A 54251-nucleotide genomic window follows, 5' to 3' on the forward strand; every position below is an offset into this window, starting at 1 on the left:
CGGGCTCAAGGCTTCCGCCCGGGCGATCCTGATGGCGCTCGGCTCCTCCGTTCTTCCCTCTGAACCAATCACTTACCAAACGGGGTACTGCGAACCGCGTACTGCTTGCACTGCTGATACCGCGTACTGCACTTACCGGTACTGCCACTGCCGTACTGCTCACGGCGGCCCCTGATCACTGCGGGCCACCCGGTCCGGTCGTCAGTCCCGTCGCCGTCCTGCAACAACTCTGGCTTCGCAACTCCACCACCGCACCGTCCTGCAACTGCACCTGCGTGTACTACTCCCCGGCAGTTCGTCTCTGCCGGGCCCTGCTTGTCTCTCTGGCTACGAGAGAAACCATAACCACACCGCCGACGAATGTCTACTCCGGCCAACATAGATTTCCGAGCGTTCGAGAACGAGGTAATCGCCCTCGAACAGCGATGCGGGCAGGGCGCAAGGACCGGCATGTGCGCGCTCCGTCTGGCCGCCGCCGTTTGGGCGCCGCCGCCTCTGCGGGGCTCAACCGATGCGAGCCGCGCCGAGGTCGTCGCCGCCGGGCGGTTGCCAGCTGAGGACCGGAGTGAGGCCGTCGAACAGGGTCGAGCTGGGAGCTGGGCGAAGCATCAGATCGCGCAAGGTGGTGGCGGGTACTGAGTGCCATTGCGCGGCGATGCCGATCCGGTGGGAGCGACGGGCGATCACCGGTGGGAGCGACGGGCGATCAGCTGAGTGCGGGGGCGTCGGTGCCGGTCATAGGCGGACAGTGCGGACTCCACGTCGGGGTATGCGTCCAGCAGCGCGGCCAGCGTGACCGCGTCCTCCAACGCCTGGTTGGCCCCCTGGCCCAGGTTCGGCGTCATGGCGTGCGCGGCGTCGCCGAGCAGCGCGGCGCGCCCGGTGACGAAACTGGCCAGCGGCGGCAACGCATGGATGCCGTGGCGCATCACCGCGTTCTCGTCGGCGGCCGCCAGCAATTGGGGAATCGGGTCATGCCGCGGCCTGCTCTTCAACCAGCTGACCGAGGCAGCCCCGCATCGACTCACCCCCGAGGAACTGTGCCGGACCCTCCTCAATCTGATCCACACCTGCGCCGGACCGCCCCATCCCTGATCCTTGAATCCTTTTCCCTCGCAAGGCCTACGCGGGCCGTACGTGCTGACGGCGAGCGGAACCGCCGAGCCGTCTTCCGCGGCAAGCAGCCGAGTGCCGCGCTGACGTCACACCGACGAACTGACGAGCGGCTCAAGTTCACCAACGCGCTGCTGTACGCACTCGGTTCGGCATGCTCCGGGCGCGGAAGACGCGGCAGGTGCTCCGCGGGCCCCCGCCGCCTTGGACCCGCGCCCGGGCGCTGTCCGGAACCGCGCCGCGCATCTCGCTAGCGTGAGGCGAGCCGCTCCAGCAGGGCGGCGCTCCCTGCCAGCAACGCCCGCTCCTCATCCGTGAGTTCGGCCTCGATGGCCTGCGCGAGCCAACCGGCCCTGCGGCCGCGCTCCGCTTCGAGCGCGGCCCGGCCCGCGTCCGAGAGCTCGACCAGCGACTTGCGGCCGTCCGTGGGGTGCGCCCGGCGCGTGATCAGGTTCTGTTCCATGAGCAGCCCCACCGCCCGGGCCATCGACTGGGGGCGTACGCGCTGATCGGCGGCGAGGTCGCTGGTGGTCATGGCGCCGTTGCGGTCGAGTGCACCGAGCACGGCGGCCTGGCCCAGCGGGATGCGGTCCTCGTGTTTGACGCGTCGGGTGAGCTTGCCCATCGCGGTGCGCAGTTCGGCGGCGATGGCGGCGGCTTCCGAGGTGGGCATAAGGCACTTTACCCCGTTGGTCAGCAAGGCTGTACACCTGACGTGCGCAGCAATGCTGTACAGCCAAACTGAGCAGCATTGCTGTAGGGTTTGGACTTGTCGGGCTCAGCGTCAGCGTTGTCGCAGCCGGGGCCACGGCACACGACAACGGGAAGGACCTCCCATGTCCGCAAAGGCAGTCGGAACCGTCGACGCCAGCATCGAGACCGTCACCGCCCGTCGGATCATCGACAGCCGGGGCAACCCCACGGTCGAGGTCGACGTCGTCCTGGCGGACGGGTCCCTGGGGCGCGCGGCTGTCCCCTCCGGCGCCTCCACCGGCGCCCGGGAGGCCGTGGAACTGCGCGACGGGGACTCCGCCCGCTGGCACGGCAAGGGCGTCGACCGCGCGGTGGCCCACGTCAACGGGGAGATCGCGGCGTCCGTGCGCGGCCGGGACGCGGCGGACCAGGCGGGTCTCGACGCCGCGCTGGTCGCCCTCGACGGCACCGCCACGAAGTCTCGGCTCGGCGCCAACGCGATCCTCGGAGTCTCCCTCGCCACCGCCAAGGCCGCCGCGGCGGCCCACCTCCAGCCCCTCTACCGCTACCTCGGCGGCGCCGACGCCCACCTCCTGCCGCTGCCGATGATGAACATCGTCAACGGCGGCGCCCACGCCGACAATCCGCTGGATTTCCAGGAGTTCATGATCGCGCCCGTGGGTGCGGACACCTTCGCCGAAGCCGTCCGCATGGGCAGCGAGGTCTTCCACACCCTGCGCCGCGATCTGCTGGCCGCCGGGCACTCCACAGGCGTCGGCGACGAGGGTGGCTTCGCGCCCGCGCTGCGTACCGCCGAGGAGGCGCTCGACTTCGTGATGACCGCCATCGAGCGCACCGGCTACCGCCCCGGCACGGACATCGGCCTGATCATGGACCCGGCGTCGTCGGAGTTCTTCCGCGACGGGGTGTACGACTACGCGGGTGAGGGAGTGCGCCGCACCCCCTCCGAGAACGCCGATTACCTGGCCAAGCTCATCGACGCCTACCCGGTCGTCTCCATCGAGGATCCGATGGCGGAGAACGACCTGGACGGCTGGCGCGAGCTGACCGCCCGCGTCGGCGACCGCTGTCAGCTCACCGGCGACGACGTGTTCTGCACCAACGAGACGCTGCTGCGCGAGGGCATCCGCACCGGTGTCGGCAACTCGGTCCTGGTCAAGGTCAATCAGATCGGGACCCTGACCGAGGCGCTGGCCGCGGTGGCCACGGCCCACCAGGCGGGCTGGACGGCTGTCATGTCGCACCGCTCGGGCGAGACCGAGGACACCACCATCGCGGATCTGGCGGTGGCGACCGGCTGCGGTCAGATCAAGACGGGCTCGCTCTCCCGCTCCGACCGCACGGCGAAGTACAACCAACTGATCCGGATCGAAGAGGAGTTGGGCGACTCGGCGCGCTTCGCGGGCCGCTCCGCACTGCGTCGGGCGTGAACAGCAGGCAGAGGTAGAGACCACGCGGGCCCCCGATCACGGTCGGGGGCCCGCTCGCGTGCCGGGGAGACAAATCCTCCTGGGCTGTTCACCCCCGTGTGACCTGCTCCTCCTGGCTCGACCGCAGCGAGGCCCCGTTCACCGCGCCCGGCCGTGTGGCAGGCTCGGCATATGACGTTCAAAGGTGAACTGGAGACCGTGCCCGGCGGCTACTCGCGGATCGACCCGTGGGTGATATCGAAGGACACCGACGCGGAGATCGAGTTCCTTGGCCAGGTGTTCGGGGCCCGGGAGCGCGGTTCCCGCATCCTCAATGAGGACGGGACGGTCGCCCACGCCGAGGTGGAAGTCGCGGGCGCGGTGGTCATGATGTTCGACCGGCAGGCTGGTTGGCCGAGCCTGCCGTCCCATCTCAGGATCTACGTCTAGGACGCCCGGAAGACGGTCGAGCGGGCCCTCGCCTGTGGGGCACGGCTGGTGACGCGGCCGACCGAGCTGGCCTTCGGTGAAATGGCCGCGCGGATCCGCGATCCCCAGGGCCATCTGTGGTGGATCTTCCAGCGGCTGGAAGAGGTCTCCGCCGAGGACATGGGCAAGCGCTTCGCCGAGCCTTCCTACAAGGAGGCCATGGCGTACGTACAGAGGTCACTCGCGGCGGAGCTGGGAAGCGGAACTCCGTAACCGGGAATCGAGCGCGGCCCTCGCGACCGCCGGTGGGCCGTTCCCGGCGTACGAGGGGACCGCTCGTGCCGGCCGCCGGCGCTCGGGTGTTCAGCGTCCGCGCGGGATACCCAGCACCTTGATGAGCTGGTCGAGTTCCTCCAGGAACAGCTTCTGCGGGCTGGTGGTCTGGGTGCGCAGGTGGCCGTAGACCTCCAGCGACACGAGGCCGTGCAGGTGGCCCCACATGCGCAGAGCGAGGGCGACGGCTGCGGGCGGCAGGTCGGGGAAGGCCGGGCGTACCTTGTCGAGGAGCCCGGGGTCGAAGTCGGGCCAGCCGAAGGTGCTGTCCTTGTAGAGGTGCCGGGCGTGGGGCCATGCGGCTGCCGCGAGTGCGGTGAGTCCGGTGCAGACCCGGCGTGCGGCGTCGGGGGCGGGGCCTCCGACGGGAGCCTGGTAGCCGGGTACGGGGTCGCCGTAGATGAGGCGGAAACCCTGCGGGTTCACCAGGGCCCAGGTGCGGAAGGCGTTGGCCCACGCCTCGATCCCGGCGGCGGGATCGGCGGCGGGGGCGGCTTCCCAGGCGGCGTCCACGGCGTCGGCCAGGGCGGTGTACACGTCGTTGATGAGCGTGGTGACCAGGTCGTCCCGGGCCGGGAAGTAACCGTAGATGGCGTTGGCGGTCATGCCCATCTCGCGGGCGATGGCCCGCAGCGTGATGGCGTCCGGCCCGCCCGAGGCCATCAGCGCCAGGGCCACCTTCTTGATTTCGGCTGTGGTCTCGGCGCGCAGTCGCTCGCGCCGTCCCTTGCTTCCCGTAACTGTCACGACGGGAACTCTACAGCGTCACTGTACTGAGTGCCGTGGTGTTACTTCACGGCGTATAGTTTCTGTACGGCATCACCCCATGGGTGGCGTTCCACATCCGCATGCACAGGGGAGAACCATGCACATCGGAGTCATCGGAGCCACGGGCACCATCGGCAGCCGGGTCGTCGCCGAAGCCCTCGAACGCGGCCACCACGTCAGGGCGTTCAGCCGTGACGCCGCTCAGGCGCAGCGTGAGGAGCGCCGGGACAATCTCACGTGGGCGAGCGTCGATGTCCTGGACCCGCGGAGCATCGCCGGCGTCCTGCCGGGCCTCGACGTCCTGATCAGCGCGTTCCAACCGGGCAACGCCGCCAGGGACTTCGCGGAGACCGTGCGGCGTTCGATCGCCGACCCGACCGTCTACGCGACGGCGGCGCGGGCCCTGCTGAAGGGGTTGGAGAGCCACCCGCGGACCCGGCTCGTCGTGATCGGCGGTGCCGGCAGCCTGGAGATCGCGCCGGGCGTGGTCCGCGCCGACTCCGACGAGCTGCTGCACACCAGCCTCGACCGGCTCGGGCTGCCCCGCGAGTACGCCGCAGCGGTACGCGGCCACCGGGACGCCCTCGACGTCCTGCGGCTCTCGAACCGGCTGTGGACCTACTTCAGCCCTGCGGAGGAGATCGCCCCGGGCGAGCGCACCGGGCGGTTCAGGGTGGGCGGTGACCAGCCTGTTCTGGATGCCGAGGGGCGCAGCCGCATCTCGGTGGAGGACGCGGCCGTGGCCTTGATCGACGAGGCGGAGCTGCCCCGCTTCGTCCAGCGCCGCTTCACGATCGGCTACTGACATCCCGCAGCCGGTCTGCCCGGCAGGTCGCCGTCCACGAGGCATGGTGACGGGTTGTCAAGTGGCGCTGGGTGGTGTTACTTCCACGAGGCGGGCGACGGAGAAGCGCCAGGGGAGCCATAGGACGGATTCGATGTCCCAGTAGGGAGGGCAGTCAGGCAGTTTTTGACGGCGAACCTGAAGCCCTGGGTCGCAAGGATCGCGCGGAGGGTGACGTGCACCCCGGCGTGGTCCTGGGCGACCTTGTTCCAGTCGGGGAGGACGGCGCCGCCGTGCACGCGTGGGTACCGCACGACGAAGGCTGCCCGGTCAAGGCTCCGGCTGGCTCGCCGGGCAGCCTGTCGGTGACAGGTAGGGGCTTGAGCACGGCCCTGGGTCCACTGGGCAGTCTTCGGGAGACATCACGCGTTCGCACCACGTGCAGACCAGTTCAGCCCTGGCGCCGACGGCATTGAGGCACCTCGCTGCCTCTGCTGCCTGCTCGAACCAGGTCTGATGTGGGCCACAGGCGACGTGACCTTCGCGGCTCGGGTCGAGCCGTCCCGTACGCGTTGATTTCGCACATGCCAGGTCGGGGCTGCGTGCCATCTTGTATCGGTCGGCGTGATTCTGCGTCGAGGGGTGGTCTGGAAGTCGTGGGCGCGTTTGTCGAAGCGTATGACCATGCCCCTGTTGGTCTTCAGCTCGCCGGCCGGCCTGGCAGGATGAGGGCATGGTGACGAATCAACCGTGGGCGGGGCTTACCGGTGATCTGCTGGCGGCGAAGGCGCTGGTGTACGACCCGAGCGGTTTCGCCTGTTCACTTCCGGTGCCGGAACCGGAGAGCGCCGAGTACGCGGCTCATGCCTTCACGCTCGACGGCCTCTCGCTCCGGTTCCGCGTGGCCAAGACCACCCCGACGAAGGTGGGCCAGTTCGTCACCGTGTGGCAGCGGTCCGAGCAGGGGCCGATCCGGCCCTTCGACGCCGACGACGGGGTGGACCTCTTCGTCATCAGCAGCCGCGATGACGACGGCTTCGGACAGTTCGTCTTCCCGCGCGAGGTGCTGAGCGAGCGCGGCGTCGTCTCCCGTAACGGCTCCGGCGGGAAGCGGGGGTTCCGCGTCTATCCGCCCTGGGTGACCACGACCAACCGCCAGGCCGGCAGCACACAGGCATGGCAGGGGAACTACTTTCTCCACCTCGGCCAGGACGAGCCTGTCGATCTGGCCCGTGCCCGCGCCCTATACCACCCATAGGGCCTCGCTACCGGGCGAATGGGTCGCGCAGGAGTGCCAGGCAAGCCCAAGCCCTGTGCACTCCGTGGCAGTGGCCGGCAAGGGACCCAAAGCACACTCAGGCCGGTAAGTTCGCCTGCGTCGCCCCGTCGGGCCGGCCGGGTACCGCCGACGAGTGCGGCCGTGCCATCGCGGCCCGCACCTCGTCACCCCCGAAGGACGCGAGGACGCCCACGCCCCAGTCCCGGGCAGGGAAAAGTTCGTCAGCGTCCTGCCCTGCCGAAGGCGCGCCACCAGGCGGCCGGACGGCTTTCCAGGGAAGTGGCCGATGCGGGAACCAGCGTCAGCGAACCCCTGGACCTTCTGGTCAGAGGTTCGCGTCGGCGTTCACCTCTCGACGACGACGTTCTCCGCCTGGGGACCCTTGGGACCCTGGGTGACGTCGTACGTGACGCGGTCCTCCTCCTGCAACTCCTTGTACCCGCTGCTCTGGATGGCGGAGAAGTGGACGAACACGTCCGGGCCGCCGTCGTCCTGCTGGATGAAGCCGAAGCCCTTGTCCGCGTTGAACCACTTCACTTTGCCCGTTGCCATGCTGGTCTCCTCCAAAGGTTCCGGGCGCCTTGGGCGCGCATGCGGAACCACCTCTGAACAGTGCTCGTGACGGACGGTACGGGTTCTCCGCGCAGACGGGACGGGGAAACCTCCCACGGATCACCCATGGTTCACTCGCGCAGGCGAACGCGACGGGTGTTCGGGGATATGTGCGCGACATCGCCACAGGATGCCGACCGGGCTGTTCATGAAGGATTTCACTTCACTCATGGCTAGAGGCTGCGCGTCGCCCACGGGCGTCGGCGTTCAGCCTTCCACTCCCGTGGATGCGTGCGGGGCGCCGACAGGCTTGGATTCCGGGGATCCGCGCTGGCGCAGGTATACGGAGAGGATGGCCATGGCAGCCACGGCCAGGAGTTCGGACTGCCAGTTCTGCAGGGAGCGGTTCCAGAAGTCGGCGGATCCCAGGTAGGCGCCCCAGGAGATGGGGGGCTGGAGCTGGCGCAGTTGCTGCTCGTTGTAGGCCGCCGTACCGGCGATGGACTGTGCGAGCCAGGACAGGAGGAACAACAGGGCCATCACGCACCCCAGGGAGCGTGAGTACAGATTCTGCCGCCAGTCCTTCGTGCCGGCCCAGCGCGGTGAGTCGGCTTCGGCGTGGTCCCCGATGCGCTGGTCCTGGTCGCTTTCCGGTCCTGCCTTGTGGAGCATTTTGGACTCGGGTGAGCCGCGTTGAAGAAGCCAGACCGTGCCGAAGATGTAGAGGAAGAACTGCAGGAACTCCGACTGCCAGTTCTCGGTGACGTCGACGGCGAAGTCCGAGGACATCAGGTACTCACCGATGGTCAGCTGCTGCCGCCCGTCGGTTGCGAGGTCTTCGTTGAAGCCGGCATGCCCGGCGAACGCCTGGCCGGCCAGAACGACCAGGAACGCGCCCCCGAAAGCGAGGGTGAGGCTGTTGTCCCGCCAGAATCCGCCCCTGCGGCGCCCGCCGTTCACCGGTCCAGCGCTCCGATCGTGATGAAGTAGGCCAGCCCGCCCAGGATCGTCAGCAAGCAGGCGGTGAACAGGAAGCGCACATCAGCCGCCCTTCAGCGAGCACCGGTAGGGCTTGTCGCCCTGTGGTGTGCAGCCCGCGGTGACCACTTTCCAGCCGTCCTCGAACTGCGACAGGAACAGCGTGTCCTTCCGCAGAAGCAGCAGCGCCTGGCGCCCGTATACCTGCGTTCCGCGCACCTCACCGGCCGCCGCCAGGTCCTCCCCACGCAGCGCTGCAACGCACGGCTGGTGCTGGTCCTCTTCGAGCTGCTGCCGGGTCTGCGGCGCCAGCAGGCCGCATGCCCGTGGGTAGTTGGCGTGGGCGATGGCCTGCTCGAAGGCCCGTCCGGCCTGCCGGGCACCTTCCAACCGGGCCGCGGGCGCACCACACCCGCACAGCACCACCGCGACGGCTCCCGCCACCATCACCGCCATGCCACGGCGTCTCGCGCCGCGCCGGGGTCGGTACCCCTGCGGGCCTCTCACCGGCTGGCCACGCTGGACATGGCCGGCACGTTGCGCGAGGTCTTCTCCTTGTCGGATTCGAGCTGGTCACCGAGCTCGGTGAACCGGTTGCGCCCGACGGCCTTGCGGACGTCGGGGATGTGGTCGGTGGTCTGGGGAGCCGCTGCGCGGGCGGCGGCAGGGTGGGAGACCTGCTCCTCGGTCCAGGCGTGGGCGGTCAGCTCCTCGATCACCTCGACGGCGTTCGCGCGCGGCTCAGCAAGATTGTCGTCATCGGTCATCTCGAACCTCTTGAACGGGTTCTCGACTGTCGTGTGGTCCTCGCGCAGCAGCACGATCGCGTCCATGGCCGTCTCCTCCGCCGGGGCGTGCGGACATTGGTGTCCGCCGGGCAGCAACGACACCATCGCCGCACAGGCGAAGAACTCCCTGCTCCGCGCGCTGGACACGCCGCACACCGCCCACCCGGACCAGCGCCTCTCGCCTCGCAGGAGGCAAGGGGAGCATGCCGCGCACGGGCGGCCCGGGGCACTGGAACCGCAAGGTCGTCCACTGGTGGTGAGTAGCGGGTTCCGCAGGCATGAGAGGGCGTGGTGCACGCGATCTGTCCCACGAGGAGTGGAAACGCCGCGTCCCCGGAAAGGTGTACCGGCATACCTGCCAAGGGCGGCCAGGGCGGCCCCGGTGTGGCCGGGGCCGGGCGAGAGGCGCCGGAAGGATCCCGTGGGGCGGGGTACGCGTGCCGGCGGTCGACAGGTCAGTCAGGCCGCTGCCCCGTGGTCGACGGTTACCTGCTCGCGGACGCGCGTGCAGGTGCGGTTGATGAGACGCGAGACGTGCATCTGGGAGATGCCGAGTTCCTCGGCTATGCGTCGTTGGGGCATGTCCTGGAAGAACCGCATGTAGAGGATGCGGCTCTCCCGTTCGGGCAGGGCGCGCAGGACCGGCTTGACGGCCTCACGGGCATCGACCGTGTCGAACGCGCCGTCCTCGCTTCCGAGAACGTCGGCGAGGGTGGGCCCGTCCTCCGCGGTCGGGCGGGCCTGCAGCTCGGCGTCCAGCGACAGGGCGGAGTAGGCGTCCAGTGCCTTCAGTCCGTCGGCGACCTCGTCCTCGCTCAGCCCACACTGCGCGGCCAGGTCGGCGAGGGAGGGTTCGCCCGGCCGGCGGGCCTGAAGTTCACGGCGTGCGACCCGGACCCGGTTGCGCAGCTCCTGGACGCGGCGGGGGACGTGCACGGTCCACGCGTGGTCGCGGAAGTGCCGCTTGATCTCTCCGTTGATCGTCGGTACCGCGAACGCCTCGAACGCCCCGCGGGCCGTCTCGTACCGGTCGACTGCCTTGACCAGGCCCAGGGCCGCGACTTGGCGCAGATCGTCGGAGTCCTCACCGCGGTTGCGGTACTTCCCCGCCAGCCGTCGCGCCATCGGCAGCCACACTCGGACCAGGTCCGCGCGCAGTTGTTCGCGCTCGGGGCCTTCGGGCAAGGTGTGCAGCCGCTCGAACGCGGCCGTGGTCTGGGGTGCGTCGTCGTGCACCCTTGTCGTCCTTGCCGTCCTTGTCGTCCTTGTCGTCTTGGTACGTGCAGTGGGCATGAGCCTGCTCCTTTGGCCGCGCGGGCGAGGTCCACCACGAAAGCCGCATCGTGCGATCCGGGCAGGACACACCTACGGATACGGCCCCCGCAGACGTGCCTCCGGTCCGAAGCACTGACGCTCGCTTGCCCCCGGCCTTGTCCAGCAAACAGGCCGACGGGGCATCTTCGGGCTTCACCCCATGGCCGTACTCGCCGCCGTACTCACCAACGCCGTTGGAGTATGTGCCACGCCACCGAACTCGCGTACACCACCCGGTCGTTCCGAGGGCGTCCAAGGGTGATGGCAGCGTGTTGGGTGGAGTTCACCTTGATGTCTCATCACGTTCGGAAGAGGCGGCCAGCTTGGCCACTGTCACATGACTTTGTTGGCCAGGAGGCCCGATGGCATCGCAGGCGCACAAGCAGCGCACCGTACGACGTTCCCTGGCCGTAGGCGTGCCCGTCGCCCTGCTCGCGGCGATCGGCGTGGGCGGGACCGCCGCGGGTATGCCGGTCCCTGAAGGCGGCGGGGCGCGGGGTGCGTATGCCGCGGGCACAGCCACCCTCGCGGACAGTCCGCTCGGTGCGTTCAGCAATGCCCTTCTGCCCGGTTCGGTCGCGGACGACCGGGGCATCGACCTCGGCGGGATCGGCAGCGACATCTGTCCCGCCGGCCGCAAAGGCGAGTTCTGGACGGTGACCGACCGCGGTCCCAATGGCCAGATCAAGGTGGCCGGCAGCAAGCGCCGCACGTTCCCGGTCCCCGGCTTCGATCCGGCGATCGTCAAGGTCCGTGTGTCGGGCGGCCACGTGCAGGTCCTCAAGGCGATCGCGATCACCACACGGTCCGGCAGACCCGTCACCGGTCTTCCCAACCAGGCCTCGCGTGACGAGGCCCCGTACACGTACGACGCCAAGACCCCGCTCTCGTACGACCCGAACGGTCTGGATACCGAGGGCATCGCGCAGGCGGCGGACGGCAGCTTCTGGCTCGCCGACGAGTACGGGCCGTCCCTCGTGCACGTCTCCGCCCGGGGAAAGGTGCTCACGCGGTACGTCCCCAAGGGGCTGGACCTCAAGGGGGCCGACTATCCCGTCGTGGAGTCGCTGCCCGCCATTCTGCTCAAGCGCAAGACCAACCGCGGCTTCGAGGGCCTGGCCCAACTCCCGGGCGGCGACCTGGTCCTGGCGGTGCAGAGCCCGCTGTCCGTGCCGGACACGGCCGCGGGTGAGAAGTCCCGCAACGCGCGGCTGCTGCGGTTCTCGCCGAAGAAACGCACCGTGACGGCCGAGTACGCCTACCGCTTCGACGCGGTGGACGTCGTCGAACCGGGCGAGGACGACACCTCCGAGCTCAAGATCTCCGCGCTGGTGGCGGTCGGCAGGGACCGGCTCCTGGTGCAGGAGCGCACCGACAAGGCATCCCGGCTTCACCGGGTCACACTGCCGCGCGGTCCGGGCATGCTGGGCAGCGCCTGGGACGAGACGGCCACCTCCCCCTCGTACGAGCAGTTGGAGGACCCCGCGGCGGCCGGTGCGCCGGTGCTGCGCAAAGCCCTCGTGGTCGACTTCAACAAAGTCGCGGGCGTGCCCGGCAAGGTCGAGGGCATCGCGCTGACGGGCCGGGACACCCTCGCGCTCATCAACGACAACGACTTCGGCATGACGGACGGCCCTGGAGCCTTCGACACGCACGGCCGTCTGGTGGACAGCGGCATCGATACGACGGTGACGTATGTGCACCTGCCCAGGCCAGTGCGCGGCTGACCTCGGTCAGGGAGCCGCCCCGGCTCCGCCGCCGCGCAGCCACATGGCCGCCACCTGACGAGGGTGGAGTCCAGCTCGGAGCGCCGGAGCCGGCGGAACTCTCCCGGTGGATAGGCAGCGTGACAGGCCGTCAGCACGCTCCCCTGCGCTTCGGCACGTCGCAGAAAAGCAAGCGTACGCCCGATGAAACGCCGCTTGCGCCGCGGTCAGATGCCGCGTTCGATCATGTCGATGACGTGCTGGCCCGCGTCGTGGGCCTGGGTGGAGTGGAGGCCGCGGAGGGGGCCGTCGATCAGGAGCACGGCCAGACCATGGACGGCCGACCAGGCGAGGAACTCGGCGCCGGGGCGTCGGTCTTCGGGCAACAGGCCCGTCTCCACGAGGCCGTCGAGGGCTGCGCCGAGCAGTTCGAAGGGGGTTTTGCCGTTGCTTCCGGCGGCGTCGTCGTCCGCGGCGTGGGTCATGTCGCCGGGGACGTGGAAGGCGGCCCGGAAGAGGCCGGGCTCCTCCTGGGCGAAGCGCAGATAGCCGGTGCCGACCGCGCGGAAGCGGGCGCGGGCGGCGGCCTTCTCGTCTGCGGTCGGCGCCACTGCGGCCTGTTCGGCCTCCATGGTGCGGGCGACCTGGGCCATGGCGGCCTGGGACACGGCATGCAGGAGGGCGCCGCGGTCGGCGAAGTGGCGGTAGGCGGCATTGGGCGCGACGCCCGCGTGGCGGGTGGTCGCGCGCAGCACCACGGCCTCGGGGCCGCCCTGGCGGGCCAGTTCGACACCTGCCTGGGTCAGGGCGTTGCGGAGGTCGCCGTGGCGGTAGGTGCTCCGCTTCGGCGTGCCGGTCTCCGGGACCATCACCAACTCCAATGTGGACAGTATCCACTTAGCTCAACTAGGCTGACGCAAGATCACTCGGGGGGCGCGGATCTTCGCAATCCTCGAATGTGAACATCGTACACATGGGCATCTGCATGCCCGCTGTCAAGGGGGAGTCACCGCATGCGCAAGGTCATCGCGTCCGTCTACATCACGCTCGACGGCGTCATCGAGAACCCGTCCTGGTCGGCCCCGTTCTTCAACGACGAAGCGGCCAGGTTCGCCCGGGCCCAGCTGTTCGCCGCCGACGCCCTCCTGCTGGGCCGCGTCACCTACCAGGGATTCGCCGCTGCCTGGCCGACGATGACCGACGAGGACGGCTTCGCCGACCGTATGAACGGCATGCGCAAGTACGTGGCCACCACCACACTCGACACCGCCGAGTGGAACGCCACTCTCCTGACCGGCGACGTCCCGGCCGCGGTCACCGAGCTGAAGCAGCAGGACGGCGGGGACCTGCTCGTCTACGGCAGCGGCGGCCTCGTCAACACCCTGCTCGAAGCCGACCTCGTCGACGAGCTCCGGCTGTGGACCCACCCCGTCATCGAGGGCACCGGGAAGCGTCTGTTCACCGCGGCTTCCCCGAAGAAGACCCTCCAGCTGATCAGCACCACCACCTTCAGCACCGGCGCCCAGGTCCTCGCCTACGCGCCCGTCGCCCCGGCCGGCCAGTAGCCGCCCGCACGGCCGAATCACCAGCACAGCGCCTCGGCCCGGAAACGAACGCCGACGACGAACGACAGGACACCGACATGACCGGCACCGCCAACGGCCCTGCCAGCTACTTCCCTTCCATCGAGGCGAAGTACGGCCACCCCATCGCGCATTGGAAGGACCTCATCTCCTCCTCACCCCTGACCAAGCACATGGAACTCGTCGCCTGGCTCAAGACGGACCACGGCCTGGGACACGGCCACGCCAACGCCCTTGTGGCACACACCCTTGCCGAGAACACCGGAAAGTGAACCGGCCCACCCCTCGCCCACCCCTCGCCCAGCCCGGACCCTGTCGCCCCCCGCGCCCGCTCGGTCCGACTGATCCCGGAAAGGCAACGTATGACGTGGTCCGAACGTATAGTGGTGCGCGACGACGTACGGCTCTCCTGCCGCGACTGGGGTGGACCGGGGCCGTCCGTACTCCTGCTGCACGGCTTGGCGGGCCACGCGGGTGAATGGGATGCGGTCGCCCAGCAGTTGAGCCGGCGGTACCGGGTTGTCGCCGTCGACCAACGCGGCCACGGCTCCAGTGAACGCCTGCCGAGCGACCTCTCCCGCGCCGCCTACGTCGCCGACGTCGTCGCCGTACTGGACCAGCTCGACCTGCACCACCCCGTCCTGGTCGGCCAGTCGATGGGCGGCAACACGGCGATGCTCACCGCGGCAGCCCACCCCGAGCGCGTCCGCGCCCTCGTACTCGTCGAGGCCGCACCCGGCGGCCCCCATCCGACCGTCGGCGCGGAGATCGGCGGATGGCTCGACAGCTGGCCCACGCCGTTCCCCTCCCGGGAAGCCGCCGTCCGCTTCCTCGGCGGCGGCCCGGTCGGCGAAGGGTGGGCGGCGGGGCTGGAAGAACGCGGCGGCGGCTGGTGGCCCCGCTTCGACCGCGATGTGATGGTCAACTCGCTGTCCGAGAACGCCCACCGCTCCTTCTGGGACGAGTGGGCAGCGGTTATGTGTCCGACCCTCGCTGTCCTGGGCCAGTCCGGCATCATCCCCTCCCAGGACGCCCACGACATGCTCCGCCAGCGCCCGGACACGCTGGCCGCGAGCATCCCCGGGACCGGCCACGACCTGCATCTGGAACAGCCCGAGGTCCTGCATCACCTGCTGTCGGAGTTCCTTGACGGATGCGCTGAACCAGTTGCAAGCGGCTGCCGACATCCGGACTGCTGAAATCTCGGTACACGCTCGGGACACGCCCTGCACCCGGACCACAGGCGCCGACGGGCGGGACCCGGCGCGGGCTCCGTCGGTGAGGCCTGACGCGCGGAGTGCTGAGGAATCAGAACGAGTACGTGGCCCGAGCCCTGCGCGTGGGAGCGAGCGGCTTCCTCGGCAAGGGCGTCGGCCCCGGCACGCTCCTCGACGGCATCCGCACCGTGGCCTCCGGTGAGGCGCTCCTCTCCCCCGCGGCCACGCGCACGCTTGTCACCCGTTTCCTGGCTGCCCCCGAACCTCACACCAGTCGCGCGTTGCCCGAGCATCTGGCGGTCCTGACCGCCCGCGAGCGAGAGGTGACGGCCCTCGCCGCGCAGGCAAGTCCAACGACGAGATCGCCCAGGAGCCGTACGTGAGTCCGCTCACCGTACGCACCCAAGTCCAGCGCGCCATGAACAAACCGCACGCCGCGACCGGAGCAACTCGTCGTCATCGCCCATCAGTCGGGCCTCGTACAACCACCCGCGCGGTCACCGGCGCAGCGACCGCTCGCAGTCGACCGACGTCCAAGCGGTGGGCCAGGAGGTCGTGCACGGCTCGGCGGCCGGGCCCCGGCGCATTGCTCCGCAGGGCGCTAGACGATCAGGACGATCTTTCCTCGGGTGCGGCCCGCCTGGCTCAGGCGCCACGCTTCGGCGGTCTCGGCCAGCGGTAGCGCGTGTTCCACGGGCACCGTCAGCCTGCCCGCGTCCGCGAGCGCGGCGAGCTCCGTCAGATCACCGGCATCGGGGCGTACCCAAACATAGTGGCCGCCCCTGGCCGCAGCCTCACCGTCGGTGATGGACGCGACCCGGTCGCGCTTGCGGAGCAGCTGCTGCGAGACGTCGACCGCGCCCTCGCCGACGAAGTCGAGGGCCGCGTCGACGCCGTCGGGTGCCAGGGCTCGTACGCGATCGGCGAGCCCCTCTCCGTAGGTGACCGGCTCCGCGCCGAGCTCGCGGAGGAAGTCGTGGTTGCGTTCACTGGCGGTGCCGATCACCCGGGCGCCGAGCGCGACGGCGATCTGCACGCCGAGCGAGCCGACGCCGCCGGCCGCGGCGTGGATCAGCACGGTCTCGCCCTTGGCCAGACCGACCCGCTTGATCGTCTGATAGGCGGTGAGCCCCGCGAGCGGCGCTCCGGCGGCCTGCTCCCAGGTCAGCGCGGCGGGCTTCCTGGCCAGGGTACGGACGGGCGCGGCGACGAGTTCGGCGTACGTGCCGTTCTGCGCCCAGTCCTTGCGCACGTACCCGAAGACCTCGTCCCCCACCGCGAACTCAGTGGCGTCCAGGCCCACGCGTTCCACCACACCGGCCACGTCCCAGCCGGAGATCAGCGGGAACCGGACTTCCATGATCGGGTCCAGGTAGCCGGCGGCGAGTTTCCAGTCGACCGGATTGACCCCGGCCGCCTTCACCCGGACGAGGACCTCACCGGGCGCGACCTTGGGATCGGGCAGCTCGACCAGCCGCAGGTCGTCGGCGGCTCCGTACGATTCAAGCGCGATTGCCTTCATGGCCCAGGACCGCTTCCCGGCCGGTCGCTGCGTTCCGGCCCAGTCGATGGGGGGACTCTCCCCCTCCTGTGTCCAGCATTCACACGGCTGCGCCAGATGGGCAACTCCAGCCTGGCCCCTGTTCGACAGCTGTGTCTCAGGGGCCAGGCGGCCTCTCGTCAGGACTTGGGCGCCGACGGTGCCGCTGGCGCGAGGGCGTAACCGCTGACCAGCTTGGCGACACCGAGTGCGCAGTCCAAAGCGATGGCCGTGGGCGGCGAGGTGCCGCCGAGCACGATGATCAGGACGACGCCGATCACAAGCACGGCAAGAAAGGTCAAGTAATGGCGGCGGAGTGACGCCGCGAAGTCGATCGGCATGTCTTTCTCACCTTCCTGGGCGCTGCTGGACTGAGGTGTCCTCCATTCGACTGGTCGCCGTGCCGGCCCGTCCAGGGAATCCAACGGGCCTCGATGTGTCTGGAAGGGGCCAGAAGTTCCGCCTGCTTCGGCGGAATTCAGTGAAATTCCACGCCCATCGGCGTACGAGATGCGAGCATCTCGGCCATCCGGCTTATGTCAGGCGCTTGGGGGAAACATGGAGGGCTACCCACGCGGTGCGCTGCCGCCCGTGCAGCGGTTCGCCGCGGAGCTGCGACGACTGCGCATCGCCGCAGGAGACCCTCAGCTCAAGACGATCGCCGCGCGGGCGCAGTGCAGTCAGGCGACGGTCTCCGAAACGCTCAATGGCCACCGCCTGCCCAGTGAGACGGTCACCCGGCGGCTGGTCACCGCTCTGGGCGGCGACTGGGCGCGGTGGAAGGAACTCTGGCGGGACGTCCGGACCGAGCTGGACGAGCTGAAGCACCCGACGCCGCGGACCCCGCAGACGCTACAGGCCGACATGGTCTGCTACCCGGACCCTCCTGCCCTCTACCGGGCCGCGGCCGACCCGTGTCCGCGCGGCCCGACACGAGATCCGCCTCACCTACGTACGGCTCCATCCTCCCGGCCAGTGGGTCGACCCGGAGGTGGCCGCCTACTACGAGACGGTGTTGCAGTGGGCCAGGGAGGCCGGCGAGTCCGCCAGCGTCCGGCGCATCATCGGCGTGCCGGAGCATGACGGCGTGCCGCCGCCGGCCTATCTGGCCTGGCTGCGAGAACACCAGGCAGAAGTCAGGGACGTGTATACCTACGAGGCACGGGTGATGTCCTGGAACAGCTCCTGTGCCTGGCACAACACCGCCCTCATAGACGACTCCGTCACCTTTCTCTCCTTTTCCGGAGCCGGCCGCCAACAACTCACCGGGTTCAGCATCGAAGGACCCGTCTGCCTGGCGTACTTCGCATCCACTTTCGACCGGGCCTGGGGCGCGTTGCAGACTCTCGACGAATATGTGGCCAGGCAGAGCCGGTGACGGCACACCAGCGACCCCGACAGACGACTTCGCAGCGCCCTCACCCCGCCGTCAGCGCGAACGCAAGCAGCGCGGTGGAGGTGAGGCCGGCTCCACCGTCTGGCACGCGCCGACGTGGTCGACATGGCGGGAACCCTTGCCGTCGAAGCGCTTCCAGGTGTCCGTTCCATACGAGCAGGGGCGCATCGTGTCGAAGAAATTGAGCTCGGACAGCTTGGCCGCCGCGTTCGCGCCGTTGACCACCGCGCCGCGCAGGGGGGTGCCGGTCAGGTTGGCCGCCTGGTGCTCGGGGCCGTGCGGAGAGGCCTCGCCCGCGCCGACCATGAAACCGGTGCCCCAGGAGTTGGAACCCAGCGCCCAGCCGCGCTGACGCTCGGCGAAGGCGTCGTACGTTGTAGCGGTGGCCGCCGGTCGCCTTCGCGTACAGCCGGGCGGTGGCGACCAGACCGAAGGTGTGCGGCACCGCGTCGAAATCCGTGTAGACGGCGCCCGCCCGGAACGGGTACTTGGCTGCCTGCCGCTCACCGTCCGACAGCTGCCGCCGCAGATCCGCCACGGCCGCGCCGGACGGCGCGAGGCGCAGCAGCTCGGCGTGGGCGACGGCGCTGACCTCGGCGACGCCGAGTGTGCCGCGCGCGTCCGAAGCGATGTGTTTCCGCGCCCACTCCCCCGCCTCACGCTGTCGGCTCCCGGCCCGGCCGGGGAGCTCGCGCCCGTACGCAGGTCCGCGCTTGACGCGGATCGTCTCAGTGGCCTCGGGTGCGCCGGGCCAGCTCAGTCAGCACCTCGGCGACGATCCGTTCGACGGGCAGGCTCGCATCGACGGTCATCCCGGTCTCGTCGTCTTCCAGGGGTTCCAGATCCTCGTACTGGGAGGCTCCCTTCATATGCGTTGCGGCCCGTCGGGCGGGCGAGGCGACCCCTCCCGGTGCTCTCTACCCCACCGCGCGGTGGAGCGAGTCCAGCAACCAGGAGTGTGCCTCACCGGTGGTGACGTCCTCGCCCGTGATGTCGCCGACGAGCTCCCAGTACCGGTGCAGGCTCGGACTCCGGTCGACCGCACCGGTGCGTGCCAGGGTGCGCCGGAACGCCAGGCTGTCGCGTGTGCCTTGGGTGGCCGCGTGTGCCTCGACGAACCGGTCGAGCAAGGGGCCGGGCCCCGGCTGCCGCCCCGCCCGCACGAGAGGGCGTGCGAGCTCGCACGCTTCGCCAACTCCCCCTTCGAGCAGGGCATTCTGATAGGCGACGAACTCTCCGCCCGTGCGGGTGCGCGCCCAGAACTGTTGCCGCAGCCGCTCGTCCTGCACTATCGCGACCAGTGTGGCGTAGGCGACCACCTGCTCGGGAGCGGGGTCGCCGGGCAGCTCGGGAACGCTGACCGCGATGACCATGGCGGCGCCGTCCTCGGGCAACGAGGGCAGGACCAGGCGGCTCCAGAACGCCTCCAGCGTGTGCCGGGCCGCCCCGCCGTCGGCGACCGCGGCCAGCAGTTCCAGCCTCGGTGCCCGCTCGGCCGGTGCTGCCTGCTCGACCGCGCGCAGCGAGGCGCGGCGCCAGGCCAGTGCCGTCAACTCGGCGTCGGTCTTCGCGCGTTCCTGCGCGGCGGCTTCGGCGACGGATCGCCGGCCGCTGAGTACGGTGTCGATCGCCGCCAGTCCGAGCCCGAGAGCTCGCAGCCGACGCAGCAGCGTCAGCCGCTGGACCACCTCCGCGCGGAAGCGGCGGTGCCCACCTGCGCTGCGTACAGGCTCCAGGAGACCCTCGTCGCAGTAGAAGCGGATCGTGCGTACGGGCACGCCCGTACGCTGGGAGAGCTCGCCGATGGACAGGGTGTCCTCGCGCACTTGAACCTCCACCGGGGTGGAGTTCCTACCCTACGCCGCATGACACAGCCTCATATCGAGCGGCTGGCCTCGGGCCTGCTCGCACAGACCGCGGCGTTCGCGGATGCCGTGGACGGCACGGACTGGGACGCCTTCGTACCGACTTGCCCGCGGTGGCGGCTTCGGGTCCTCGTCGGACACCTCGGACAGGCGCCGCGCTGGGCAGCGGGAATCGTACGCGGAGACCCGCCCGGTGCCATCCCCGACCCGCACGAAGCACGGCCCCCGCAGGACTGGCGGGCCTGGCTGCTCGCGGGCGCCTCGGAGCTCGTCGAGGCCGTGCGGGAGGCCGGCTCCGACGCGCCGGTGTGGACGGTCGCCGGGCCGGCACCGGCGTCGTTCTGGCTTCGGCAAGCCACACACGACACAGCGGTGCACGCTGCCGATGCCGCGTTGTCGGCGGGTGTGCCGTACGCCCTCGAAACCGACCTCGCGGCCGACGCCGTGACCCAGCTCCTGGAGCTGCTGTCCTCACCGGTGATGGCGACGCTGAAGCCCGCGGTGGCTTCGTTGCGGGGTGCGGGCTCGATCGGGCTGCGGGCTCGCGAGGAGTCGGTCGAAGGGTGGGTGATCACGCGCACGCCGACGGGGGTGTCATGGCGGCGGGGCCCGGGGGCGGCGGACACCACCGTGACGGCTGCGGTGCAGGACCTGCTGTTGGTACTGATGCGACGCCTGCCGCCACAGCGTGTGGCGATCGACGGGGACAGGCAGCTGTTCGACCACTGGCTGGCCCATTCCGCCCTGTAGGCAGGCGCCCTCGCACCGTGCGCGGTAAGGGACTTCGAATAAATGAGTCACGGCTCCACGCGATTTGTCTGACAACCGCTGGAAGGGCATGGCCGGTACCTGGTCTGCTGAGGCTCGATGTGATCGGGGCCGGTCACCGGCTGTGTACCCATGGATGCGGAGGGGTGGCGATGGGCAGAGCGGGACGTCTGCAAGGGGAGCCGAAGGGGGAGACCGTCGAGGCCAACGCGCTGGCGGTCTTCCTGCGGGAGATCACGAAGGGGCGCACGGTCCGGGAGTTGGCGAAGTACTACGGCGCGGGCAAGACGAGCTGGAGCGACTACCGCTCGGGGACGAAGACCATACCCTGGGAGATTCTGGAGAGGGTGGTGTGCGGCCGGGTCCGCGACAGCAGGAGCCGCACGGAGCTGCTCGCCCGTGCCAAGCGGCTGCACGCCGCGGCCTGCGCGGCGGAAGCAGGACGGGGCAGCATGGCGAGAGAGGGCGCCCCGCCGGTTTCCCCGCCCGGCCGGACGCCGAGCGAGAGTCGGGACGACGGGCCGCACACCGGCGCCCAACTGGCCGAGGCGGAGGGGTTGGTACGCACCCTGCTGGGGTTGACCGCCAGACTGCAGAGCGAGTTGGACGACGCACTCCTCCGCGCGGGTGGCCGGTCGGCGTCGAGCGCGCCACCTGCGGCCGAGGCACGTCCGGAGGGGGAAGGCTCGGCGCGCACACGGCCGGATGTGGAGGGGGACGGTCCGGGCGGTCAGCCCCCGACACCGTCCGCCGCCGATGGCGAGGGGAAGGACCCTCAGGGCGGGGCACCGGCGGAGCAGCCTCGCAAGGAGCGGCCGGGTGCCGAGCAGGGAGCGGGCGGGCCGCCACGGGCCGAGATCCTCCTGAGGCACACGTACCCGCTGGTGCGACGTGGCGGCGAAGGGCCACCCCTCTTCCGGACTGACGCCGAAGTGGCCATCAGGCGCAGGAACCTGCCCGGCCAACGGGCCGGGTTAGGCCAGGCCGATGTCACCGGGGCTCGGGTGTGCGAGGCGGTGGTCATCTCCGGGCAGGTCGTGCAGCGGTCAACCGGCACGGCCGGCGGGCGGCGCCTGCCGGCCGTCGCCCGCCAAGGGCCCCCGAGGCGGGGCTGGTTGTCGCCGGGATGGGGGCGCCGCGCTCTGCTGCTCGCATGCGCCATCGTCGCCCTCGGGGCCGCGGCGACAGGCCTGGACGTGATGCCGCCACCGCGTGCGGCAGCCGGACCGCACACCCCCGGCCCGCTGCCGCCGGCGTCCACCGAAGGACGCGACACGGTTTCCTCGCCAGGCGCCCCCGTATCGTCTCGACCAAGCGGGACCGCACCCGCACCCAGTCCTTCCCCGCCCTCGGCCCTCACGCGTAACACGCCCTCGTCCGAACCGTCGCCCAGCCGTGCACCCTCCCTTCCGGCGCCACAGACGACACGGCTGCCCGCCGAGGTCCCCGCGCCGAGGGGCAGCGGGGTGTACGCCATAGCGCACGACGGCCGCGCGGTCCTGCAGTGGAGCGGGACGGGCACCGCGTGGCTGCGGATCGGCGGACCGGCCAAGGAGCTGTACGCCGGTCCGGCCGGAGTCTTCGCCACGGACCCGAAGACCGGTGAACTCCGGGGATACAGCGGGGTGCCCGGCAGCTGGGAGACCGTCAGCGAGCGTGCCGCCGCCTTCGCCACGAGTGGTACTCAGCTGTACCGCCTGGCCCAGGGCCACAGCGCGGTCCACCGGTGGAACCGGGAACTCGGGACGTGGACACGGATCGGCGGCCCCGCGGGGAGGCTGTACGGCGGCGGGGCGGGGCTCTTCGCCACGGACCCCGTCGACGGCAGGATATTCGCGTACGGGGGAAGGGGGGATGTGTGGACGTACGCAGGCGGAGCCGGTGCCGACTTCGTGGTGAGCGACCACCATCTGTACGGCCTCAACCCCGAACGCAGCGGCGTGTTCCGCTGGAGCGGCGAAGCAGGCGTGTGGAGTGCCGTCGGTGGGCCTGCGGGTGCCCTCTACGCGGGCCCCGCGGATCTGTACGCCACCAACGAGACCGACGGCGGGCTGTGGCGCTACCGCGAGGGCGCGTGGGCACGGATCGGTGAGGCCGGTGCGGGGTTCGGAGCCCGCGCGGACCGTGCTTACCGGCTGGACAGAGAGAGTACGACGGTCTGGGAATGGCAGGGTACGGAGTGGCGGCGCATCGGAGGGCCCGTCCGCTCGCTCGTGGTGGCCGGCTGAGGCAACCGCCGCCGCGCCGCGCGGTCGCGCGAGGCCCGCTGAGCCCCCACCGGGCGCGGCCTGCTGAGTACCGGGCGCCAGGTCTTCCGCGCGCCCGGCAATCCCCGTCGTCCACGGGCGACGGGGATTGCAGACGGGTGAACGGGCGCTTCCGGGTGCCCTACACCGTCACGGCTCAGACATATTCCCAGAGGGGGGCGACCACGTTTGCGCCGAGGTCGCACCACACGATGGAGGTTCCGCCGGGGGCCACGATGGTGCCGTAATGCGTGTAGGTAATGCGGTGGTCGAAGGTCTGACAGGTCGCCACGACACGGAAACGCGCGTCGAAGCAACGCAGTTCCACGCCGTGGTGGCCTGCGCTGCCTTGGAGATAGCGCGGATCCGAGCAGTTCATCGAAGCCGTCGAGGTGGCTGCGAGGGACGGCGCGGCGGAGACGGCGAGGCCGCTGACCGCGAGGGTGGCGGCGATCGCGCCCGTTGCCATCAACCTTCGGAGACGCATACGAATCCCTTCCTTCCATGGACGTGAGTGTGATGAGGCACGAGCGGGCTCGCTCCGAGACCGGCCGTAGGAGTGAGGGCCGCCGCGCTGGATCTCCCAGCTTTCTGTCGGCCTGTTTGTCCGTCCACAAGAAGCCGGGAAACCGCAGCTCGGCTGCGGACATCGAGTCTCTGTCCGCCGGACAATGGCCGCGCTCGCCATCCGCAGCGGATTGCGCCGCACGCACATCAGGTGGGCTCAACGCCCTCGGAAACCCCCGGCTCGGGCAAGATCTGGGTCTCCTACCGTCCCTCGTGCGACGCGGCAGGGCTGGGCTCAGGCGTCCGATGGGCCAAAGGGAGCACTCCGGCTCGCAAGGGCCGGCCGGGGCGATTTCGATGCCCATGGCGGAATGTCGGCCGCCGCGTTTCGCCCGCAGCGCCCACGAGGATCCGTCATGGCTGAGCTCGTCGATCTGAACACCACCACCGCGAAAGACACTCGCGGCGCTTCCCGGCGTCGAGCCCGCCCTCGCGGAGAGCATCATCGCCTACCGCGAAGCGCACGGGTTCTTCGAAGCGGTCGAGGAGCTCATGCGCGTCCCGGGCATGTCACCGTCGGCGCTCGCGAGGCTGGGGCAACTGGCGGGAGGCGTCCGCCCAGCGACGCATGGCGGCGACGGCGAATTCGTACCCAAGAGCCAAGACGGGCAGAGCCGTTGGATTCGTGATCACCGTTTCGCTGATCCCCCCGATGACATACGCTGCCGGATGACGCGGTGATCCGCGGTGAGCCGAGAGGGTCGAGGGCACGGGAGTCGATGACACACCGACGAGACGCCGGTCTGCCGGGGGCCGCTGCCGACGGGACGGCAGAGCGCCGGGCAGCCGGTAACACCTGGGATTCGGCGCTGTCGTCCGAGGAGTTCGCGGCGGTCAAGGGTGTCGGGTTCGAGCCGGTCGGGCAGGTGCTCGGCACGGCCGTCTTCAACATCGGGTCCACCGGCGTCTGGGGCTGCCCGGGCGCATGGTCGGTCGAGGACGGCAGGAAGGTGCCGCCGTCCTCGGTGTGGACGTCGTCGTTCGCGCAGTTGGTGAAGGCGATGTACGCGGTGCGCAGGCTGGCGCTGTCCCGCGCGGTGGCCGAGTGCCGCACGCTCGGCGGCGACGGGATCGTCGGGGTGAAGCTGCGGGTCGGCGGATTTCCGGCGGGGGGCCTGGAGTTCACCGCGCTGGGCACCGCGGTCCGGGCCCGTTCGCGCATCCGGCCGCGCCTGCCCTTCACGTCGCACCTGAGCGGCCAGGACTTCGCCAAGCTCCTGCACGGCGGATGGGTTCCCACCGGACTCGCCTTCGGTATCGCCCTTGAGACCCGGCACGACGACTGGCGCACCTCCCGCCGCATCCGCTGGACCGCCGGGAACCAGGAGGTCGACGGCTATACCCGGCTGATCAGTCTCGTCCGCCACGATGCCCGGAAACAACTGGCCTTGGATGCGGCGAAGCACGGCGGGGACGGAGTGGTGGTGGACGGGATGGAGCTGAGGGTGCGTGAGAGCGAGTGCCCCACCTACGGGTACTCGCGCGACCTCAGCGCGGAGGCTGTCCTCGTCGGCACCTCCATCGCCCGGTTCGGCCACTCCGAGCGGCCCGCCGGGCCCAGGCCACTGACCATCATGAGACTGGAGCGCGAGCGCTGACATGACCGAGCGAACGGGGCAGGAACTGCCCGGGAGAGCCACGCAGCCGGCGGCGGAGGGCGTGCCCGAGGACGCGATGCGGCGGCTGGCGCAGCTCCAGCCGGGGGAGAAGGGCTCGCTCTTCACCTCGGACCTGACGGTGAACGAGTTCCTGCTGGTGCGCGAGGTCGGCTTCCGCCCGCTCGGCCTGGTCCTCGGCTCCTCGGTCTACCACGTCGGCCTCCAGCTCGGCCGGTGGTCGAAGAACCAGGAGCTGACCAAGCTGTCACAGGCCATGTACCACGCGCGCGAGCTGGCGATGGGCCGGATGGAGGCGGAGGCGAGCGCTCTGGGGGCGGACGGGATCGTGGGGGTGCGACTGGACATCGAGTTCAAGGAATTCGGCTCGGACATCGCCGAGTTCATCGCGATCGGCACGGCGGTGAAGGCGGACGGTGCGGACCCGGGACCGGGCGGGACCTGGCTCAACAACAAGGGCAAGCCGTTCACCTCGGACCTGTCCGGCCAGGATTTCTGGACGCTGATCCGGGCCGGTTACGCGCCGCTGGACATGGTCATGGGGTCGTGCGTCTACCACGTGGCGCACCAGCGCTTCGCTCAAGTGCTGAGCAGCACAGGCCGCAATGTCGAGATCGAGCCGTTCACCCAGGCACTCTACGATGCACGCGAGCTGGCGATGAGCCGCATGCAGGCGGAGGGCAATGCCCTGGAGGCCGAGGGGATCGTGGCCGTCCAGCTGAGGCAGCACTCGCACAACTGGGGGACGCACACCACCGAGTTCTTCGCCATCGGGACAGCGGTGCGCCCGATTCGCGACGACCACATCATCGAGCGGCCGACCATGGTGCTGAGCCTCGATGCCTGAGAGGGAAGTGGAACTCCTGGCTGCGGCGCTGCGCCAGGACAGCGCGGACCTGAACCTTTACGCCAAGGTGCTGTCGGCCAACCTGGCGGACTCACTGCCGCCCGGCGCTGTGCGGGTCAAGCGCAGGCGTTCCGTCGCGGAAAGGGTGGCCGGGCGCGAGGGTTCGGTCGCCGAACTGGACGTCGCGCTCGGGGAGCAGCGGCTCCGGCTGCGGATGGATGGGGGTCGGGTGGCCGGCGAGATCGGCCACGAGGTGCGGGGCATCGTGCTCTCACGGCGCCACGTGGGCCTGGACGAGTGGATCGATGTCCTGGCCCAGGCTCTGGCTGACGCTGCGACCTCGAATGCCCGTGCCCGCGAGGCCGTCGAGCGCTTCCTGGCCTGACGGTTGCCGACCTCTTCGGACATCGCCTGGGCCTGTCCGGTGGGCCATGTCCCGACGGTTTCCTCGGACAGTTCGGACAGCGGGGTGTGAATGGTCTCTCTCCTGCCTCTCTCCTGCCTGCCCTCGCCCTTGCCCCTGCTCTGATCCGGTTTGGCCGTCGCCGTCGGGAAAGTCGCTCTGGAGATGGGAGCCGGGCGATCTGCTCCTCCAGCCAGGTGTAGGTCTCCAGATACGACAGGTACGACAGGTACGACAGGTACGACAGGTACGACAGGTAGCCGGCGTGAGTGAGAACCAGCACGCCGCCGACGGGCTGCCCGTCAGCGTCGAGGACATCGGCCTCGGCGACGACGGGCTTCCCGGTGACGGTTGCCGCGGGTACTGCCGTCTCGTCCACGCCGAGGTCGATGCCGGCGCAGGCAGGTGCACTGCCCAGTGATCCGCAGATGCGGGATCTGTGCCCGCAGAGCACGATGCACAGGGCCGTCGCCTGCGAGGAGCGCCTCAAGGAGCCGGGGACCGCAGCGGCGGGTATCTGGTCACCGTCGGTACTGGTGTCCATGTCTTGGGCTGACCATCGGAGTGGACAGAAGGTCAACCGAAGTCGACACGTCCGGACTCCAGACTCCGCTCAGCAGATCAGGGCGAGGCAGGACGTGCGGGAGGGAGCCCAGCCAACCCCTGCGCGGTCGCCCCTCAGCCGCTCCCCTTGTCCGTCCGTCGCCCTGCCCGATATTGCTGCCGGTTTGAGCAAGCGGGTCGCTACTGTGACCGTATGACCACTGACGCCGCCTCTCCCGATGACATCGCCTCGCTGCCCCGGGCCGAGTTCGCCTTCCCCGGCCCGCTGCGTGACCGGCTCGTCGCGGCCATCCTCAGTGGTTCCAAGACCTCGACCACCGGACTCGTGATCGCCTACGAGCATGAAGGGGAGCCGCTGCCGGCCATCGGGAGCCGTGCGGTGGTCGTCGACTCGGACGACCGTCCGGTCGCGGTCATCGAGGTCACCGGCGTGCGTGTCGAACCGCTTGCGCAGGTGGATTTCGCTCACGTGGTGGATGAGGGGGAAGGCGACACCAGCATCGCCGAGTGGCGGGCGAACCACGAGCGGTTCTGGCACAGCGACGAGACGCGCGCAGCGTTGGAAGACCCGGAATTCACCGTGGACGACGCGACCTTGGTGGTTCTGGAACGCTTCCGCCTCATCGCCGACCTTCGCCCGGCTGCTTGACCATCCGTTCACCACTGCCTGCTCGACCTGGCGCGAGACGCCGGAACGCCGTGATCAGCCGCCGCCCGGGGCCCGTTGCCTGGTGCGGGCATCCATTCCAGCGCGTACGAAGCCGAGTTCGCGGTACGAGCCACACCCATCGGCGAGCGCTCAAGGTGACGGCGTGCTGGTGGCACGAGCGACTGGCCGCCCCGGGAGAGCGTCGGCGCCCATACCGGCACCGCGTGCAGTCGCACAAAGGTACTGACGAGCTGAAGGTGGTGCAGTGCACCACGCCGCCGGCCACCCCAGCCGGCGCACCGGACACGAGGGCGAGGGGAGACTCCCACCGCTGCTCACCGGTGGGGGCAGGGCTGGTGATAATCTATCCTCCTGTCAAATTGCTCAGGGCTCTTCCCAACATGCGGAGGTACGAGCGCAGATGACGGATTCGGCGGAGTTCTGGGACCGTCGGTACACCCATGGCGACATCGGCTGGACACGCGTCCCCCATCCGCTGGCGGTCGCGGAGCTCGCACTCGTACCGCCGGACACATCCGCCGGGGCGAACACGCCGCAGCGCCTGGCCCTCGACCTCGGCGCGGGTGCCGGACGCCACGCACTGTGGCTCGCCCGCCGCGGTTGGCGGGTGACAGCCGTGGACTTCTCAGCGACGGCCCTGGAGCGCACCCGCCGACAGGCCGCGGCCGAGGAACTGGATGTGACGACCGTCCTCGCGGATCTGGATTCCTACGAGCCGCGGCAGGGCGCCTTCGGCCTCATCCTCATCGCGTACGTGCACACCGAGCCGCCGCAGCGAGCCGCGCTGCTGGCCCGTGCGGCCAAGGCGCTGGCTCCGGGCGGACGGCTGGTCGTCGTGGGGCACCATCTCGACAACCTCGGCAGGGGCCTCGAAGGCCCCTCCGACGCGGAGCGGATGTTCACCCCGGAGCGCCTCTCCGCCGAACTGCCGGATCTGCGCATCGAACGGGCCGAGCGAGTGGTCCACACCGTCACCACCGCGTCGGGCGAGCGCGAGTCGTACGCCACCGTGATCAGGGCCGGTCGCGCTACCGCCGGCCAACCGGGCCTGCCACTCTCAGAGGCCGGGCTGCCGCGCCACGAGACGCATCAGGAGACTTCGTAGGGCCTCACGCTCCTCGGTGGACAGAGGGCTGAGGAACTCCTGATGGACCTCGGTCAGCACCTCCCGCGCCTCCCGCAGCCGTGCGCTACCCCGTTCGGTCAGATGCAGCGCCGAGGTCCGGCGGTCGGGGCCGCGCCTGCGCTCCATCAGCCCCGCCCCCTCCAGCTTGTCGACCAGGGCGACGATGGTCGTGCGGTCGATCCGGAGCTTGCAGCCCACGGCCCGCTGGTTCAGCCCCGGCTCGGCCTCGACGACGCTCAGGACGCCGAATTGACGCATCGTCACCTGCAGGGGGCACAAGTCCCGTTCGGCGTGTCCCGTCACCGCCTGGGCGGCTTTGCGCAACAGGAAGCCGTGCCACTGCTGAAGCCCTTCGAACAAAGGCCGATCCTCCACGCCGAGTTCCCCGCTCACCGTCATTCTTCCGGCTCCCCTCCAGCGAACGCCAGGAGTGGCGCACGGTCTGCCCCAGAGCACTTGACGGCCCGACCGGCGTTCCCTCACGCTTCGGATCTGACAGTGACACTGACTGTCTTTTAGACAGAACATCAATGCTGCCGTGACCCGTCAAGCCTTCAACGGAGGGCGTGATGGCGTGGTGGCCTGCGCCATCGAAGCCGCGCGCCCGATCGAGCGCTGCGATGGAAGCGCCCTTCGACCCGAGCCGGGGGTACCTCGCGCAGGCGCACCCGTGACCAGCCGGGCACCTTGCCGGTTCCCTCAACTGAACCCTCGCGTCGAGCAGTTGGGGCTCGGAGGCCCGGCCCCGCGTTGACGATTCCGTCGGACAGTCCCATACTGACCCATCAGGGCCTCTGACTATCAGCTCCATTGATTAATCTGCCCTTCCGGGACAGTCATGGAGGCAAGGGCGTAGGCAGCCACAGCCCGTCAGCAGGCCGCCTGGCCGGAGGGAACAGCATGAACAAGCACGCCAACGACGCCCAGGACATGCGGCTGATCTACGCCGGATCCTTCCTCGGCAACTTCGACCGGATCGTGATCACCCCACTGCTGCTGCCCGCGTCCAAGGGCCTGGGGGTCAGTGTCTCCTCCGTCACCATCGCGCTCACCGCCTACCTGTTGCTGTTCGGCCTGATGCAGCCCGTCCACGGCCTCGTCTCCGACGTGTACGGGCGCGTACGGGTCATGCGAGCGGCCCTGTTCAGCATGTGTGTCGCCGACGTGGTGTCCGCTCTCGCCCCCAACTTGGGCGTGCTCATCCTCGGACGCGCACTCGCGGGCGCGTCGGCGGCCGCCCTGCTGCCGGTGATGGTGGCGTACGTGGGCGACCGGCTGCCCTTCGGCCAGCGGCAGCGAACCGTGGCGAGCGTCCTGGCGGCCGGGGCGGTCGGCACGGCCGGCGCGACCGTGATCGCCGGTGTGTTCACCCACCTGTGGAGCTGGCGCGCGGCGATCCTGCTGGTCGCGATCTGCGCACCGCTGCTCGCCCTCGCCTTCAACCGCCTGCCGGAAGCCTCCGCCCCGGCGCCCAGCGGCACGAGCGTCAAGGCCCGGCTCGGCATGGTCTTCCGTATCGGCTGGTTCCGCTTCCTCGTGGTCTTCGCGCTCTTCGAGGGCGCGGCCATGCTGGGCTTCTTCAACTTCTTCAACACCGCGCTGCAGTCGGGAGGGCACAGCGTCGTGTACGCCGGTCTCGTCACCGGCAGCTACGGCCTGGCCGCGGTGGCAGGCGGCGTGGCGGTGCGCACCCTGGGCGACCGGGTGTCGGCGGCGACCCACTTCGGCGTGGGCAGCGTACTGCTCGGTGTGGGCTATCTGGTCTGCGTGCCGGCCCAGTCGATGGTCACCGTGCTGGCGGGCAGCGTTCTGTCCGGACTCGCCTTCGCGTTGGTCCAGTCCATCGTGCAGACCTGGGGAACGGAGGTCGCGCCGCCCCAAGTACGCGGCATCGCCACCTCGCTGGTGGCCAGCGCCGTGTACACCGGGGCCGCCCTCAGCACGTTCCTGGTGAGCGGGCTGGCGGACGACAAGCACTTCGGCACGCTCTTCGCGATCGCCGCCGCCGTGACCCTGCCCGTGGCACTCGTCGGGCCGGTCGCCCGCGCGCGCTTCTCGGCCGCACTGGCCGGCCGACACGAACAGCAGCAGCCGGCCGAGCCGCCATCGGCTCGCCCGGCGAACCAGAACCCGTAGTGCGACGGCAGCCGAGCGCACGCCGAACTTCGGTGCCGCTCAGCTGGGACTGTCAGGCGGCCACGGTGTCCCACATCTGCTGCGGGGAAGGGCGATGCGGGTGCTGAGGAGCACGCTCGGCGAGCCTCATCATCCAGGCGCCGATCTCCTGCAGTTCCCTGCGGCCGACGGCGGCCCGTACACGCGGGAACCACCTGTCGTCCTCGGCGTCCATGTGCCGTTCGACGATGTCCATCAGCAAGCGGGCCTTGGCGTCGAAGGCAACGTCGTCAGGGCGCATGTCGTACAGCTCAGCCGCCAGGACGTCCGCGATGTGGTGCTCCTCCACGAAACGCAAGATGTCCGGCTCGGTCTCCGGAACCAGGACGCAGACGCGCGGATACATCCCCTCCCGCTCGATGTACGTGTACACGGTCAGTGCGCGCAAGAAGGGCTCCACGGCCTCGGCATTCCGCTCGACCCGGTAGGAGCGGATCAGCCGCCTGATCTCCTTGTGGCCTTCCCTCAGCATCACGATCGCATCGGTGGACATGGGCAGCTCCCTGAGGCACAGGACTCACTTCCGTGCCAGCCCCATACCCGACAAACCCGACGATCATGCGCCGGGCTTTCGGGGTGCTCGTCCGTCGTTGCGCGTTCACGGATAGTTGCCGCGGCCCGGCAGGTGGATGACGGTCCGGTCGCGCACGCCCCTGCCGCGGCGGACACACCAGGGCGCGGGATCGGGCGATCAGGTTCCCGGACCTCGGATCCGGCAACAGCCGCACTCCGTCACTTGCTGCCAAGTGCGCGCTTGAGCTGGGCCTTGTTCATGTCGGACCGGCCGTGGATGCTGCGGCGCCGCGCCTCGGAGTAGAGCTGGTCGTACGTCGGCCCCTCGGAGCCACTGTGCGAGCGCCGGCCGCCGCGCCTGGAGGACGACATGTCCTGCGTGGAGCTCTTGCCGGCGGTCCTCGACTCACCGGAGCGCGCACGCTCCTTGTTGACCGTGCGGGCGGCGATCCCCTTCGCCCGCTTCGTGCTCTCGCCGCGCTGCTCGGCGCTCTCCTTGATGTGCTCGTACTGGCGTTCCTGCTTCGGGCTGGATCCACGAGGCATGAGAACTCCTCAGCTACTCTGGGTGACTGTTTGCTTACTTACTTTCACCTTGCGCTGTTGGCACCGGCTCCGCAATCGGGCGGGGGCCAGTGAGGTTCGGCCGCCGACGGGCCCCGGGAGGAGACAGGAGGGGCCCGTCAGAGGTCGCGTCGCTCAAGCGGCCGGGTGGCCGGGCCCTGGAGGATCTTTCCCGTGGGGTCGAATCGCGAGCCGTGGCAAGGGCACTCCCAGGCTCGTTCCGCGTGGTTGAAGGCCACCAGGCAGCCCAGATGCGTACAGCGCGCCGAGAGCGCGTGGACCTCTCCTTCTTCGTCGCGGTAGACCGCGCACCGGTGCCCGTCGACGCGGACCAGGGCGCCGTCCCCGGGGGCGATGTCGTCCACGGACCCGGCGGACCGCGCCGTCAGCCGGTCGCCGACGAAGTGCCGGGCCACGTGCGCCTGATGCTGGAGGAAGGTGGGTGCCTCGCGCACTACCGAGCCCAGCCGCCGCGGGTCGTACAGGCCGCTCCACGCCGGGCTCTGGCCCCCGATCAGCTTTGCCAGGAGTTGGCCCGCCATGATGCCACCGCTCATACCCCAGCCCCCGAAACCGGTCGCCACGTAGGTGTGACGGCTGCCGGTGTGGAGCGGGCCGATGAGCGGTACGGAGTCGGTGGAGTCGTTGTCCTGGGTGGCCCAGCGGTGGGTGAAGGTGAGCGGTCCGAAGTGTTCGGTGGCCCAGTCGGCGAGGCGCTCGAAACCCTTGCCCGCATCGCCGGTGCCCGGCGCGAAGTGCTCGCCGGTGACGATCAGCAGCCGTTGTCCGTCCTTGTACGGGGCGGTGCGCAGCGAACGGGTGTTGTGCTCGCGCGTGATGAACATGTCGCGCGGCGCGGCGCCGGACGGGACGGGCGCCGCCACGACGAGTTCGCGCCGCGGGGAGAGCCGGGTGAACAGCAGTGCGCGGTCGAAGATCGGGTAGTGCGTGGCCACCACGACTTCGGAGGCGGTCACCGTCGCACCCGCCTCCGTCGTCACCTGGCAGGGCTCGCCCTCCTTGAGCCCGACGACGCGGGTCCGCTCGAAGATCAGCGCGCCCTGCCGGACCAGGTCGTCGGCGAGCGCCAGCAGGTACTTGCGGGGATGGAACTGGGCCTGCTCGGTGACACGGACCGCGCCCGCCACGGAGAAGGGCAGACCCGTCTCGGTCACATACTCGGCGGGCAGCCCCGCTTCCCGGGCGGCCTCCGCCTCATCGCGCAGTTCCGCGACGTTTTTCGGATCCCGGGCGAAGGTATGGGCCGCGGTGTCCTCCCAGTCGCAGTCGATGCCCAGCTCGTCCGTGATCGCCCGGGCGTGCCGGATGGCCTCGGTCTGCGACTGCGCGTACAGCCTGGCGGCGTCAGCGCCACGACTGCGGCGCAGCCGGTCGTAGATGAGTGTGTGCAGGGCGCTCAGTTTGGCGGTGGTGTGGCCGGTGACTCCCGCGGCGATCCGGCCGGCTTCCAGCACGGCCACGCTGTGCCCGTCGCGGGCCAGCTCCCAGGCCGTGCTCAGCCCGGCGATCACCGCCCCGATCACCGCGACGTCCACCGTCACATCGGCGTCCAGCCCTGCACGAGGTGCCCCGGGGGCGCCGTCTCCATCCAATACGACCCCTGATCGCCTACGTATGTGTTCATGGCCACCGGGTGCCCCGCCCACCTCCGCCGAAGCGTTGCTCGGGCGGCTTCACCGGCCGATGGGCTCTGCGCCTGTGCGCGCAAGGGGCTCGTCCGAATTTCCGACAACCCAGTTGTCGAGAAGGAAACGGCCACGCCGGTTCAGGCGGCATGGACCGGGTACCCGCAGGTCATGCTCACATTTGGGGTCGAAGAAGAATATCTGCTGGTGGACCCCGTGACCGGCTTGCCGGTCCCCCGTTCCGAGGAGGTGCGTGCCGCCGCCGGTCTGGGACGGACCGTCGATGAGCGAGAGATGCAGTGCGAGCTGCTCCAGGCGCAGGTGGAGGTCGCGACCCCGATCTGTCTGGCGTTGGAGGAGGCGGGCGGCCATCTGCTGCGTCTGCGGCACGCTGTCGGGGCCGCTGCGGAAAGTCTGGGCTGTCGGCTGGCGGCCGTCGGGGCCGCTCCAGTCGTGGGCACGACCCCGGTGCCTGTCACCGACCGTCCCCGGTATCTGGCCATGCACACCGACGCCGGGCAGTTGGTCGACGAGCAGCTGATCAACGGGATGCATGTACACGTGGGAGTGCCGGACCGCGAGATGGGTGTCGGTGTGCTCAACCGGATCCGGGTCTGGCTGCCGACGCTGCTCGCCATGTCGGCCAACTCGCCGCTGTGGCACGGCCACGACACCGGATTCTCCAGCTGGCGCACCATGGTGTTCAGCCGCTGGCCGGTCAGCGGGCCCCCGCCGCGCTTCACCGACCTCGACGACTACGAGAACCGCACGGAGGCGCTCCTCGCTGCGGGGGCCGTGCGGGACAAGGGCCAGTTGTACTGGCATGCCCGGCTGTCCGAGAACTACCCCACGGTCGAAGTTCGGTGTCCGGACGTCCAGTTGCGCGTGGACGACGCGGTCCTGCTGGCCGGGATCGTACGCGCTTTGGTGGCCACCGCGATCCGCGACGAGAAGGACGGCGAGCCCGTACCGGAGTGCTCCGCGGAACTCCTGCAGGCCGTCACATGGCGGGCTGCCCGGCACGGCATGGCCGGTATGCTGAGCGACCCGCTGGGCCGTCTGACGAGCTGTGGCGACGTACTGAGCATGCTCGACCGGCACATCGGCCCCGCCCTGGAGGCGTTGGGTGACACCCGGGAGGTCAATGCCCTTCTGCACCGGCTCCTGCGCCAGGGGACCGGAGCGGACCGCCAGAACCAGGCATTCGCGGCCGGTGGTTTCCCGGCGGTCCTCGACCTGATCACACAGAGCATCGAGGCCTGAACCCAGTCTGCTGTGCGTCGACCCGCGCCCCACCATGGTGGCCCGGCGCGTGCCGACGTTCATCTGGCGCCCCGCGTCGGGACGAATGCACTGCTCAACGCGCTGCTGCACGAGGGGATCCGGCGCGGCATGCCGTTCGGATCCGGCGGCTCGTCGGCCTCCCGCCGCCGCGCAGGCTCGCTTCGATTTCGTCGAGGACGCGCCGCTCGTATTCCGAGAGCCCGCTGCCATCCACAGCTGCCACCTCCCGCTTCTCAGCGGCGTTCAGTCCTCCACCGAGTGCCCGCCGGTCGGCGGACCAACCCCGGAAGCGCGGGTGGCCGGGCGCGGAAGCGGCACCGCCCCCGAGGCCGCTACGGGCGTGTCGGGGGCGGTGGTGGAGGGGCAGGGCTACTTGCCCCGGCCGGTGACGAAGTCGCGGGCGCGGTCGACGAGTCCGACACCGGGGGCGAGGAGCTTGTTGCCGGGCGGGGTGTCGGGGGCGCTGGGGTGCGGGCGGGTGGGCGCCACCTTCTTCGCCATACGGATCTTGTCACCGAGGTCGTTGAGCTGCTCGGCCGAGCAGGCATCGGCCAGAGCCGGGAAGAGGTTTTCCTCCTCGTCGGCCACGTGCGTGCTGACCTCGGCGATCACCTGTGCGACCAGGGCGTCGAAGCCGACGTCGCCCACCGAGGCCTTCTCCAGGTCCTTGAGGAGCTGCTCGACGGTGGCATGGTCCTTGAGCTCCCGGTCGGCGATGGCGTCGCCACCGGGCACGTGCTCGCGCACCGCGGGGTAGAGGTACATCTCCTCCGCCACGGAGTGGCGCACGAGCTCGATGGTGAACTGGTCCGCGACCTCCTTGCGCTTCTCGTCACCCGGAGGCAGCGCCTGGATCTTGTCGAACATCTCCTCCACCTCGCGGTGGTCGGCCTTCAGCTCCGCGATGACGTTCCCGCCGTGTCCCATGGGATGCCTTTCCTCGTGTGCTTGTCGGGTGCTCGGCTGCCCGCCGGGGCGGCCGAGCAGTACGGGTTCCCGCCTCGATCCTCACCACACCCCGCCCCCAGCGCCACCGCACACCCTTCGCCTCTGCGGGCGTCGGCCGCCGAGAAGTGCCTTGCCCCGCCACCGCGCCGCCGTATGACTTCCCTCCCGGATTCGGGGTAGACACCCTCCGAATCCGGGTAGACCCGGTGGACCGGGGATCCGGTCCAGTTCAGGTGGTGATCGCGATGCGACAAGTCCTCATCAAACGGCCGCAGGCCCAGGCGCCCAGGCCGCCGCTGGACCTTCGCACGCCCGGCGGGCGCCCTCTCCCCTACTGACGAGCTGACGAGGGGTGTCGGTCCGCGCGGGCGCGGTGACGAGTGGGGCCGTGACGCGGGTCATGGAAAGAGCACCGGCACTTCCGTAGGCTGGCAGGCCATGAGCGGGGCAGCGCGGCCCCGTACCGCAGCTCGCGGAGCCGGCCACACCGGGCAGGGCGAGCCAGCCCCGAGGACACCATCGCCGTGGCCACCGACCTGACACCCGTCATATCCGCCTCCGCCCGCTGGCTCCTGGCCGCCTATCCGCCGCCCCCGGGAGCGCTCAACCAGGCCCTGGCCGAAGCCCAGGCGCAGCAGGCGAGCGCCCTCGCCGCCGCTCTGCGCTTCCCCACCAGCCTCGACGTGCGGCTGCTCCATCTGCTCGCGCCCAGCGGAGCCGACCGCCTGGACTGGCTCACCGGAGCCGTCGCGGACACCGCCGACAGCGCCTGGCGGACCTGGGCCGACGAGACCGTCGTCAGCTGGGCCGCCTGCCTGCTCGCCGACCCCGCCCTGGCCGACGCGGCCGCCGATCACGCTCTGACCAACGCCGAGCACGCCCCGGCAGCGGCGGGCGGGCTCCAGCGCCTGACCTGCCCGAACGTACGGGATACCGATGCCGCGGTCCTGCTGCGCCACCCCGACCTGCTGGAGCCCGTCGCCGCCCTGCACCGCCCGCAGCTTCTGAGTCTGCTGGGCGTGCTGGAGAGCGAAGACGCCGTCGCCTGACACGGGCCCCCGGCCCGGCCCCACCGCGTCAGCGCGACGGACGCTCGCTGAGGTCGCACCAGGCCACGGCATCCTCCTGGAGACTGCCCAGAGCCAGCCGCCCCTCGTACTCGGCCACACCGGTCACCATCCGGTACCCGCGTCCCCGCAGTTCGCGCACCACCCTGCCGTGCGTGTCCACCTCGGCCACACGGGCGCCGCCAAGGGCCGGCGGGGGCGGCAGACGCCGGGCCGCGGCCGCCACCGCCCGGCGCACCCGGGGTGCGGCCCGGTGCAGCCACTCCAGCGGGGGCGTGCGCGGGCTGGCAAGCGCCACCCAGAATCCGCCGCCGGGGCTGCGGGACATGTTGTCGGGGGAGCCCGGCAGATCGTCGGCCGGCGTGTCGTGGCAGCCCGCGTCGGGGCCGGTCAGCCACAGCCGGGCCAGCCGCCGCGCGCCGGTCTCGGCCACCGTCACGAACGACTCGTCGGGCGCGAGCGCCACCCCGTTGGCGAACTGGAGCCCGTCCAGGAGCACTTCGGCATCGCCGCCGGGCACCAGCCGCGCCAGCAGACCCGTGGGCTGGTGCTCCACGATGTCGGACAGCCAGTCGTCGAGGCCGTGGCGGCGGCTGGACACCGTGAAGTAGACCGTGCCGTCCGACGCCGCGACGGCGTTGCTGCAGAACCGCAGGGGCGCCCCTGCCACCGAGTCGGCCAGCACCTCGACGCCCTGCTTGCCGTCCGGATCGAGCCGCAGCAGGCCGCGCTCCGCGTCGCACACCAACAGGCGCCCGTCGGGCAGGACTTCGAGGCCGAGGGGCCGCCCGCCCGTCCGTCCGGCCTCCACGACTCCGGCGGGGCGCTCGGGCCCGCCCGGCCCGGGAGGGGCGATGCGCAGGATGCGGCCGTCCTCGACCCCGGTCAGCAAGCGGCCGGAACCGTCGAAGACCACGTCCTCGGGGCCCGTGCCGCCCAGCGACGAGCCTCAGCGGCGGTAACGGGGTGGGGGCCGCACACGCTGCCCCTTCCGCCTGGCCGCGCCTCACGCGGCGCGCCGGGTGCGGCGTGCCCGCAGGCAGCGCTTCATCTCCTCGGCGTAGGGAAGGGCCACGCCGAGGCTGATGGTCGCGGCCAGGGCGGCCAGATAGCGCGCGGGCAGCGGCCTCTCCTTGGGCAGCAGCTTCCAGTCGTCGGGGCCGCGACCGCCCCGCAGGGTGTCGCGGACGGCCTCCGGGTGCAGACAGGCGGCGAATGCCATCGCCGTCAGCGGGAGCACCTCCAGGAAGCTGTGTATGTGCTGTTCGATCGGGCGGACCTCGCGCCGGCCGGTCGCGAAGCTCACGTCGTACGGCGCGGTGGCGCCGTGCGCGACCGCGGCGCCGCCCATCACCGAGAGGACCAGCGGGTTGATCTTCGCCAGCAGCCCCACGGCGACCGGGACACCCGCCTCGGTCATCATCAGCGCGTGCACCGCGACTCGTGGGCACCCGAGGTGTCCTCGATCCGGGTGCGCCGGTGCATCCACCAGTCGGCGAGCCCGGGCGCCACCCACAGGGGCAGCACTCCGTACAGCAGGAACCTTCTGCCGGACCGGCAGGAGGCATACCCGTTTCGAGCGGGCTCGGCGGGTACCCACGAGACATGAGCGATTTCCGCGTGGAACTGGCCGTGAACCACGGACTCGTGGTGGGCGTCGTGCCCTTCCTGGTCGGCCTCGTGCTGGTCGGGCTGCTGGTCGGCGCCGTCTGGCGGGGGCTGCGCCGACGGTCGCGGGTGCCGCGCCCCGAGGAACAGCCGCGACTGCCCGAGGGCGGACCCGTAGGCCAGGTCGTAGAGCAGCGCGAGCCCGCCGAGGTGCCCCGCTCCCACAAGCGTCTTACCCCGCACCGGCTCAGGGGCTTCGGCAACCAGGGCACCCGCCCATCTGCGGACCGGCCCCACCACTCTGCGAGCCACGGCCCTGACGGGCCGTCCGGCAGCACCGACCCGTCCGGCTGAGGCCTGTCCAGCAACCCCGCTGTCTGGGGCCGTCACGTCACCTCGCAGGACACCTGTTCAGACCCCCGAGGCGAGGTCGAGCCGGCTGAGGATGCCCGTGCAGTACTGATCGGGCAACCACGGGGCGAGTGACTGGTCGATCGTCTCGACGAGGTCGAGCAGCCCGGCCCCCCGCGCGGCGTGCGTTGCGGCAGGCCGCCAGGGCGACCGAGGCCGTCAGGGCGGACGCGAGATTGTGGCCCATGGCGTCGAGGCTCGCCGCGTGCGGCGTGGACTGGGTGAGTGAGGGGTCGAGGGCGTCACCGCCGATCTCGTACGCCGGTTCGAGTACGGCGGCGGAGACGACGCGTGTGTTGCCGATGGTGCGGGGCGGCAGACGGACGCGCGGTATCTCGGCGGGCAGTCGCATGGGCTCGCTACGGGCGCGGCGGGCAAAGCTGTCGCTGTAGGCCCGCTTCGAGGTGATGGCCATGGCGAGGATGCCCGTCGGCATCCGGCAGCAGCCGCAGGCGCCTGGCGTTCATGGATGCCGAGTGGACTCCGAGCACGCCGAGCCGTTCCGCCCCGTCGACCACCGGCAGCCACACGCACAGCGCGCCGGTCTCCAGCTCCTCGATCCGCAGCGAGACCGTCCGGTAGCACCAGCCGGCCAGGGAGGGAGTCGATGTCCAGCGGCGGCAACCCCTCGGTGAGCGGGACGAGCCGCCGCTGTTGGAGGTCGGTCGGACGGATGACGATCTCCTTGAGGCCGAACGCCTCGGCACAGCGGTTCACCAGCGCGGGGACGTCCATCGGCGTCGCAGTGTGCGCCTGGGCGATCAGCTCCTCAAGGAACCACTCGCCCCAGCCGTCGCCCGCACCGTCGCCGCCCACGATCGACCACCACCTCCTTCGAGGCAGTCTCACACCTGCCCCGCTCCCCTGCCCGCTGTGCGTACCCGGCTGCGGGCGGAGCGCGTGCCGCCCGCCAACAGGCGCGACGGGGCCGTGCGGATGCAAGGTAGGAACCATGGCCAGGACCGCAGTCATCGTCATCGACATGATCAACACCTATGACCACGACGACGCCGATCTACTGCTTCCCTCCGCCCGCGCGGCCGTGCCCGCCGTGGTGAGCCTGCTGGACCTGGCGCGCCGCCACGACGTCCCTGTCATCTACGCCAATGACAACTTCGGTCAGTGGAGATCCCACCACGGCGAGATCGTGGAGACGGCCCTCGCCGGCCCGCACGCCGACCTCGTACAGCCGCTCAAGCCCGATGAGGAGTCGCTCTTCGTGGTCAAGGCGCGGCATTCCATCTTCTACGAGACCCCGCTCGGCTACCTCCTGGGGCAGCTGGGGGTCGACCGCCTCATCCTGTGCGGACAAGTCACGGAACAGTGTGTGCTGTACTCGGCGCTGGACGCCCACATCCGGCACCTCAAGGTGACCGTTCCCCGCGATGCCGTCGCCCACATCCACGCCGACCTGTCCGAGGCGGCCCTGCGGATGATGGAACGCAACATGGCCGCCGAGATCCTGGTCACCGATGAGCTCAGGTTCTGAGCCACGCGGCGTGCGACTGAACGACGATCCTCAGCCCAGGTCCAGCACTTCGGCCGCCGCCGGAGCCCGTACCTCCACGGGCTTGTCGAAAGCGCTGTACGACGTGGTGCTCTGGTGCGCGGCCCCCTTGTAGAGGACCTTGAGGACGTACGGCTTGCCCTCGGCGGCGATGAAGAAGGTGTACGTGCCGCCCTTGTCCGCCGCGTCCGTCACCAGGGTCTGAGTCGCGCGGCTACCGTCGACCTCGGCCGGATCGCCCTGCTGCGCTTCGCCGAAGGAGGCGAACTCCCGGGTGCACTCGACGAGTCCGTCCCCGGGCTGCGCGTCACTGGTGGGGGACTTCACCCACCGGGACTGGCGCTGCGCACCTCTCATCGTGTGACCCGCTGCCTTGAGGTATGCGCCGTTCGGGCGGACGTCATCGGTGTCGCCGATCCGGATCTGCCCGAACTCGGCGCCCGAGGTCCACGTGGTCGTGGCCGCGCACGCGTGCTTGGGGTCGGTCGTCAGATGGGTTGAGGAGGCGCCACCGGCACCGCCGGTGGTTCTGGTGTCGATGGTCACCGCCCGCAGCCGGCCCATCGTGCTGTTCGCGTCACGCAGCAACTCCGCGGCGGACCGCCCCTTCCCAGCACCGCCGCCGGAGCACCCGGTCAGGGCGGTGGTGACCGGGTGCTCCGGCGCCCTGAGACCGGCGGAGCCGACGCGCCGGTCTCAGCCAGAATCTCTGCAACCCTCAGCCCCCTCAGCCCGCCACCAGTGGCGTCCGGTTCCAGTGCCGGTGGGCGGCGACGGCCTCGATGAACGCCGCGACGAACTCCAGCGAGGGCACGGTCGCGGCCGCGTCCACGACCACCCCCCGGCTGTCCGCGGGGTCCACGCCGGGAGAGGTGGCGTCCCCGCCCATGCCGAGCGAGTTCAGCAGGTCGGCACCGGTGCCGAGGGCGCCGACGGCCTTCCCGTGCCGATGGGTGTCGCGAAGAAAGCGCAGGGCGTCGGGGTCGGCGGCAAGGCTCGCGGTGCCCGTCCCCCCGGGCACCAGGACGGCGTCGTACAGCACCGAGGAGACCGTGGGCAGGGCCCGGTCCACCAGGTACGGCCGGCCGTCGGCGCCCGTGACCTCGCCGTCGTGCGCGGCGATCGCCTCCAGTACGGCCCCGGCCCCCGACAGCGCTTCCTGGATCGCGGCGACCTGGCGCGTGTCCACGCCGTCGGCGACCAGGGCCGCGATCCGGCGGGTGCGTATCGTCCTGTCGCCGCGCGGGTGGGTCAGGCTGAGCGCGGGCGAGGCGGACTTGGAGGCCGTCTCCGGTCCGGTCGGCGCCGGAACGCCGATGCCCCGGGCCACTTCGACGCCCAGCATCCGGTCCACCATCGCGAGTTCGGCCACGGCCCGGCTGCGGATCATACGGGATTCGACCTTGCCGAGCTCGAAGCGGAACGCCTCCACGATGTGCCGCTGTTCCCAGTTGGTCATGCTGTGCCAGAACAGCGCCGCCTGGCTGTAGTGGTCGCGGAAGGTCTCGCTGCGTCGGCGCATCTTCGTTCCCTCGACCCGCGCGGGGTAGTGCGTGTACGAGGATCCGCCGGATCCGCCGGCCATCGGGCAGCCGCCGCCCAGGGAGTTCGGCGAGTAGTTGGCTCCCCCGTGCAGGGCGCTCTGGTGCATGCCGTCGCGCTGGTTGGTGCGGACTGCCGCCACCGGCCGGTTGACCGGAAGCTGGGCGAAGTTGGGTCCGCCGAGGCGGCTCAGCTGGGTGTCGAGGTAGGAGAAGTTGCGGGCCTGCAGGAGGGGGTCGTCGGTGAGGTCGATGCCGGGCACCACGTTGGCGGTGTGGAAGGCGACCTGCTCGGTTTCGGCGAAGAAGTTCTCGGGGTTGCGGTCGAGCACCATCCGCCCGATGGGGCGTACCGGAACCTGCTCCTCGGGAATGAGCTTCGTAGCGTCGAGGAGGTCGAAGTCGAAGGCGAACTCATCGTCCTCAGGGATCAGTTGGACGCCGAGTTCGTATTCGGGGTACACGCCTGCCTCGATGGCGTCCCACAGGTCGCGCCGGTTGAAGTCGGGGTCACGGCCCTGGCACTCCTGCGCCTCGTCCCAGACCAGGGAGTGCACCCCCAGTTTCGGCGTCCAGTGGAACTTCACGAAGGTGCCCCGTCCGGCGGCGTCGACGAACCGGAAGGTGTGGACGCCGAAGCCCTGCATCATGCGGTAGCTGCGCGGCAGGGCACGGTCCGACATCAGCCACATGATCGCGTGCAGCGTCTCGGGCTGCAGGGAGACGAAGTCCCACAGCGTGTCGTGCGCGGAGGCCCCCGTCGGGATGTCGTTGTGCGGCTCGGGTTTCAGGGCGTGGACGAAGTCGGGGAACTTGATTCCGTCCTGGATGAAGAAGACGGGGAAGTTGTTCCCGACCAGGTCGTAGTTGCCCTCCGAGGTATAGAACTTGGTCGCGAAACCCCGTACGTCACGGACGGTGTCGGCGGACCCCCGGGGTCCCTGGACGGTGGAGAACCTGACGAAGACGGGAGTACGCACGGCGGGGTCCTGGAGGAAGGCGGCCCGGGTGAACTCCGCGCATGAGGCATACGGTTCGAAATATCCGTATGCGCCGGCACCCCGTGCGTGCACCACGCGCTCGGGGATCCGTTCATGGTCGAAGTGGGTCAGCTTCTCCCTGAAGTGGAAGTCCTCCAGCAGGGTGGGCCCCCGCTCGCCCGCTTTGAGCGAGTCGTCGGTGTGGTCCACCGTGGTTCCCTGGTCCGTGGTCAGAGGGCCGCCCGCCGGGTCGTCGCTACGGAAGGCTGCGCGCTGGTCCTGCTTGTGGTCGCTCATCGGGCCTCCTCAGCCGTGCCGAACGTGCCGAACTCGCTCGCGAGCATTTTCGATGGGTCCTCTCCGTGGGGATCATGGATCGGTGTCGGTCCTCGCGCGGCTGCCGAAGGCTCCGAGAGCTCCGACGGCTCCAGGGGCCCCGAGGGCTCCTAGGGCTCAATCCGGTGACTCGTCGGGCACCGGGTGCCCCGGCCGCCCGTTCCCCGAGTGGCCTTGCCGACCGGCGCCGGCCTCGTCGGTGTCGGGCGCGGACGGGTCCGCCCGGTCGCCGCGCGTGCTCCGCGCGGCATCACCACCGGCCTCCCACGGGTCGTCGGTATCGCCGGCCTGCTGGTCCGGCAGATCCCTCGGTATCGGCTCGGGGGCGGGTGCTCCGCCCTCTCCTGGGCCCTCGGGCCTGCGGTCGTTCATGGTGCCTGCTCACTTTCGCTCGGCGATCGGTGCTGTCTCCAGGTACCCGGGTGCGCGAGGGCAATGCCTGCCGGTTTCCCGGTGGTGGATGGGCCCGTCAGGGTGCCCGGAGCGCGTTAGGGCCGGGAGCGGAAGGGCACCCGGTCCGCTGAGCCTGGAAGGAGGCCTCGTTCTGTGCGATCCGCCCACACCCCCGCACCGGCCGGGCAGACGGACACCCCGGCCGGGATCCTGATGGGGACCTGCTCCTGGACGGACCCCGCGCTCGTCGCGTCCGGCTGGTATCCGCGCGGCCACCGGGACGCCGAGGGGCGGCTGCGCCACTACGCGTCCCGCTTCTCCGTGGTGGAGACCGATTCCACGTACTACGCGCTGCCGAGCGCGCGCAACTCCCGCCTGTGGGTGGAACGTACTCCGGAGGGATTCACCTTCGACATGAAGGCCTTCGCGCCCTTCACCGGACACCCCGTACGTGCCCGCGCGCTCCCTCCCGAACTGCGTCCGCCCGTTCCGCCCCACACCCTCATACGGGCGGAGAAGTTGTCAGAGGAAACGACGCGGGAGCTGTGGCGGCGGTTTCGCTCGGGCATCGAGCCACTGCGTGCCGCTGGGCGGCTGACCAGCGTCCTCTGCCAGTTTCCGCCCTGGCTGGCGCCTGGCGTACGGGCGTACGACCTCATCGAGCAATGCCGTGCCGGCGCGGGTGTACCGGTGTCGGTCGAGTTCAGGCATCCCGGCTGGTTCAGTGAGCCCCAACTGCCGGACACACTCGCCCATTTGAAACAGCGGGACATCCCCTGGGTGGCTGTCGACGCTCCCACGCTGCCGCCCGTCGTCCACGCCACGTCGTCCCGGCTGTCCGTCGTACGGTTCCACGGGCGCAGCCCGTCATGGGGCACCGGGTCCAAGGAGGCCCGCTACCGGCACCGTTACGCGCCCCACGAGCTGGAACCCTGGGTGCCCCGCATCCGCGCGCTCGCCCGCGACACCGAGCGCGTACACGTACTGTTCAACAACTGCTGCTCGGACGCAGCCGTGCGGGCCGCCGAGACGATGTCCGGGCTACTCGCTGAAGTCTGACTCCGCAAAGCCTGACTCCGAAGAGTGTGAGTGCTCATTGCCGTCTTGGAGAAGTCGCGCCGTTGCTGGTAGCGCGCCAGCGCCTTCTTGGCTGTCATGGCAACCTCCTCACGCGCATGGCTCCACGGGTGGTCGCGGGCAGTGTTCCCTGCTCTGGCGCGACTTCCCGTCACCAGGCTGTTTACGCGCGCGGCAGGCGAGCCGGGGCGGTTTCCTGCTCGTGGCCACCGGCCCCCTCTCCCCGGCGGGCGGGGGACACGCCCATGAATGCGCACGTAACGGGTACTCGGGACCACGCGCGAGGCCCCAGGTCGGAGTCCCGCCGGAGAAAGGGTGATCGATCATGGGAGTACTCGCTCGCAGCCGCGCGGCGGCGCCCGAGAGGGCAGCGGCGTACGGCGCTCGCGACAGCAGTCTGCGCACCTGTCTGCCCGCGTTGTGCGGCTCGGAGTCGGAGATGGGTGGCGCGGGTCCTGACGAGCGGGCCTCGATCGCCTGTCGGGAGTCGCACATAGTCCGTGGCACGGACTGAAACCGGCGCGACCGACCGGTGAACCGCAGTACCGGGCCCGCAAGGCACCGAGGTGTCGGGCCCGCAGGCAGCCGCACACCCACCTCGACGGCAGGAGCAGCACGTCATGCGCGCACTTACTTGGCAGGGCAGGCGGGACGTCCGCGTGGAAACCGTTCCCGATCCCCGGATCGAGGAGCCCGACGACATCGTCGTACGGGTGACGTCGACCGGTATCTGCGGGTCCGACCTGCACCTCTATGAGCTCTTCGGCCCGTACCTGGACCCGGGCGACATCCTGGGCCACGAGGCGATGGGCGTCGTGGAGGAAGTCGGACCGCAGGTGACGGAGCTCAGCCCGGGAGACCGGGTCGTGATCCCCTTCAACGTCTGCTGCCGCGACTGTTTCATGTGCGACCAGGGGCTGCACTCCCAGTGCGAGACCACGCAGGTGCGTGGCCGCGGCATGGGGGCGTCGCTCTTCGGCTACACGAAGTTGTACGGGCAGGTACCGGGCGGGCAGGCGGAGTTGCTGCGCGTCCCGTTCGGCAACAAGCTGCCCATCAAGGTCTCCGACGGGCCGCCGGACGACCGGTTCGTCTACCTTTCCGACGTCCTGCCCACCGCGTGGCAGGCGGTCGAGTACGCGGACATCCCCGACGGCGGCACGGTCGCCGTGCTGGGCCTCGGGCCCATCGGCGACATGGCCACCCGTATCGCACAGCATCGCGGGGCCCGCACCGTCATCGGTGTCGACCTCGTGCCCGAACGCCTCTCGCGGTCGCACGGGCACGGGGTGACCTGCCTCGATGCGCGCCGAGGAGGCGACGAGGTGCTGGAAGCCGTCCATGACCTCACCGAGGGGCGCGGAACCGATGCCGTCATCGACGCCGTCGGCATGGAGGCGCACGGCGCGCCGTTCGCCAAGGCCGCCCAGTGGCTGACCGGGCTCCTGCCCGACGCCGTGGCGCAGCCGCTGATGGAGCGGGCGGGGATCGACCGGCTCGCAGCCCTGTACTCCGGTATCGAACTCGTCCGCCGGGGCGGCACGTTGTCCATTTCCGGGGTGTACGGCGGGGCGGCCAGCCCTATGCCGCTGTTGACGATGTTCGACAAGCAACTCCAGGTGCGCATGGGGCAGGCGAACGTATGGCGCTGGGTCGAGGACATCCTCCCCCTGCTGACCGACGACGATCCGCTGGGCGTCGACTCCTTCAAGACACACGCCATGCCGCTGGAGGAGGCGCCCAAGGCGTACGCCATGTTCCAGGCGAAGGAGGACGGCATGGTCAAGACGCTGCTGAAGCCCTGACGGCCACACGGACGGGGGTGCCGGCACTTCGGCAGCCCCCGGGCCGTCGGCGCTACGAGGCGCTGGTGGGCGGGCCCGGGGTCATCTGGTTGTAGCGACGGGCGGCACGGTCGTTGAGGGCGCTGCCCAACTTGCGGATCCGCTCTCCCAGGCCTCCGCGCGGGGCGTCCTCGACATCGTGCCCCTGCCGCATCCGGCCTCCTTCGCCCGCCTCTCCCCCGCCCGGCAGGAACCGGTTCGCCACTCCCCCGAGTCGGGTCACCACGGTGGGAGCCACACCGTGGGCCAGCGAGGCGGCGCGTGCCGCCGGGGTCAGTACCAGCCGGGTGCGGCGGCGCTCCAGTGCCCGTACGACCCGCTCGGCCGCCCGCTCGGCGTCCATGGAGATCACGGGAGCGCCCGCGAGGCCCGAGAACCAGGCGAACTCGCGGGACGCGTCACCGCCGAACTCGGCCTGGAGATGCGAACCGGTGCGCATCAGGCCGGGATGGACCGTGGTCACGGAGACGCCGGTCCCGGCCAGTTCGCTGCGCAGCCCCTCTCCGAGCGCACCCACGGCCGCCTTCGCACAGGAGTAGGGCAGCAGGTGCGGGACGGCGAGCAGGGCGCCCACCGAGCCGATGAGGGCCAGCCGACCGCCGCCGGCGCTCTCCCGAAGGTGCGGCAGGGCGGCGAGGGAGACCTGGACGGCGCCGCCGAAGATGGTCTCCATGGCGTCCTGGAAGGCCGTGGCGTCGAGCGCCGTCACCGGGGCCACCTGAATGACTCCGGCGTTGGCCACGACGACATCGAGCCCGTTCTGATCAGCGGAGACCCGGCGTACGGTCTCCGCGACCGCCGATGCGTCCCGGACGTCGCACACCTGGGTTCCGGCGGCGACTCCGGTGTGCTGCTCGATCCACTGGGCTCCGCGCCGGAGCTCGTCGGCGTCCCGCGCGACGATCGTGACCTGGCAGCCCCGGACGGCGAGCCGGGCCGCGATCAGCAGCCCGAGTCCTCGGGAACCACCGGTGACCAGCGCGGACTGCCCGTTCAGGTCCTTCTTGGATCCGCTTCCCGCCATGGCTCAGACCTCCATTCGCACACGGCCCGGGTACCCCGTGACGCCTGTCGCATACGGATGGACCAGCACTGGGAACACGCGGCGTGGCACGAGGTGCACGCCGACGATCTCAACCACTACCTGCGCCAACGGTCCGGCTGTGAGATCACCGCCAAGGCCTTCCGGACCTGGCACGCCACGGTGCTGGCCGCCTTGGCCCTGGCGGTCTCGCAGAACACCGCGGACGGAAGCCGGGCCAGGCCCGGCACGGCGGTGGCACGGGCGGTCCGGGAGGTGAGCGAGCACCTCGGCAACACCCCGGCCGTGTGCCGCGCGTCCTGCGTCGACCCCCGGATCATCGAGCTGTACGAGACCGGCACGACCGCGGCCCCGGTCCTCGGCCGGCTCGGCGAGGACGGGACGTACGGCCGCCCGGCGACCCAGGGCTTCGTCGAGCGGGCCGTCCTCGAACTGCTGGAGAGGGACTGAAGAGGACGCACCCGCGCGGCACGAATCAAACCAGCTCGGGCTGAGGTTGCAATTCCGGTTGCCGCGCTGGTGTGGCCTGCGGCTCCCACGATTTGGTGGTCCGCACATAGCCGTAGACCACGGAGGCCAACGCCAGAAGGAGAAGCGGTCCGAACACCCACGGATGTCCGGCCATTTCCATCGACAGATAGCGATACGACACCAGGAGTGCGGCGAAGACCACCGTTCCATAAGCGACCAGCTGAATTCCTGACCGGTCCCAGCCACGGTTGAACGAACGCATCATTGCCTCGATCGTGAGTGCGAACACCACACCGGCAATGAGATCCGCGCCGTAGTGGTAGCCGAATCCCAGCGTTGCACTGAGCGTGGCAACCAGCCAGAACGTGCCCGCGTATCGCACGGCCCGCGTGCCCTTGCGGGAATGAATGAAGATCGTGGTGGCCCACGCCGTGTGCAGGCTGGGCATGCAGTTGCGAGGGGTGATCTGGTCGTACGGCATCGCGTGCGGGTTGACCGGCGGCGGCGTGTCCGGCCACAGGTTGGCCAGCGCCCAGTGCCCGCCGCCGGTGTCGAAGGCGCCGTCGCCGTAGGCGAAGACCGGTCCGACCACCGGGAAGATCATGTAGATGGCCGGCCCGAGGAGTCCGATGACCAGGAAGGTGCGCACCAGATGGTGCTCCGGGAAGCGGCGCTCGACCGCCACTTTACGCAGCTGGTACAGCGCGACGAGGGCCGCTGCCAGCGGAAGCTGGCTGTAGACGAGGTGGAGCACATGCGAGCCGACGGGCCCGGTGGCCTCGACCACTTGGCCTGCCAGCCACGACGGGTTGCCCAGCGCGTGGTCGGCGGTCGCCACGTACTGGTCGAGCACCATCGGGCGGGTCTTGGACGTGATGAGCAGCCAGGTGTCGCCGGTCTTGTGACCCGCCACCAGCAGCAGGCCCAGCCCGACCCCCTTCAGCAGCAGGAGACGCTCGCCGCCGGTGCGGCGGGTAATGGCGATGACCGCGCAGCCCAGAATCACCCACAACGCGCCGTTGCCGAAGGCCGGCTTGGCGTCGACCATCCACCGCACCAGCAGGAAAACGGCGTCGATGCCGATTGCGGCACCGAGCGCGATGAACCGCTGCCGCCAGGTGAGCACGACCATCGTCAATGCCATACCGGCGTACAACAGCGGCCCCGATTTGGGGGCGAATATCACCTCCTGCGCCTGATTGACGATCGGACCCGGCAGACCGTAGTGACGCGCGGTGATCTCCAGGCCGATGAGGAATCCGAGGGTTACCACACCCGCCGCAGCCCACAGCATCACCCGCGGCTGACGCCACGCGGCGAGGTCAATTCTGCGAGTTATTCGCGAAAGCACCCGCGATGTTATAGAAGTCAATTGTCCGGCCGATTTGTTAGAATTTAATTTTCTAGGTCATTTCCTGCGCCGGATGGCATAAAGTTCCGGTAAAGGACGGCGTCGTGGGTGATCGCCGTTCGATCATGTTATCGGAGCGACGCGGGTGGGTTTCGCGGGTCACCGGTCGCGCGAAGATCACTCGATCCCGCGCGCGGACGGAGCGGCGCAGGCGATAGGTCCAGGGCGCGTGTAGTCATCCGGGCAGTTCACAACGATCGGCCAGCGAGCGCAAGCACCCCTGCACTACGGCCTGGACGATGCCGACCGCGCCGGGGCTGCAACGACGCCCGCACGCACTGCCGCCGGGCGGGCAGACGGAGGTGACGCTCCGGGCGGAAGCGGGCGTCCCGCCGCTCCGCGCGATCGAACCCGCGGCCTCGCGACCCGCGTGGCGCGGCGCGGCGGGCGAGGCTCAGCTGAGCATGTCCTCAATGAGGTCGGCGGCCCGCGAGGTGCCACCCTCGGCTCGTACCTCGGCGCGCAGCAGCGCCGAGCGGCGGGCGACCTCATTGAGGACATGCCGCGTCGGTGACCAGGTCGTTCAGGGCCGCCCTCAGGGTCTCGGCGGTGGCTTGCGCGGTGTCGACGCGGCGCGCCACGCCCAGCTCCACGAGCCGGTCGGCGTTCATGAACTGTTCGGCATCCTGCGACACGGCGATCATGGGGACGTCCTGCCAGCAGCCCTTCGCGCAGCCGCCCATACCGGCGTGGGTCACGAAGGCGTCCGCCTGTTCCAGAATCGCCCGCCGAGGGACCCAGGAGTGCACCTCGACGTTGGGCGGGATGACGCCAAGTTCCCGCCGGTCGGTGTACTTGCCGATCTGGAGTACGACGTGCCGACCGGGCAGATTGCCGTAGGCCGCCAGGCACTGGCGGTCGAACTCCGGTTGACGGGTGTACGCCGAGCCCAGGGACATCAGCAGCACGTTCCGCGCATCCGCCGGGCGGGTCCAGCCGTCCGCGCCCACAGGTGCGTCGAAGCAGGGCCCGACGAAGGTCACCACGTCGGCGTCGACCCGGTCGGCGTGCGGCCGCATCGCCCGGGTGATCAGCGCCAGGGCCCGCGAGGGAGGGCCGGGGAAGGCGTCCACCTCGGTGGTGGTCGCTCAACCCCGGCGAGCCACTGGGCGAACTTCGCCCGGTACGCGTCGGCGCCGGGCAGTTGCCACCGCTGTGCCGCGAAGTCCTGGTCGTAGCCGTCCCAGCCCACGAACGTCGGGGACAGCTGCATGACGGGCCGGTCCTGCGATTCGGCGAGGGCGCGCGGGGCGTACGCGCCGATGTCGCACAGGTACAGGTCCGCCGGGTCATGGTCGTAGACGGCGCGCAGCTATGGGAGTGCCTGAACGGCGTCGTCGAGGAGGAGGCCCATCGCTGCGACGGGGTCGTCGGGCCAGTTGTTGTCGACGACGGGCAGGCCGGAAGTACAGGGGACGGGTTCGGCGCCGGTGGCCGCGATCAGGTCGCTCATCGCCGGGTCGTTGGCGTGGGTCACCCGGTGACCGCGTGCCACCAGCTCGCGGATGACCTCAAGGCTCGGCAGGACGTGGCTGACGGCAGAGTTGCCGACCATCGCGATGTGGGCACGGCGAGGGAATGCGGAAGGCATGGAGGGACCACTCATTTCAGCACTACGGCGCAAGGGACACAGCAAGCCGGTGCGCCGGCCCGCTCCGAGGAGCTCGGTCGCAGGCGCGCACATGGCACGAGGGCGGAAGCCGGGGCGCTGCCCCGACCGTGTCAGCCGCAGATCTGAAGGAAGTTCATGCCTGTGACTCCAGAACGGCGCCAGGCGGGTGGGTATCTCATTTACCGTCGCCTGCCGGCTGCGGCCGCCCTCTGAAGATGCCCCACGCAGGCCGCTGCGCCCGCCCGGAAACCCCGTGTCCCTCCCCTGCCCCCTACACCTCGGGAGTCTTCGGGGCAACGGCTTCCAGGTCGGCGATGCTGCCCGACATGATCGTCCGTACGTGCTAGGTGATGTGCTCCGCAGGCCAGTCCCACACGATTTACGCCCGCTTACGCCTGCTTACGCCTGCTTACGCCTGCTTACGCCTGCAAGAAGAGGATCAGCCGGTCGGAGCCGCAGTCGGCGCAGTGGTCGGCGCCGGCTTGTCGAACATGGCGCACATCGCCGCAGTCTGGAGCGTCTTGGCGGCTTTGGCGAGCTCGGGGAAAGCGTCCGGGTGCTCGGCAAAGGCCTCCGTCGCAACGAGGACGCTCGCCGTGCGCCTGCCGGTGGGGTCGGTGACGTTGGTGCTGAGGTAGCCGGGAATGCCGCCGTCGTGTGCCCACACCGTGCCGCACGGGGTCGTAACGGTCTCGATGCCCAGCCCATAACCGGGCCCGTCCGGCTGGTCCGGGAAGATCGGCACGGTGGTGCGCATCTGGGCCAACTGGGCGGCGGGAAGCAGCTTGCCGGACATCAACGCGGTGGAGAACCGGCCCCAGTCGTACGCGGAGGACACCATGGCCCCGGCCGCGCCGCCCCACGAGGGGTTGTTGTCGGAGACGTCCACATGACCGTCGCGGTGCGCCCCGGTGTAGTCCCTGAACCCGGCCGGCACATCCGGCGGCATGTGGGCCGCGTCAGGTTCGTAGCCGTGGGCGTGGGGGCCGTGCCAGGCGGAGTCCGCAGCGTAGTAGGTGTGTTCAAGGCGAAGCGGACGGGCGATCCGGTCACGAACCAGATCGGCCAGGCTCTTGCCCGTGGCCTTCTCCAGGACGGCGCCGATCGCGGCGTAGTTGGTGTTGCTGTACGACCATGAACTGCCCGGCGCGAAGAGCGGATCGTGCCGCACGCCGAGTGCGAGCAGTTGCTCCGATGTCCATCGTTTCTGGTTTTTGCCCATGATCGAGGGCAGGACCGCGGGATCCTCGGTGTAGTCGAACAGTCCGCTGGTGTGGTTCAGCAGCATACGTAGCGTGATCGCGCGGCCGTTGGGTACCTGGCCCGGCAGCCAGGTGTCCACCGCGTCGGTCAGGGCGAGCTTGCCCTCACCGACCAGTTGCAGCACGAGGGTGGCCATCATGGTCTTGGTGTTGGAGCCCATCCGGAACTCGCTCCCCGCCCTGAGCCGGTGATCCGGCCTGGTCCAGGAGGCCTGCTCGGTGATCTCAAGGGGTTGGCCGTGACCGTCGTCCACCCTAACAATCACGCCGGGCGCCCCGGCGGCCACCAGTTCCCTTGCCAGCCGGGCCAGTTGGGCGCGCAGCTGCGACTTGGGCCCGCTCCCGACGGCGGACGACGCGGCCGTGGTTATGGTGGCGGAGACGGGGGCGGAAGCGGCGTGGACCGGCGCGGCCTGCGGAGTAGCGGTCGTACGGGCGGATGCGTGTGCTTCATGGTCGAGTGTGCCGACCAAGCCGGTCGCCGCCAAGCCGGTCATCGCCAGAAGGGACGCCGTCACCATGAGGCGCTTACGACGTCTGCGGGCAGCCGGTCGAGTCCGGGGTTGTTCGGGCACCCTGATGGGGTGTGAGCCTGATGTCATACCGATCACCGTCGCGCACCCGCAGGCGCCTCGTCACTGGAGTACGCCACCCACTTGAGGTGGGGCCTGCCCCCCTCCCCCGGCAGCTCTCAGGCAACCAGATGGCGCTGCGGATGCGGCGGATCCGCTTCAAGTTCTCCTCCGGCGACGGGAGTTGCTTCGTTGCGCCGTGTCCGTTCGAGCGACAGCGGTCCCTCGGGTATCGCGGCCCGCTGGTGTGTCCGCATGGCACCCCCAGCGCCTGGATTCCTGGTTTGGGAGCCGCACCGGTGGAGAGATCATTGGTTGCTCAGAGCTGCGATGCCCTTCCGCGTTCCGTTCCGTTCCGCTCCATCAGCTTACGGAGACTGCTCATGCCCGATGTCAACAGCCCCTACAAGCCCGGCACTCCCTGCTGGGTCGACCTCATGGTCCCCGACCAGCAGGCGGCACTCGACTTCTACCGCGACCTCTTCGGCTGGCAGGGCGAGGTGGGGGCGCCGGAGACCGGCGGGTACGCCGTCTGCACCTTGAACGGAAAGCCCGTGGCCGGCATCGCCACCGCCATATCGACCGATGGCGGGCCCACCCCGCCGACCGTGTGGACCACCTACCTCGCCGCTTCCGACGCTGAAACCAGCGAGAAGACAATCGCCGACAACGGCGGCACCGTGGTCATGCCCGGCGTGGACGTGCTCACGCTCGGCCGCATGTCGCTCGCCGCCGACCCCACAGGCGCGGTGTTCGGCCTCTGGCAGGCCCGGGACTTCCCCGGCGCCCAAGTCGTCAACGAGCCCGGCGCGTTCATCTGGAGCGAGCTGAACACCAGCGACCCGGATGCCGCATCAGGCTTCTACTCCAACGTCCTGGGCATCACGAGGGCTCCCATGGAAGGCGAGGACGGCTACTCCGCCCTCGAAGTGGACGAGCGGACCGTCGCCGGGATGCAGGGGCTCGACAAGATGCCGCCGGGCACGCCCTCACACTGGCTGACGTACTTCGCCGTCGACGACACCGACAGCAGCATCGAAGCCCTGATCCGCGCCGGCGGCAACGTCCTCAGGCCACCGTTCGACATGACCGCCGGCCGGATGGCTGTCGTGCAGGACCCGCAGGGCGGCAAATTCGCCATCATCAACCCTTCCCCCATCGAATCCAGCTGACCTGGACGCACAGACGCAGGGCGAATGCTCGGCGCTCGGCTCGGCGGCCCGCCTGCCCACGTGGCAGGCGGGCCGGACGTCGTAGGGATGGGCTGTCTCCTCGACCAGTCGCCAGAGGGCCCACGCCCGAGACCCGTGGCTGGGTGGCCAGCCGGTTGCGTTGGTGCCGCTCATGGTGATGCGGCGATTGCCTTGATCTCCGCCCAGGACGGCGGTCAGGCCGTGCACGACCGTGCTCAT

The 54251-nt window shown here is 70.1% G+C and carries 56 protein-coding genes and 4 pseudogenes; 31 read left to right on the plus strand and 29 right to left on the minus strand.

Going from position 1 to position 54251, the window contains the following annotated elements:
- Positions 1-683: 683 nt before the first annotated feature.
- Positions 684-995: an FAD-dependent monooxygenase gene (locus ACFWA7_RS19090; RefSeq protein WP_385823997.1), complete on the minus strand. Its 312-nt coding sequence runs from the start codon at positions 993-995 to the stop codon at positions 684-686.
- 368 nt (positions 996-1363) lie between these two features.
- A complete protein-coding gene (locus tag ACFWA7_RS19095) occupies positions 1364-1786 on the minus strand; it encodes a MarR family winged helix-turn-helix transcriptional regulator (RefSeq protein ID WP_385534537.1) in 423 nt (140 codons plus the stop codon).
- 163 nt (positions 1787-1949) lie between these two features.
- Here ACFWA7_RS19095 and eno point away from each other — a divergent pair, with 163 nt between their 5' ends.
- From eno to ACFWA7_RS19110, 3 genes are all read left to right on the plus strand, one after another.
- The gene (gene eno / locus ACFWA7_RS19100; RefSeq protein ID WP_385534539.1) at positions 1950-3257 is read left to right on the plus strand and encodes a phosphopyruvate hydratase; all 1308 of its coding nucleotides are present in this window, start codon (positions 1950-1952) and stop codon (positions 3255-3257) included.
- A gap of 171 nt (positions 3258-3428) precedes the next feature.
- Positions 3429-3686 (plus strand): hypothetical protein, encoded by a 258-nt coding sequence (locus tag ACFWA7_RS19105; RefSeq protein ID WP_385823999.1) that lies wholly within the window; start codon positions 3429-3431, stop codon positions 3684-3686.
- A 48-nt stretch (positions 3687-3734) separates the two neighbouring features.
- Positions 3735-3938 (plus strand): hypothetical protein, encoded by a 204-nt coding sequence (locus tag ACFWA7_RS19110; protein WP_385824001.1) that lies wholly within the window; start codon positions 3735-3737, stop codon positions 3936-3938.
- Positions 3939-4028: 90 nt separating this feature from the next.
- Here ACFWA7_RS19110 and ACFWA7_RS19115 read toward each other — a convergent pair whose 3' ends face one another.
- Positions 4029-4745 carry a TetR/AcrR family transcriptional regulator gene (locus ACFWA7_RS19115; protein WP_385824003.1) on the minus strand — a complete coding sequence of 239 codons (717 nt, stop codon included), beginning with the start codon at positions 4743-4745 and terminating at the stop codon, positions 4029-4031.
- Positions 4746-4863: 118 nt separating this feature from the next.
- On the opposite strand from ACFWA7_RS19115, the gene ACFWA7_RS19120 reads away from it, so the two are divergent.
- Positions 4864-5571 (plus strand): NAD(P)-dependent oxidoreductase, encoded by a 708-nt coding sequence (locus tag ACFWA7_RS19120; protein ID WP_385824005.1) that lies wholly within the window; start codon positions 4864-4866, stop codon positions 5569-5571.
- 712 nt (positions 5572-6283) lie between these two features.
- On the plus strand, positions 6284-6808 hold the full coding sequence (locus ACFWA7_RS19125; RefSeq protein WP_385534547.1) for a MepB family protein: 525 nt from the start codon (positions 6284-6286) through the stop codon (positions 6806-6808).
- A gap of 366 nt (positions 6809-7174) precedes the next feature.
- On the opposite strand, the gene ACFWA7_RS19130 is transcribed toward ACFWA7_RS19125, so the two are convergent.
- From ACFWA7_RS19130 to ACFWA7_RS19150, 5 genes are all read right to left on the minus strand, one after another.
- Positions 7175-7381 (minus strand): cold-shock protein, encoded by a 207-nt coding sequence (locus ACFWA7_RS19130; protein WP_385534549.1) that lies wholly within the window; start codon positions 7379-7381, stop codon positions 7175-7177.
- 267 nt (positions 7382-7648) lie between these two features.
- Positions 7649-8341 carry a DUF6766 family protein gene (locus tag ACFWA7_RS19135; RefSeq protein ID WP_385824007.1) on the minus strand — a complete coding sequence of 231 codons (693 nt, stop codon included), beginning with the start codon at positions 8339-8341 and terminating at the stop codon, positions 7649-7651.
- Between the two features lie 81 nt (positions 8342-8422).
- A complete protein-coding gene (locus tag ACFWA7_RS19140) occupies positions 8423-8815 on the minus strand; it encodes a hypothetical protein (RefSeq protein ID WP_385824009.1) in 393 nt (130 codons plus the stop codon).
- 47 nt (positions 8816-8862) lie between these two features.
- Positions 8863-9294, minus strand: a complete 432-nt coding sequence (locus ACFWA7_RS19145; protein WP_385824011.1) for a hypothetical protein — start codon at positions 9292-9294, stop codon at positions 8863-8865.
- Between the two features lie 312 nt (positions 9295-9606).
- Entirely contained in the window at positions 9607-10440 is an 834-nt protein-coding gene (locus ACFWA7_RS19150) for a SigB/SigF/SigG family RNA polymerase sigma factor (RefSeq protein ID WP_385824013.1), read from the minus strand.
- A 383-nt stretch (positions 10441-10823) separates the two neighbouring features.
- Here ACFWA7_RS19150 and ACFWA7_RS19155 point away from each other — a divergent pair, with 383 nt between their 5' ends.
- Positions 10824-12188, plus strand: coding sequence for an esterase-like activity of phytase family protein (locus ACFWA7_RS19155; protein WP_385824015.1), 1365 nt, complete (start codon positions 10824-10826; stop codon positions 12186-12188).
- Between the two features lie 206 nt (positions 12189-12394).
- On the opposite strand, the gene ACFWA7_RS19160 is transcribed toward ACFWA7_RS19155, so the two are convergent.
- Positions 12395-13036 (minus strand): TetR/AcrR family transcriptional regulator, encoded by a 642-nt coding sequence (locus ACFWA7_RS19160; RefSeq protein WP_385824017.1) that lies wholly within the window; start codon positions 13034-13036, stop codon positions 12395-12397.
- A gap of 144 nt (positions 13037-13180) precedes the next feature.
- Between ACFWA7_RS19160 and ACFWA7_RS19165 the strand changes: the two genes are divergently transcribed.
- The 4 genes and pseudogenes from ACFWA7_RS19165 to ACFWA7_RS19180 all read left to right on the plus strand — a co-directional run.
- Positions 13181-13732, plus strand: a complete 552-nt coding sequence (locus tag ACFWA7_RS19165) for a dihydrofolate reductase family protein (RefSeq protein WP_385824019.1) — start codon at positions 13181-13183, stop codon at positions 13730-13732.
- Positions 13733-13809: 77 nt separating this feature from the next.
- Positions 13810-14022, plus strand: a complete 213-nt coding sequence (locus ACFWA7_RS19170; RefSeq protein WP_385534562.1) for a DUF4287 domain-containing protein — start codon at positions 13810-13812, stop codon at positions 14020-14022.
- Between the two features lie 90 nt (positions 14023-14112).
- The gene (locus ACFWA7_RS19175) at positions 14113-14949 is read left to right on the plus strand and encodes an alpha/beta fold hydrolase (protein WP_385824021.1); all 837 of its coding nucleotides are present in this window, start codon (positions 14113-14115) and stop codon (positions 14947-14949) included.
- A 113-nt stretch (positions 14950-15062) separates the two neighbouring features.
- Positions 15063-15458: pseudogene (locus tag ACFWA7_RS19180) on the plus strand (DNA-binding response regulator); the annotation flags it as partial.
- Positions 15459-15568: 110 nt separating this feature from the next.
- Here the strand turns inward: ACFWA7_RS19180 and ACFWA7_RS19185 are convergent.
- The gene (locus tag ACFWA7_RS19185; protein WP_385824023.1) at positions 15569-16489 is read right to left on the minus strand and encodes an NADP-dependent oxidoreductase; all 921 of its coding nucleotides are present in this window, start codon (positions 16487-16489) and stop codon (positions 15569-15571) included.
- A 158-nt stretch (positions 16490-16647) separates the two neighbouring features.
- Positions 16648-16848 (minus strand): hypothetical protein, encoded by a 201-nt coding sequence (locus ACFWA7_RS19190; RefSeq protein ID WP_385824025.1) that lies wholly within the window; start codon positions 16846-16848, stop codon positions 16648-16650.
- Between the two features lie 217 nt (positions 16849-17065).
- Between ACFWA7_RS19190 and ACFWA7_RS19195 the strand changes: the two genes are divergently transcribed.
- The gene (locus tag ACFWA7_RS19195; RefSeq protein WP_385824027.1) at positions 17066-17590 is read left to right on the plus strand and encodes a helix-turn-helix domain-containing protein; all 525 of its coding nucleotides are present in this window, start codon (positions 17066-17068) and stop codon (positions 17588-17590) included.
- Positions 17499-17885, plus strand: coding sequence for a hypothetical protein (locus tag ACFWA7_RS19200; RefSeq protein ID WP_385824088.1), 387 nt, complete (start codon positions 17499-17501; stop codon positions 17883-17885). The genes ACFWA7_RS19195 and ACFWA7_RS19200 overlap by 92 nt, the downstream gene beginning before the upstream one ends.
- Before the next feature lie 51 nt (positions 17886-17936).
- Here the strand turns inward: ACFWA7_RS19200 and ACFWA7_RS19205 are convergent, their stop codons facing one another.
- The 3 genes from ACFWA7_RS19205 to ACFWA7_RS19215 all read right to left on the minus strand — a co-directional run bounded on the left by ACFWA7_RS19205 (position 17937) and on the right by ACFWA7_RS19215 (position 19729).
- Positions 17937-18563 (minus strand): glycoside hydrolase family 9 protein, encoded by a 627-nt coding sequence (locus ACFWA7_RS19205; protein WP_385824029.1) that lies wholly within the window; start codon positions 18561-18563, stop codon positions 17937-17939.
- Between the two features lie 68 nt (positions 18564-18631).
- On the minus strand, positions 18632-18772 hold the full coding sequence (locus tag ACFWA7_RS19210; protein WP_385534572.1) for a hypothetical protein: 141 nt from the start codon (positions 18770-18772) through the stop codon (positions 18632-18634).
- Between the two features lie 48 nt (positions 18773-18820).
- Positions 18821-19729, minus strand: a complete 909-nt coding sequence (locus ACFWA7_RS19215) for a MerR family transcriptional regulator (RefSeq protein WP_385824031.1) — start codon at positions 19727-19729, stop codon at positions 18821-18823.
- Positions 19730-19768: 39 nt separating this feature from the next.
- Between ACFWA7_RS19215 and ACFWA7_RS19220 the strand changes: the two genes are divergently transcribed.
- Together ACFWA7_RS19220 and ACFWA7_RS19225 are read left to right on the plus strand one after the other, a co-directional pair.
- A complete protein-coding gene (locus ACFWA7_RS19220) occupies positions 19769-20518 on the plus strand; it encodes a maleylpyruvate isomerase family mycothiol-dependent enzyme (RefSeq protein WP_385824033.1) in 750 nt (249 codons plus the stop codon).
- A gap of 1484 nt (positions 20519-22002) precedes the next feature.
- The gene (locus ACFWA7_RS19225) at positions 22003-22764 is read left to right on the plus strand and encodes a hypothetical protein (RefSeq protein ID WP_385824035.1); all 762 of its coding nucleotides are present in this window, start codon (positions 22003-22005) and stop codon (positions 22762-22764) included.
- A gap of 175 nt (positions 22765-22939) precedes the next feature.
- Here the strand turns inward: ACFWA7_RS19225 and ACFWA7_RS19230 are convergent, their stop codons facing one another.
- Positions 22940-23269 (minus strand): hypothetical protein, encoded by a 330-nt coding sequence (locus tag ACFWA7_RS19230; RefSeq protein WP_385824037.1) that lies wholly within the window; start codon positions 23267-23269, stop codon positions 22940-22942.
- A 488-nt stretch (positions 23270-23757) separates the two neighbouring features.
- On the opposite strand from ACFWA7_RS19230, the pseudogene ACFWA7_RS19235 reads away from it, so the two are divergent.
- From ACFWA7_RS19235 to ACFWA7_RS19265, 7 genes and pseudogenes are all read left to right on the plus strand, one after another.
- Positions 23758-24030: pseudogene (locus ACFWA7_RS19235) on the plus strand (ComEA family DNA-binding protein); the annotation flags it as partial.
- Between the two features lie 38 nt (positions 24031-24068).
- Positions 24069-24947: a heavy metal-binding domain-containing protein gene (locus tag ACFWA7_RS19240; RefSeq protein WP_385534582.1), complete on the plus strand. Its 879-nt coding sequence runs from the start codon at positions 24069-24071 to the stop codon at positions 24945-24947.
- Position 24948: 1 nt separating this feature from the next.
- On the plus strand, positions 24949-25812 hold the full coding sequence (locus ACFWA7_RS19245) for a heavy metal-binding domain-containing protein (RefSeq protein WP_385824039.1): 864 nt from the start codon (positions 24949-24951) through the stop codon (positions 25810-25812).
- Positions 25805-26197 (plus strand): hypothetical protein, encoded by a 393-nt coding sequence (locus ACFWA7_RS19250; RefSeq protein ID WP_385534586.1) that lies wholly within the window; start codon positions 25805-25807, stop codon positions 26195-26197. Before ACFWA7_RS19245 ends, ACFWA7_RS19250 begins: the two co-directional genes overlap by 8 nt.
- Positions 26198-26480: 283 nt before the next feature.
- Positions 26481-26636 carry a hypothetical protein gene (locus ACFWA7_RS19255; RefSeq protein WP_385824041.1) on the plus strand — a complete coding sequence of 52 codons (156 nt, stop codon included), beginning with the start codon at positions 26481-26483 and terminating at the stop codon, positions 26634-26636.
- 336 nt (positions 26637-26972) lie between these two features.
- Complete coding sequence (locus ACFWA7_RS19260) at positions 26973-27428, plus strand: ASCH domain-containing protein (RefSeq protein ID WP_385534590.1); 456 nt, start codon at positions 26973-26975, stop codon at positions 27426-27428.
- Positions 27429-27849: 421 nt separating this feature from the next.
- On the plus strand, positions 27850-28554 hold the full coding sequence (locus ACFWA7_RS19265) for a class I SAM-dependent methyltransferase (protein ID WP_385534592.1): 705 nt from the start codon (positions 27850-27852) through the stop codon (positions 28552-28554).
- Here the strand turns inward: ACFWA7_RS19265 and ACFWA7_RS19270 are convergent.
- Positions 28507-28935, minus strand: coding sequence for a MarR family winged helix-turn-helix transcriptional regulator (locus ACFWA7_RS19270; protein WP_385824044.1), 429 nt, complete (start codon positions 28933-28935; stop codon positions 28507-28509). The genes ACFWA7_RS19265 and ACFWA7_RS19270 overlap by 48 nt on opposite strands.
- A 540-nt stretch (positions 28936-29475) precedes the next feature.
- Between ACFWA7_RS19270 and ACFWA7_RS19275 the strand changes: the two genes are divergently transcribed.
- A complete protein-coding gene (locus ACFWA7_RS19275; RefSeq protein ID WP_385824046.1) occupies positions 29476-30711 on the plus strand; it encodes an MFS transporter in 1236 nt (411 codons plus the stop codon).
- Positions 30712-30763: 52 nt separating this feature from the next.
- Here ACFWA7_RS19275 and ACFWA7_RS19280 read toward each other — a convergent pair whose 3' ends face one another.
- The 3 genes and pseudogenes from ACFWA7_RS19280 to ACFWA7_RS19290 all read right to left on the minus strand — a co-directional run bounded on the left by ACFWA7_RS19280 (position 30764) and on the right by ACFWA7_RS19290 (position 33472).
- Positions 30764-31243, minus strand: coding sequence for a hemerythrin domain-containing protein (locus tag ACFWA7_RS19280; protein ID WP_385824048.1), 480 nt, complete (start codon positions 31241-31243; stop codon positions 30764-30766).
- A 239-nt stretch (positions 31244-31482) separates the two neighbouring features.
- Positions 31483-31809 (minus strand): plasmid stabilization protein, encoded by a 327-nt coding sequence (locus tag ACFWA7_RS19285; RefSeq protein ID WP_385534600.1) that lies wholly within the window; start codon positions 31807-31809, stop codon positions 31483-31485.
- 137 nt (positions 31810-31946) lie between these two features.
- A pseudogene (locus ACFWA7_RS19290) lies at positions 31947-33472 on the minus strand (FAD-dependent oxidoreductase).
- Positions 33473-33644: 172 nt separating this feature from the next.
- On the opposite strand from ACFWA7_RS19290, the gene ACFWA7_RS19295 reads away from it, so the two are divergent.
- Entirely contained in the window at positions 33645-34736 is a 1092-nt protein-coding gene (locus ACFWA7_RS19295; protein ID WP_385824050.1) for a glutamate--cysteine ligase, read from the plus strand.
- Between the two features lie 390 nt (positions 34737-35126).
- On the opposite strand, the gene ACFWA7_RS19300 is transcribed toward ACFWA7_RS19295, so the two are convergent.
- On the minus strand, positions 35127-35684 hold the full coding sequence (locus ACFWA7_RS19300; RefSeq protein ID WP_385534605.1) for a hemerythrin domain-containing protein: 558 nt from the start codon (positions 35682-35684) through the stop codon (positions 35127-35129).
- Positions 35685-36229: 545 nt separating this feature from the next.
- Between ACFWA7_RS19300 and ACFWA7_RS19305 the strand changes: the two genes are divergently transcribed.
- Positions 36230-36754 carry a hypothetical protein gene (locus tag ACFWA7_RS19305; protein ID WP_385824052.1) on the plus strand — a complete coding sequence of 175 codons (525 nt, stop codon included), beginning with the start codon at positions 36230-36232 and terminating at the stop codon, positions 36752-36754.
- 28 nt (positions 36755-36782) lie between these two features.
- Here the strand turns inward: ACFWA7_RS19305 and ACFWA7_RS19310 are convergent, their stop codons facing one another.
- Complete coding sequence (locus ACFWA7_RS19310) at positions 36783-37688, minus strand: SMP-30/gluconolactonase/LRE family protein (protein ID WP_385824054.1); 906 nt, start codon at positions 37686-37688, stop codon at positions 36783-36785.
- A gap of 90 nt (positions 37689-37778) precedes the next feature.
- Positions 37779-38207, minus strand: a complete 429-nt coding sequence (locus ACFWA7_RS19315) for a diguanylate cyclase (RefSeq protein WP_385824056.1) — start codon at positions 38205-38207, stop codon at positions 37779-37781.
- Between the two features lie 170 nt (positions 38208-38377).
- On the opposite strand from ACFWA7_RS19315, the gene ACFWA7_RS19320 reads away from it, so the two are divergent.
- Complete coding sequence (locus tag ACFWA7_RS19320; protein ID WP_385534613.1) at positions 38378-38734, plus strand: DUF6479 family protein; 357 nt, start codon at positions 38378-38380, stop codon at positions 38732-38734.
- Between the two features lie 1009 nt (positions 38735-39743).
- Positions 39744-40280 (plus strand): cysteine hydrolase family protein, encoded by a 537-nt coding sequence (locus ACFWA7_RS19325; RefSeq protein WP_385824058.1) that lies wholly within the window; start codon positions 39744-39746, stop codon positions 40278-40280.
- A gap of 30 nt (positions 40281-40310) precedes the next feature.
- Here the strand turns inward: ACFWA7_RS19325 and ACFWA7_RS19330 are convergent, their stop codons facing one another.
- The 3 genes from ACFWA7_RS19330 to ACFWA7_RS19340 form a co-directional block, all read right to left on the minus strand.
- On the minus strand, positions 40311-40886 hold the full coding sequence (locus tag ACFWA7_RS19330) for a hypothetical protein (protein WP_385824060.1): 576 nt from the start codon (positions 40884-40886) through the stop codon (positions 40311-40313).
- Between the two features lie 139 nt (positions 40887-41025).
- On the minus strand, positions 41026-43116 hold the full coding sequence (locus tag ACFWA7_RS19335) for a catalase (protein ID WP_385824062.1): 2091 nt from the start codon (positions 43114-43116) through the stop codon (positions 41026-41028).
- Positions 43117-43272: 156 nt separating this feature from the next.
- Positions 43273-43527 carry a hypothetical protein gene (locus ACFWA7_RS19340; protein ID WP_385534625.1) on the minus strand — a complete coding sequence of 85 codons (255 nt, stop codon included), beginning with the start codon at positions 43525-43527 and terminating at the stop codon, positions 43273-43275.
- 174 nt (positions 43528-43701) lie between these two features.
- Here ACFWA7_RS19340 and ACFWA7_RS19345 point away from each other — a divergent pair, with 174 nt between their 5' ends.
- The 3 genes from ACFWA7_RS19345 to ACFWA7_RS19355 all read left to right on the plus strand — a co-directional run bounded on the left by ACFWA7_RS19345 (position 43702) and on the right by ACFWA7_RS19355 (position 46430).
- A complete protein-coding gene (locus ACFWA7_RS19345; protein ID WP_385824064.1) occupies positions 43702-44607 on the plus strand; it encodes a DUF72 domain-containing protein in 906 nt (301 codons plus the stop codon).
- A 343-nt stretch (positions 44608-44950) separates the two neighbouring features.
- Entirely contained in the window at positions 44951-45139 is a 189-nt protein-coding gene (locus tag ACFWA7_RS19350; protein ID WP_385824066.1) for a hypothetical protein, read from the plus strand.
- Positions 45140-45245: 106 nt separating this feature from the next.
- Positions 45246-46430, plus strand: a complete 1185-nt coding sequence (locus ACFWA7_RS19355) for an alcohol dehydrogenase catalytic domain-containing protein (RefSeq protein WP_385534630.1) — start codon at positions 45246-45248, stop codon at positions 46428-46430.
- Between the two features lie 52 nt (positions 46431-46482).
- On the opposite strand, the gene ACFWA7_RS19360 is transcribed toward ACFWA7_RS19355, so the two are convergent.
- Positions 46483-47493 (minus strand): SDR family NAD(P)-dependent oxidoreductase, encoded by a 1011-nt coding sequence (locus ACFWA7_RS19360; protein WP_385534632.1) that lies wholly within the window; start codon positions 47491-47493, stop codon positions 46483-46485.
- A gap of 57 nt (positions 47494-47550) precedes the next feature.
- Between ACFWA7_RS19360 and ACFWA7_RS19365 the strand changes: the two genes are divergently transcribed.
- Positions 47551-47961, plus strand: coding sequence for a hypothetical protein (locus ACFWA7_RS19365; protein WP_385824068.1), 411 nt, complete (start codon positions 47551-47553; stop codon positions 47959-47961).
- 25 nt (positions 47962-47986) lie between these two features.
- Here the strand turns inward: ACFWA7_RS19365 and ACFWA7_RS19370 are convergent, their stop codons facing one another.
- The 3 genes and pseudogenes from ACFWA7_RS19370 to ACFWA7_RS19380 form a co-directional block, all read right to left on the minus strand.
- Positions 47987-49276 (minus strand): phosphatase PAP2 family protein, encoded by a 1290-nt coding sequence (locus tag ACFWA7_RS19370; protein WP_385824084.1) that lies wholly within the window; start codon positions 49274-49276, stop codon positions 47987-47989.
- A gap of 511 nt (positions 49277-49787) precedes the next feature.
- A pseudogene (locus ACFWA7_RS19375) lies at positions 49788-50999 on the minus strand (macrolide family glycosyltransferase).
- Positions 51000-51444: 445 nt separating this feature from the next.
- The gene (locus ACFWA7_RS19380) at positions 51445-52764 is read right to left on the minus strand and encodes a serine hydrolase domain-containing protein (RefSeq protein ID WP_385824070.1); all 1320 of its coding nucleotides are present in this window, start codon (positions 52762-52764) and stop codon (positions 51445-51447) included.
- 458 nt (positions 52765-53222) lie between these two features.
- Between ACFWA7_RS19380 and ACFWA7_RS19385 the strand changes: the two genes are divergently transcribed.
- Complete coding sequence (locus tag ACFWA7_RS19385; RefSeq protein ID WP_385824072.1) at positions 53223-54011, plus strand: VOC family protein; 789 nt, start codon at positions 53223-53225, stop codon at positions 54009-54011.
- Positions 54012-54251 lie beyond the last annotated feature (240 nt).

It is taken from the genome of Streptomyces sp. NPDC059994 (assembly GCF_042737755.1).
GTDB lineage: Bacteria > Actinomycetota > Actinomycetes > Streptomycetales > Streptomycetaceae > Streptomyces.

What these genes read in the sequence shown, in the direction of transcription:
- ACFWA7_RS19095 (WP_385534537.1), bottom strand. Translation starts at nt 1,786, where the DNA reads ATGCCCACCTCGGAAGCCGCCGCCATCGCCGCCGAACTGCGCACCGCG.
- eno (WP_385534539.1), top strand. Translation starts at nt 1,950, where the DNA reads ATGTCCGCAAAGGCAGTCGGAACCGTCGACGCCAGCATCGAGACCGTC.
- ACFWA7_RS19105 (WP_385823999.1), top strand. Translation starts at nt 3,429, where the DNA reads ATGACGTTCAAAGGTGAACTGGAGACCGTGCCCGGCGGCTACTCGCGG.
- ACFWA7_RS19120 (WP_385824005.1), top strand. Translation starts at nt 4,864, where the DNA reads ATGCACATCGGAGTCATCGGAGCCACGGGCACCATCGGCAGCCGGGTC.
- ACFWA7_RS19125 (WP_385534547.1), top strand. Translation starts at nt 6,284, where the DNA reads ATGGTGACGAATCAACCGTGGGCGGGGCTTACCGGTGATCTGCTGGCG.
- ACFWA7_RS19130 (WP_385534549.1), bottom strand. Translation starts at nt 7,381, where the DNA reads ATGGCAACGGGCAAAGTGAAGTGGTTCAACGCGGACAAGGGCTTCGGC.
- ACFWA7_RS19140 (WP_385824009.1), bottom strand. Translation starts at nt 8,815, where the DNA reads ATGGCGGTGATGGTGGCGGGAGCCGTCGCGGTGGTGCTGTGCGGGTGT.
- ACFWA7_RS19150 (WP_385824013.1), bottom strand. Translation starts at nt 10,440, where the DNA reads ATGCCCACTGCACGTACCAAGACGACAAGGACGACAAGGACGGCAAGG.
- ACFWA7_RS19155 (WP_385824015.1), top strand. Translation starts at nt 10,824, where the DNA reads ATGGCATCGCAGGCGCACAAGCAGCGCACCGTACGACGTTCCCTGGCC.
- ACFWA7_RS19160 (WP_385824017.1), bottom strand. Translation starts at nt 13,036, where the DNA reads ATGGTCCCGGAGACCGGCACGCCGAAGCGGAGCACCTACCGCCACGGC.
- ACFWA7_RS19165 (WP_385824019.1), top strand. Translation starts at nt 13,181, where the DNA reads ATGCGCAAGGTCATCGCGTCCGTCTACATCACGCTCGACGGCGTCATC.
- ACFWA7_RS19170 (WP_385534562.1), top strand. Translation starts at nt 13,810, where the DNA reads ATGACCGGCACCGCCAACGGCCCTGCCAGCTACTTCCCTTCCATCGAG.
- ACFWA7_RS19175 (WP_385824021.1), top strand. Translation starts at nt 14,113, where the DNA reads ATGACGTGGTCCGAACGTATAGTGGTGCGCGACGACGTACGGCTCTCC.
- ACFWA7_RS19185 (WP_385824023.1), bottom strand. Translation starts at nt 16,489, where the DNA reads ATGAAGGCAATCGCGCTTGAATCGTACGGAGCCGCCGACGACCTGCGG.
- ACFWA7_RS19190 (WP_385824025.1), bottom strand. Translation starts at nt 16,848, where the DNA reads ATGCCGATCGACTTCGCGGCGTCACTCCGCCGCCATTACTTGACCTTT.
- ACFWA7_RS19195 (WP_385824027.1), top strand. Translation starts at nt 17,066, where the DNA reads ATGGAGGGCTACCCACGCGGTGCGCTGCCGCCCGTGCAGCGGTTCGCC.
- ACFWA7_RS19210 (WP_385534572.1), bottom strand. Translation starts at nt 18,772, where the DNA reads ATGAAGGGAGCCTCCCAGTACGAGGATCTGGAACCCCTGGAAGACGAC.
- ACFWA7_RS19220 (WP_385824033.1), top strand. Translation starts at nt 19,769, where the DNA reads ATGACACAGCCTCATATCGAGCGGCTGGCCTCGGGCCTGCTCGCACAG.
- ACFWA7_RS19230 (WP_385824037.1), bottom strand. Translation starts at nt 23,269, where the DNA reads ATGCGTCTCCGAAGGTTGATGGCAACGGGCGCGATCGCCGCCACCCTC.
- ACFWA7_RS19240 (WP_385534582.1), top strand. Translation starts at nt 24,069, where the DNA reads ATGACACACCGACGAGACGCCGGTCTGCCGGGGGCCGCTGCCGACGGG.
- ACFWA7_RS19245 (WP_385824039.1), top strand. Translation starts at nt 24,949, where the DNA reads ATGACCGAGCGAACGGGGCAGGAACTGCCCGGGAGAGCCACGCAGCCG.
- ACFWA7_RS19250 (WP_385534586.1), top strand. Translation starts at nt 25,805, where the DNA reads ATGCCTGAGAGGGAAGTGGAACTCCTGGCTGCGGCGCTGCGCCAGGAC.
- ACFWA7_RS19260 (WP_385534590.1), top strand. Translation starts at nt 26,973, where the DNA reads ATGACCACTGACGCCGCCTCTCCCGATGACATCGCCTCGCTGCCCCGG.
- ACFWA7_RS19265 (WP_385534592.1), top strand. Translation starts at nt 27,850, where the DNA reads ATGACGGATTCGGCGGAGTTCTGGGACCGTCGGTACACCCATGGCGAC.
- ACFWA7_RS19275 (WP_385824046.1), top strand. Translation starts at nt 29,476, where the DNA reads ATGAACAAGCACGCCAACGACGCCCAGGACATGCGGCTGATCTACGCC.
- ACFWA7_RS19280 (WP_385824048.1), bottom strand. Translation starts at nt 31,243, where the DNA reads ATGTCCACCGATGCGATCGTGATGCTGAGGGAAGGCCACAAGGAGATC.
- ACFWA7_RS19285 (WP_385534600.1), bottom strand. Translation starts at nt 31,809, where the DNA reads ATGCCTCGTGGATCCAGCCCGAAGCAGGAACGCCAGTACGAGCACATC.
- ACFWA7_RS19295 (WP_385824050.1), top strand. Translation starts at nt 33,645, where the DNA reads ATGCTCACATTTGGGGTCGAAGAAGAATATCTGCTGGTGGACCCCGTG.
- ACFWA7_RS19300 (WP_385534605.1), bottom strand. Translation starts at nt 35,684, where the DNA reads ATGGGACACGGCGGGAACGTCATCGCGGAGCTGAAGGCCGACCACCGC.
- ACFWA7_RS19320 (WP_385534613.1), top strand. Translation starts at nt 38,378, where the DNA reads ATGAGCGATTTCCGCGTGGAACTGGCCGTGAACCACGGACTCGTGGTG.
- ACFWA7_RS19325 (WP_385824058.1), top strand. Translation starts at nt 39,744, where the DNA reads ATGGCCAGGACCGCAGTCATCGTCATCGACATGATCAACACCTATGAC.
- ACFWA7_RS19335 (WP_385824062.1), bottom strand. Translation starts at nt 43,116, where the DNA reads ATGAGCGACCACAAGCAGGACCAGCGCGCAGCCTTCCGTAGCGACGAC.
- ACFWA7_RS19340 (WP_385534625.1), bottom strand. Translation starts at nt 43,527, where the DNA reads ATGAACGACCGCAGGCCCGAGGGCCCAGGAGAGGGCGGAGCACCCGCC.
- ACFWA7_RS19350 (WP_385824066.1), top strand. Translation starts at nt 44,951, where the DNA reads ATGGGAGTACTCGCTCGCAGCCGCGCGGCGGCGCCCGAGAGGGCAGCG.
- ACFWA7_RS19355 (WP_385534630.1), top strand. Translation starts at nt 45,246, where the DNA reads ATGCGCGCACTTACTTGGCAGGGCAGGCGGGACGTCCGCGTGGAAACC.
- ACFWA7_RS19360 (WP_385534632.1), bottom strand. Translation starts at nt 47,493, where the DNA reads ATGGCGGGAAGCGGATCCAAGAAGGACCTGAACGGGCAGTCCGCGCTG.
- ACFWA7_RS19365 (WP_385824068.1), top strand. Translation starts at nt 47,551, where the DNA reads ATGGACCAGCACTGGGAACACGCGGCGTGGCACGAGGTGCACGCCGAC.
- ACFWA7_RS19370 (WP_385824084.1), bottom strand. Translation starts at nt 49,276, where the DNA reads ATGCTGTGGGCTGCGGCGGGTGTGGTAACCCTCGGATTCCTCATCGGC.
- ACFWA7_RS19380 (WP_385824070.1), bottom strand. Translation starts at nt 52,764, where the DNA reads ATGACCGGCTTGGCGGCGACCGGCTTGGTCGGCACACTCGACCATGAA.
- ACFWA7_RS19385 (WP_385824072.1), top strand. Translation starts at nt 53,223, where the DNA reads ATGCCCGATGTCAACAGCCCCTACAAGCCCGGCACTCCCTGCTGGGTC.